The organism is Stutzerimonas nosocomialis (genome assembly GCF_005876855.1).
Classification (GTDB): Bacteria; Pseudomonadota; Gammaproteobacteria; order Pseudomonadales; family Pseudomonadaceae; genus Stutzerimonas; species Stutzerimonas nosocomialis.
Genome location: NZ_QLAE01000019.1, coordinates 1 through 52,416, shown reverse-complemented (window position 1 = coordinate 52,416; position 52,416 = coordinate 1). Strand labels below are relative to the sequence as shown.

Annotated in this window: 69 protein-coding genes and 1 pseudogene (1 of these 70 only partly in view); 21 read left to right on the top strand and 49 right to left on the bottom strand. The window is 58.0% G+C overall.

The annotated features are described in order from the left end of the window. The 4 genes in view from DN824_RS13210 to DN824_RS13195 are tightly spaced (at most 31 nt apart) and all read left to right on the top strand, a layout consistent with a single transcriptional unit that may run on beyond the window. Positions 1-405: the 3' portion of a DUF2796 domain-containing protein gene (locus DN824_RS13210; protein ID WP_138408863.1), read on the top strand. 201 nt of this gene lie to the left of the window's left edge; 405 of the gene's 606 nt are visible here — the last part of the coding sequence; the start codon falls outside the window, past its left edge; its stop codon occupies positions 403-405. Positions 406-436: 31 nt separating this feature from the next. Next, complete coding sequence (locus DN824_RS13205; RefSeq protein ID WP_138408862.1) at positions 437-1,144, top strand: ABC transporter ATP-binding protein; 708 nt, start codon at positions 437-439, stop codon at positions 1,142-1,144. Continuing rightward, positions 1,145-2,410 (top strand): ABC transporter permease, encoded by a 1,266-nt coding sequence (locus DN824_RS13200; protein ID WP_138408861.1) that lies wholly within the window; start codon positions 1,145-1,147, stop codon positions 2,408-2,410. It abuts the gene before it with no gap. 7 nt (positions 2,411-2,417) lie between these two features. Continuing rightward, positions 2,418-2,936: a DUF3299 domain-containing protein gene (locus DN824_RS13195; protein ID WP_138408860.1), complete on the top strand. Its 519-nt coding sequence runs from the start codon at positions 2,418-2,420 to the stop codon at positions 2,934-2,936. 18 nt (positions 2,937-2,954) lie between these two features. On the opposite strand, the gene DN824_RS13190 is transcribed toward DN824_RS13195, so the two are convergent. Genes DN824_RS13190 through DN824_RS13165 form a run of 6 tightly spaced genes read right to left on the bottom strand, consistent with a single transcriptional unit; the run spans position 2,955 to position 7,821 of the window. Continuing rightward, complete coding sequence (locus DN824_RS13190) at positions 2,955-4,046, bottom strand: tetratricopeptide repeat protein (RefSeq protein ID WP_138408859.1); 1,092 nt, start codon at positions 4,044-4,046, stop codon at positions 2,955-2,957. A gap of 1 nt (position 4,047) precedes the next feature. Beyond that, a complete protein-coding gene (locus tag DN824_RS13185; RefSeq protein WP_138408858.1) occupies positions 4,048-4,749 on the bottom strand; it encodes an energy transducer TonB in 702 nt (233 codons plus the stop codon). Further along, a complete protein-coding gene (locus tag DN824_RS13180) occupies positions 4,749-5,162 on the bottom strand; it encodes an ExbD/TolR family protein (RefSeq protein WP_138408857.1) in 414 nt (137 codons plus the stop codon). The genes DN824_RS13185 and DN824_RS13180 overlap by 1 nt, the downstream gene beginning before the upstream one ends. Positions 5,163-5,172: 10 nt before the next feature. Further along, positions 5,173-5,715 (bottom strand): MotA/TolQ/ExbB proton channel family protein, encoded by a 543-nt coding sequence (locus tag DN824_RS13175; RefSeq protein ID WP_138408856.1) that lies wholly within the window; start codon positions 5,713-5,715, stop codon positions 5,173-5,175. Next, complete coding sequence (locus tag DN824_RS13170) at positions 5,708-7,054, bottom strand: MotA/TolQ/ExbB proton channel family protein (RefSeq protein ID WP_138408855.1); 1,347 nt, start codon at positions 7,052-7,054, stop codon at positions 5,708-5,710. The genes DN824_RS13175 and DN824_RS13170 overlap by 8 nt, the downstream gene beginning before the upstream one ends. Continuing rightward, positions 7,051-7,821, bottom strand: coding sequence for a DUF3450 domain-containing protein (locus DN824_RS13165; protein ID WP_138408854.1), 771 nt, complete (start codon positions 7,819-7,821; stop codon positions 7,051-7,053). The genes DN824_RS13170 and DN824_RS13165 overlap by 4 nt, the downstream gene beginning before the upstream one ends. Positions 7,822-8,082: 261 nt before the next feature. On the opposite strand from DN824_RS13165, the gene DN824_RS13160 reads away from it, so the two are divergent. Next, positions 8,083-8,766: an OmpW/AlkL family protein gene (locus DN824_RS13160; RefSeq protein WP_138408853.1), complete on the top strand. Its 684-nt coding sequence runs from the start codon at positions 8,083-8,085 to the stop codon at positions 8,764-8,766. Between the two features lie 66 nt (positions 8,767-8,832). On the opposite strand, the gene DN824_RS13155 is transcribed toward DN824_RS13160, so the two are convergent. Both DN824_RS13155 and DN824_RS13150 read right to left on the bottom strand, forming a co-directional pair. After that, on the bottom strand, positions 8,833-9,759 hold the full coding sequence (locus DN824_RS13155) for an NAD-dependent epimerase/dehydratase family protein (RefSeq protein WP_138408852.1): 927 nt from the start codon (positions 9,757-9,759) through the stop codon (positions 8,833-8,835). After that, entirely contained in the window at positions 9,752-10,636 is an 885-nt protein-coding gene (locus DN824_RS13150) for a sugar nucleotide-binding protein (RefSeq protein WP_138408851.1), read from the bottom strand. The genes DN824_RS13155 and DN824_RS13150 overlap by 8 nt, the downstream gene beginning before the upstream one ends. A gap of 397 nt (positions 10,637-11,033) precedes the next feature. Here DN824_RS13150 and DN824_RS13145 point away from each other — a divergent pair, with 397 nt between their 5' ends. The 6 genes from DN824_RS13145 to DN824_RS13120 all read left to right on the top strand — a co-directional run bounded on the left by DN824_RS13145 (position 11,034) and on the right by DN824_RS13120 (position 15,590). Beyond that, entirely contained in the window at positions 11,034-12,158 is a 1,125-nt protein-coding gene (locus tag DN824_RS13145; RefSeq protein ID WP_138408850.1) for an AAA family ATPase, read from the top strand. 337 nt (positions 12,159-12,495) lie between these two features. After that, positions 12,496-12,771, top strand: coding sequence for a hypothetical protein (locus DN824_RS13140; RefSeq protein ID WP_138408849.1), 276 nt, complete (start codon positions 12,496-12,498; stop codon positions 12,769-12,771). Continuing rightward, the gene (locus tag DN824_RS13135) at positions 12,764-13,114 is read left to right on the top strand and encodes a helix-turn-helix domain-containing protein (protein ID WP_138408848.1); all 351 of its coding nucleotides are present in this window, start codon (positions 12,764-12,766) and stop codon (positions 13,112-13,114) included. Before DN824_RS13140 ends, DN824_RS13135 begins: the two co-directional genes overlap by 8 nt. Before the next feature lie 9 nt (positions 13,115-13,123). Further along, positions 13,124-14,140, top strand: a complete 1,017-nt coding sequence (locus DN824_RS13130; RefSeq protein ID WP_138408847.1) for an ImmA/IrrE family metallo-endopeptidase — start codon at positions 13,124-13,126, stop codon at positions 14,138-14,140. A gap of 14 nt (positions 14,141-14,154) precedes the next feature. Beyond that, positions 14,155-14,754: a C1 family peptidase gene (locus DN824_RS22910; RefSeq protein ID WP_414718415.1), complete on the top strand. Its 600-nt coding sequence runs from the start codon at positions 14,155-14,157 to the stop codon at positions 14,752-14,754. Next, positions 14,751-15,590 (top strand): thymidylate synthase family protein, encoded by an 840-nt coding sequence (locus DN824_RS13120; protein ID WP_138408845.1) that lies wholly within the window; start codon positions 14,751-14,753, stop codon positions 15,588-15,590. The genes DN824_RS22910 and DN824_RS13120 overlap by 4 nt, the downstream gene beginning before the upstream one ends. On the opposite strand, the gene DN824_RS13115 is transcribed toward DN824_RS13120, so the two are convergent. The 3 genes from DN824_RS13115 to DN824_RS13105 are packed head-to-tail and all read right to left on the bottom strand — an operon-like array spanning position 15,562 to position 17,766. Further along, the gene (locus tag DN824_RS13115) at positions 15,562-16,236 is read right to left on the bottom strand and encodes a uracil-DNA glycosylase (RefSeq protein WP_138408844.1); all 675 of its coding nucleotides are present in this window, start codon (positions 16,234-16,236) and stop codon (positions 15,562-15,564) included. The genes DN824_RS13120 and DN824_RS13115 overlap by 29 nt on opposite strands. After that, on the bottom strand, positions 16,236-17,462 hold the full coding sequence (locus DN824_RS22710; protein ID WP_241666701.1) for a nucleoside triphosphate pyrophosphohydrolase family protein: 1,227 nt from the start codon (positions 17,460-17,462) through the stop codon (positions 16,236-16,238). Before DN824_RS22710 ends, DN824_RS13115 begins: the two co-directional genes overlap by 1 nt. After that, entirely contained in the window at positions 17,398-17,766 is a 369-nt protein-coding gene (locus DN824_RS13105; protein WP_138408843.1) for a DUF4031 domain-containing protein, read from the bottom strand. Before DN824_RS13105 ends, DN824_RS22710 begins: the two co-directional genes overlap by 65 nt. A 33-nt stretch (positions 17,767-17,799) precedes the next feature. On the opposite strand from DN824_RS13105, the gene DN824_RS22905 reads away from it, so the two are divergent. From DN824_RS22905 to DN824_RS22900, 8 genes and pseudogenes are all read left to right on the top strand, one after another. Next, positions 17,800-18,141 (top strand): helix-turn-helix domain-containing protein, encoded by a 342-nt coding sequence (locus tag DN824_RS22905; protein ID WP_138408842.1) that lies wholly within the window; start codon positions 17,800-17,802, stop codon positions 18,139-18,141. A 100-nt stretch (positions 18,142-18,241) separates the two neighbouring features. Continuing rightward, a pseudogene (locus DN824_RS13095) lies at positions 18,242-18,664 on the top strand (integrase core domain-containing protein); the annotation flags it as partial. Between the two features lie 289 nt (positions 18,665-18,953). After that, positions 18,954-20,177, top strand: a complete 1,224-nt coding sequence (locus DN824_RS13090; RefSeq protein ID WP_138408841.1) for an ABC-three component system protein — start codon at positions 18,954-18,956, stop codon at positions 20,175-20,177. Beyond that, on the top strand, positions 20,170-20,844 hold the full coding sequence (locus tag DN824_RS13085) for an ABC-three component system middle component 1 (RefSeq protein ID WP_138408840.1): 675 nt from the start codon (positions 20,170-20,172) through the stop codon (positions 20,842-20,844). The genes DN824_RS13090 and DN824_RS13085 overlap by 8 nt, the downstream gene beginning before the upstream one ends. Continuing rightward, on the top strand, positions 20,819-21,415 hold the full coding sequence (locus tag DN824_RS22705; RefSeq protein WP_241666700.1) for an AAA family ATPase: 597 nt from the start codon (positions 20,819-20,821) through the stop codon (positions 21,413-21,415). Before DN824_RS13085 ends, DN824_RS22705 begins: the two co-directional genes overlap by 26 nt. Positions 21,416-21,520: 105 nt before the next feature. Next, positions 21,521-23,146, top strand: a complete 1,626-nt coding sequence (locus tag DN824_RS13080; RefSeq protein ID WP_241666699.1) for a hypothetical protein — start codon at positions 21,521-21,523, stop codon at positions 23,144-23,146. A gap of 84 nt (positions 23,147-23,230) precedes the next feature. After that, positions 23,231-24,574, top strand: coding sequence for a DUF6602 domain-containing protein (locus DN824_RS13075; protein ID WP_138408839.1), 1,344 nt, complete (start codon positions 23,231-23,233; stop codon positions 24,572-24,574). A 67-nt stretch (positions 24,575-24,641) separates the two neighbouring features. Beyond that, on the top strand, positions 24,642-24,857 hold the full coding sequence (locus DN824_RS22900; protein WP_138408838.1) for a DUF6953 family protein: 216 nt from the start codon (positions 24,642-24,644) through the stop codon (positions 24,855-24,857). Between the two features lie 4 nt (positions 24,858-24,861). Here DN824_RS22900 and DN824_RS13065 read toward each other — a convergent pair whose 3' ends face one another. Together DN824_RS13065 and DN824_RS13060 are read right to left on the bottom strand one after the other, a co-directional pair. Further along, on the bottom strand, positions 24,862-25,335 hold the full coding sequence (locus DN824_RS13065; RefSeq protein ID WP_138408837.1) for a hypothetical protein: 474 nt from the start codon (positions 25,333-25,335) through the stop codon (positions 24,862-24,864). A gap of 16 nt (positions 25,336-25,351) precedes the next feature. Beyond that, positions 25,352-25,777 (bottom strand): hypothetical protein, encoded by a 426-nt coding sequence (locus DN824_RS13060; protein ID WP_138408836.1) that lies wholly within the window; start codon positions 25,775-25,777, stop codon positions 25,352-25,354. 84 nt (positions 25,778-25,861) lie between these two features. Here DN824_RS13060 and DN824_RS13055 point away from each other — a divergent pair, with 84 nt between their 5' ends. Continuing rightward, on the top strand, positions 25,862-26,137 hold the full coding sequence (locus tag DN824_RS13055) for a helix-turn-helix domain-containing protein (RefSeq protein WP_012270246.1): 276 nt from the start codon (positions 25,862-25,864) through the stop codon (positions 26,135-26,137). Positions 26,138-26,145: 8 nt separating this feature from the next. On the opposite strand, the gene DN824_RS13050 is transcribed toward DN824_RS13055, so the two are convergent. The 6 genes from DN824_RS13050 to DN824_RS13025 form a co-directional block, all read right to left on the bottom strand. Next, positions 26,146-26,601: a hypothetical protein gene (locus tag DN824_RS13050; protein WP_138408835.1), complete on the bottom strand. Its 456-nt coding sequence runs from the start codon at positions 26,599-26,601 to the stop codon at positions 26,146-26,148. After that, complete coding sequence (locus DN824_RS13045) at positions 26,594-28,663, bottom strand: integrase (RefSeq protein ID WP_138408834.1); 2,070 nt, start codon at positions 28,661-28,663, stop codon at positions 26,594-26,596. The genes DN824_RS13050 and DN824_RS13045 overlap by 8 nt, the downstream gene beginning before the upstream one ends. Then, positions 28,656-30,218: a site-specific integrase gene (locus tag DN824_RS13040; protein WP_138408833.1), complete on the bottom strand. Its 1,563-nt coding sequence runs from the start codon at positions 30,216-30,218 to the stop codon at positions 28,656-28,658. Before DN824_RS13040 ends, DN824_RS13045 begins: the two co-directional genes overlap by 8 nt. Next, entirely contained in the window at positions 30,211-31,497 is a 1,287-nt protein-coding gene (locus tag DN824_RS13035) for a tyrosine-type recombinase/integrase (RefSeq protein ID WP_138408832.1), read from the bottom strand. Before DN824_RS13035 ends, DN824_RS13040 begins: the two co-directional genes overlap by 8 nt. A gap of 132 nt (positions 31,498-31,629) precedes the next feature. Further along, the gene (locus DN824_RS13030; protein ID WP_138408831.1) at positions 31,630-32,118 is read right to left on the bottom strand and encodes a single-stranded DNA-binding protein; all 489 of its coding nucleotides are present in this window, start codon (positions 32,116-32,118) and stop codon (positions 31,630-31,632) included. A 15-nt stretch (positions 32,119-32,133) separates the two neighbouring features. Next, positions 32,134-33,516: an MFS transporter gene (locus DN824_RS13025; protein ID WP_138408903.1), complete on the bottom strand. Its 1,383-nt coding sequence runs from the start codon at positions 33,514-33,516 to the stop codon at positions 32,134-32,136. A gap of 131 nt (positions 33,517-33,647) precedes the next feature. On the opposite strand from DN824_RS13025, the gene uvrA reads away from it, so the two are divergent. Then, positions 33,648-36,485: an excinuclease ABC subunit UvrA gene (gene uvrA, locus DN824_RS13020; RefSeq protein ID WP_138408830.1), complete on the top strand. Its 2,838-nt coding sequence runs from the start codon at positions 33,648-33,650 to the stop codon at positions 36,483-36,485. A gap of 58 nt (positions 36,486-36,543) precedes the next feature. On the opposite strand, the gene DN824_RS13015 is transcribed toward uvrA, so the two are convergent. From DN824_RS13015 to DN824_RS12870, 30 genes are all read right to left on the bottom strand, one after another. Continuing rightward, entirely contained in the window at positions 36,544-38,001 is a 1,458-nt protein-coding gene (locus DN824_RS13015) for a catalase (RefSeq protein ID WP_138408829.1), read from the bottom strand. A gap of 162 nt (positions 38,002-38,163) precedes the next feature. After that, positions 38,164-38,553 carry a 50S ribosomal protein L17 gene (rplQ, locus tag DN824_RS13010; protein WP_102824664.1) on the bottom strand — a complete coding sequence of 130 codons (390 nt, stop codon included), beginning with the start codon at positions 38,551-38,553 and terminating at the stop codon, positions 38,164-38,166. Positions 38,554-38,598: 45 nt separating this feature from the next. Further along, the gene (locus DN824_RS13005; protein ID WP_138408828.1) at positions 38,599-39,600 is read right to left on the bottom strand and encodes a DNA-directed RNA polymerase subunit alpha; all 1,002 of its coding nucleotides are present in this window, start codon (positions 39,598-39,600) and stop codon (positions 38,599-38,601) included. Between the two features lie 22 nt (positions 39,601-39,622). Further along, positions 39,623-40,243 (bottom strand): 30S ribosomal protein S4, encoded by a 621-nt coding sequence (gene rpsD / locus DN824_RS13000; protein WP_138408827.1) that lies wholly within the window; start codon positions 40,241-40,243, stop codon positions 39,623-39,625. A gap of 17 nt (positions 40,244-40,260) precedes the next feature. After that, the gene (gene rpsK, locus DN824_RS12995; RefSeq protein WP_002555466.1) at positions 40,261-40,650 is read right to left on the bottom strand and encodes a 30S ribosomal protein S11; all 390 of its coding nucleotides are present in this window, start codon (positions 40,648-40,650) and stop codon (positions 40,261-40,263) included. 18 nt (positions 40,651-40,668) lie between these two features. Beyond that, positions 40,669-41,025 carry a 30S ribosomal protein S13 gene (gene rpsM / locus DN824_RS12990; protein WP_003289190.1) on the bottom strand — a complete coding sequence of 119 codons (357 nt, stop codon included), beginning with the start codon at positions 41,023-41,025 and terminating at the stop codon, positions 40,669-40,671. Positions 41,026-41,158: 133 nt separating this feature from the next. Then, positions 41,159-41,275, bottom strand: a complete 117-nt coding sequence (gene rpmJ, locus DN824_RS12985) for a 50S ribosomal protein L36 (RefSeq protein ID WP_043217073.1) — start codon at positions 41,273-41,275, stop codon at positions 41,159-41,161. Positions 41,276-41,303: 28 nt separating this feature from the next. Then, the gene (gene secY, locus DN824_RS12980; RefSeq protein ID WP_138408826.1) at positions 41,304-42,635 is read right to left on the bottom strand and encodes a preprotein translocase subunit SecY; all 1,332 of its coding nucleotides are present in this window, start codon (positions 42,633-42,635) and stop codon (positions 41,304-41,306) included. Next, positions 42,636-43,070, bottom strand: coding sequence for a 50S ribosomal protein L15 (rplO, locus tag DN824_RS12975; protein ID WP_138408825.1), 435 nt, complete (start codon positions 43,068-43,070; stop codon positions 42,636-42,638). It abuts the gene before it with no gap. 3 nt (positions 43,071-43,073) lie between these two features. Further along, positions 43,074-43,253 carry a 50S ribosomal protein L30 gene (gene rpmD / locus DN824_RS12970; protein ID WP_003281818.1) on the bottom strand — a complete coding sequence of 60 codons (180 nt, stop codon included), beginning with the start codon at positions 43,251-43,253 and terminating at the stop codon, positions 43,074-43,076. Positions 43,254-43,255: 2 nt separating this feature from the next. Next, complete coding sequence (rpsE, locus tag DN824_RS12965) at positions 43,256-43,756, bottom strand: 30S ribosomal protein S5 (RefSeq protein WP_138408824.1); 501 nt, start codon at positions 43,754-43,756, stop codon at positions 43,256-43,258. Positions 43,757-43,759: 3 nt separating this feature from the next. After that, positions 43,760-44,110 (bottom strand): 50S ribosomal protein L18, encoded by a 351-nt coding sequence (gene rplR / locus DN824_RS12960; RefSeq protein ID WP_138408823.1) that lies wholly within the window; start codon positions 44,108-44,110, stop codon positions 43,760-43,762. Between the two features lie 10 nt (positions 44,111-44,120). Beyond that, complete coding sequence (gene rplF / locus DN824_RS12955) at positions 44,121-44,654, bottom strand: 50S ribosomal protein L6 (RefSeq protein WP_138408822.1); 534 nt, start codon at positions 44,652-44,654, stop codon at positions 44,121-44,123. Positions 44,655-44,666: 12 nt separating this feature from the next. Continuing rightward, positions 44,667-45,059: a 30S ribosomal protein S8 gene (gene rpsH, locus DN824_RS12950; RefSeq protein WP_138408821.1), complete on the bottom strand. Its 393-nt coding sequence runs from the start codon at positions 45,057-45,059 to the stop codon at positions 44,667-44,669. Between the two features lie 191 nt (positions 45,060-45,250). Beyond that, a complete protein-coding gene (gene rpsN, locus DN824_RS12945; protein ID WP_138408820.1) occupies positions 45,251-45,556 on the bottom strand; it encodes a 30S ribosomal protein S14 in 306 nt (101 codons plus the stop codon). 13 nt (positions 45,557-45,569) lie between these two features. Next, positions 45,570-46,109: a 50S ribosomal protein L5 gene (gene rplE, locus DN824_RS12940; RefSeq protein ID WP_138408819.1), complete on the bottom strand. Its 540-nt coding sequence runs from the start codon at positions 46,107-46,109 to the stop codon at positions 45,570-45,572. Between the two features lie 20 nt (positions 46,110-46,129). Continuing rightward, positions 46,130-46,444, bottom strand: coding sequence for a 50S ribosomal protein L24 (gene rplX / locus DN824_RS12935; RefSeq protein WP_003293031.1), 315 nt, complete (start codon positions 46,442-46,444; stop codon positions 46,130-46,132). Positions 46,445-46,456: 12 nt separating this feature from the next. Beyond that, a complete protein-coding gene (gene rplN / locus DN824_RS12930; RefSeq protein WP_003243907.1) occupies positions 46,457-46,825 on the bottom strand; it encodes a 50S ribosomal protein L14 in 369 nt (122 codons plus the stop codon). A gap of 23 nt (positions 46,826-46,848) precedes the next feature. Beyond that, the gene (rpsQ, locus tag DN824_RS12925) at positions 46,849-47,115 is read right to left on the bottom strand and encodes a 30S ribosomal protein S17 (RefSeq protein ID WP_138408818.1); all 267 of its coding nucleotides are present in this window, start codon (positions 47,113-47,115) and stop codon (positions 46,849-46,851) included. A gap of 2 nt (positions 47,116-47,117) precedes the next feature. Further along, complete coding sequence (gene rpmC, locus DN824_RS12920) at positions 47,118-47,309, bottom strand: 50S ribosomal protein L29 (protein ID WP_003289209.1); 192 nt, start codon at positions 47,307-47,309, stop codon at positions 47,118-47,120. Further along, positions 47,309-47,722 (bottom strand): 50S ribosomal protein L16, encoded by a 414-nt coding sequence (rplP, locus tag DN824_RS12915; RefSeq protein WP_028238758.1) that lies wholly within the window; start codon positions 47,720-47,722, stop codon positions 47,309-47,311. The genes rpmC and rplP overlap by 1 nt, the downstream gene beginning before the upstream one ends. A 12-nt stretch (positions 47,723-47,734) precedes the next feature. After that, entirely contained in the window at positions 47,735-48,421 is a 687-nt protein-coding gene (gene rpsC, locus DN824_RS12910; RefSeq protein WP_138408817.1) for a 30S ribosomal protein S3, read from the bottom strand. Between the two features lie 13 nt (positions 48,422-48,434). After that, positions 48,435-48,767: a 50S ribosomal protein L22 gene (rplV, locus tag DN824_RS12905; RefSeq protein WP_003103908.1), complete on the bottom strand. Its 333-nt coding sequence runs from the start codon at positions 48,765-48,767 to the stop codon at positions 48,435-48,437. A gap of 11 nt (positions 48,768-48,778) precedes the next feature. Then, the gene (rpsS, locus tag DN824_RS12900; RefSeq protein ID WP_138408816.1) at positions 48,779-49,054 is read right to left on the bottom strand and encodes a 30S ribosomal protein S19; all 276 of its coding nucleotides are present in this window, start codon (positions 49,052-49,054) and stop codon (positions 48,779-48,781) included. Positions 49,055-49,070: 16 nt separating this feature from the next. Next, entirely contained in the window at positions 49,071-49,895 is an 825-nt protein-coding gene (rplB, locus tag DN824_RS12895) for a 50S ribosomal protein L2 (protein ID WP_138408815.1), read from the bottom strand. 14 nt (positions 49,896-49,909) lie between these two features. Next, positions 49,910-50,209, bottom strand: a complete 300-nt coding sequence (rplW, locus tag DN824_RS12890) for a 50S ribosomal protein L23 (RefSeq protein ID WP_138408814.1) — start codon at positions 50,207-50,209, stop codon at positions 49,910-49,912. After that, positions 50,206-50,808 (bottom strand): 50S ribosomal protein L4, encoded by a 603-nt coding sequence (rplD, locus tag DN824_RS12885; protein WP_138408813.1) that lies wholly within the window; start codon positions 50,806-50,808, stop codon positions 50,206-50,208. The genes rplW and rplD overlap by 4 nt, the downstream gene beginning before the upstream one ends. Positions 50,809-50,820: 12 nt before the next feature. Continuing rightward, positions 50,821-51,456 (bottom strand): 50S ribosomal protein L3, encoded by a 636-nt coding sequence (gene rplC, locus DN824_RS12880; RefSeq protein WP_138408812.1) that lies wholly within the window; start codon positions 51,454-51,456, stop codon positions 50,821-50,823. Between the two features lie 84 nt (positions 51,457-51,540). Continuing rightward, on the bottom strand, positions 51,541-51,852 hold the full coding sequence (gene rpsJ / locus DN824_RS12875; protein ID WP_003463313.1) for a 30S ribosomal protein S10: 312 nt from the start codon (positions 51,850-51,852) through the stop codon (positions 51,541-51,543). Between the two features lie 149 nt (positions 51,853-52,001). Continuing rightward, positions 52,002-52,416, bottom strand: a 415-nt coding sequence (locus DN824_RS12870) for an EF-Tu C-terminal domain-related protein (protein WP_349751581.1), incomplete at its 5' end; no start/stop codon positions are given.

The window sequence follows — 52,416 nt, the reverse complement described above, 5'->3', positions numbered from 1 at the left end:
GGCTTCGAGCATGCCGCCACCAGCGATGCGGACAAGGCCACGCTGAACGCTGCGCGCGAATCGCTGGAGCAACCGCTGGCGCTGTTTTCCCTGCCTGCCCAGGCCGGCTGCAGCGTAGCGTCCACGGAGCTGGAGAGCCCGCTGTTCGGCGGCAAGGCGCATGGGCACACGCATGCCGAGGAACACGGCCATGATCACCAGCATGGCGAGCACGATCACGAGCACAGCGACATCAGCGCGCACTACCAGCTGAGTTGCTCCACGCCGGGCGCGCTGAAAACTTTGGACTTGAACGCAGTGTTCCAGCGTTTCCCCGATACCCGGACAATTCAGGTACAACTGATCGGCCCGAGCGGGCAGCAAGGCGTCGAGCTGACCCCGGGCAATCCGCGTCTGAACTTCTGACACCTCGAGCCTTGGCCCTAAGCGGTAACGCATGACTCAACCACTGATCGAGCTGCACGACCTCGGTTTCGCCTGGCCTGGCCAGGCGGAGCTGCTGGATATTCCCCACTTTCAGCTGCACGCCGGCGAGAGCCTTTTTCTCAAGGGCCCGTCGGGCAGCGGCAAGACCACCCTGCTCGGCCTCCTCGGCGGCGTCCAGGTCCCCGGGCGCGGCAGCGTACGGCTGCTCGGGCGCGAGCTGGAGAAGCTCTCGGCCAGCGCGCGCGACCGTTTTCGCGTCGACCATACCGGCTACATCTTTCAGCAGTTCAACCTGCTGCCCTTTCTCTCGGTGCGCGAGAACGTCACGCTGCCGTGCAGTTTCTCCCATCAGCGCAGCCAGCGCGCCATCGCCCGCCACGGCAGCGTGGATGCAGCCGCCACCGAACTGCTGGCCCACCTGGGACTGCCGTCGGCACTGCTCGACAGACGCGCCGAAGCGCTGTCGATCGGCCAGCAGCAGCGCGTCGCCGCAGCCCGCGCCCTGATCGGCCAGCCGGAGCTGGTGATCGCCGACGAACCCACCTCGGCGCTCGACGCCGACACCCGGGAAGCCTTCCTGCAGCTGCTGTTCGCCGAATGCCGGGCAGCCGGCTCCAGCCTCCTGTTCGTCAGCCACGACCAGAGCCTGGCGCCGCTGTTCGACCGCAACCTGTCGCTGTTGGAACTCAACCGCGCCGCGCGGCCCTCGGAGATCTGAATGCACCTGCTACGCCTGGCCCTGGCGAGCCTGAACAATCGCCGTTTCACCGCGCTGCTCACCGTCTTCGCCATCGCCCTGTCCGTCTGTCTGTTGCTGGCGGTCGAGCGGGTGCGCACCGAAGCCCGCGCCAGCTTCGCCAGCACCATCAGTGGCACCGACCTGGTGGTGGGCGCCCGCTCCGGCTCGGTCAACCTGCTGCTGTACTCGGTGTTTCGCATCGGCAACGCGACCAACAACATTCGCTGGGAACATTTCCAGCACTTCGCCGAACACCCGCGGGTGAGCTGGGCGATACCGCTGTCGCTCGGGGACTCCCATCGCGGATATCGGGTGCTGGGCACCAGCCAGAGCTATTTCGAACACTACCGCTACGCCCGCCAGCAGCCGCTGGAGATCGCCGAAGGCCGCAGGTTCGAAGAGGACCCGTTCGAAGTGGTGCTGGGCGCCGAAGTGGCCGATGCGCTGCGCTACAGGCTCGGCGAAGAGATCGTGCTGGCCCATGGCGTGGCCCGGGTGAGCCTGGTCCAGCACGACGACAAGCCCTTCAGGGTCGTCGGTATCCTGAAGCGCACCGGCACGCCGGTGGACCGCACGCTGCACATCTCGCTGGCCGGCATGGAGGCGCTGCACATCGACTGGCAGAACGGCATGCCGGCGCGCGGCAATGCCCGCATCGATGCCGAACAGGCCCGCCACATGGACCTGCAACCCAAGCAGATCACCGCCTTCCTGCTCGGTCTCAACAGCAAGGTGGCGACCTTCAGCCTGCAGCGTGAAATCAATGAGTTCCGCGGCGAACCCCTGCTGGCGATCCTGCCGGGCGTGGCGCTGCAGGAGCTGTGGAGCCTGATGGGCACCGCCGAACAGGCACTCTTCGTGGTCTCGCTGTTCGTGGTGCTGACCGGCCTGATCGGCATGCTCACCGCGATCCTCACCAGCCTCAACGAGCGACGCCGGGAGATGGCCATCCTGCGCTCGGTCGGCGCGCGGCCCTGGCACATCGCCGGCCTGCTCGTGCTCGAGGCGTTCGCCCTGTCCCTGGCCGGTGTCGTGCTGGGGCTCGTCCTGCTCTATGCAGGCATAGCCCTCGCCCAGGGCCCGCTGCAGAGCGGCTACGGCCTGTACCTGCCGCTGGCGCTGCCGAGCCCCTATGAGTGGCGCCTGCTCGGCGCTATTCTGGGCGCCGCCCTGCTGATGGGCTGCGTACCGGCCTGGCGCGCCTATCGGCAGTCGCTGGCCGATGGCCTATCGATCCGACTGTGAGGACCCCATGCCGCGCGTTTTTCTGATCCTGCTACTGGCCTTCGCCGCCCCGCTCTGGGCGGCCGACTCGCCGCGCGAACTGAACTGGTCCGAGCTGGTACCGGCCGACGCGCCGCCCCCTCCGCCACCGATTCCGGTGCACGACTTCTCGCAGCTGTCCGACGTGCTAGGCGAGAGCGGCCCCGCCGCCCTGCAGCAGTCGCCCTCGGCCCCGGTGGTCAAGGAACTGGACGGTCAGCGCGTGAAGCTTCCGGGGTACATCGTGCCGCTGGACATGACGGACGAAGGGCGGGTGATCGAGTTCCTGCTGGTTCCCTACTTCGGGGCGTGCATCCACGTTCCGCCGCCACCGTCGAACCAGATCGTGCATGCGACCAGCAAGGTCGGCGTCATGGTGGACGTGCTCTACGAGCCCTTCTGGATCGAGGGCCCGCTGCGGGTCGAGCATGCCAGCAGCGAACTGGCCGAGGCCGGCTACCAGATGGACGCCCAGAAAATCTATCCCTACGAGCTGCCGGACAGCTGATCGACTCGTCCGTGGGCTTCAGCGCACCTGAGCCACCTGGCGCTCGCGCTCGAAGCTCAGTTCGCTCTCGGCCCATTCGCGCCACGCACGCACCTGGCGACGTTCCGCACCGGCTCGTTCGGCCTGCCGCAAGGCATCGAGCCCTGCCTGCCAGTGGGCCTGTTCGAGCTCCAGCTGAGCCAGGTTCAGCCAATGCTTGGAATTGCCGGAACGCCCCGCGAGGTTGCGGTAGATGGACGCCGCGGCGCCGCGCTCGCGGGCCTGCCACCAGAGCATGCCCAGCCGCTCCTCGCGGGTCGCGTTGCCCGCCAGCAGACCGGACTTCAGCATGCCGTCCAGCAGCCTAGCGCCCTGCCAGGGTTGCCCTGCGGCGCTGGCCAGCAGCACCAGGTTGTCCAGCTCCGACTCGCTGAAGGCGATGCCCTTGACCTGCGCCGCCCGCAAGGTCGCCAGCGCCTTGTCGTCGTCACCGGCCATTTGCTGCAACGCGGCAAGCTGACGCCAGTCCCGGGGACGGTCGGGATGACGCGCCAGCAGCACGCGCTGCCAGCGCTCGGCGGCCTGGTAGCGCTTGAGCTCGGCGTTGCCGGCGACCAACAGCTGGTACCAGGTGTCGGCCGCTTTCGGATTGCGCTGCACGTAGCGCTCGGCCAGTGGCAGGGCCTTGGTGTGCTGGCCGAGCCCCTGATAGGCCTGCACCAGCATCTGCAGTACGTCCTCGTCGGCATTGGCCGCCTGCGCCGACAGCAGGCTGACCACCTGGGCGTAGCGGCGCTCACCCAGGTTCAGGCGCGCCAGGTTGAGGCGCTCACGCGCCTGCGACTCATCGTCGAGCTTGCCGCTGGCGAACGCCCTGCCCAGGAAATCCAGCGCCTGGGCGTTGTTGCCCTCGGCCCAGGCGAGATAGCCACGACTGCGCCACAACAGCGCTTCCTCGAGGCTGCCGGGACGCGGCGTGGCGCCTTCCAGCGCACGCCGGGCGGCCGCGTAGTCACCCTTCTGCTGGGCGGACTGGGCGGTGTCGAGGGCGCGGAACACGCCCGGATCGATGCTCTGCGCCGCACAGGAGAAGGACGCGACCAGCATCAGCAAAGGCAGCAAACGTGTCATTTCAACCTCCTTCGAGTTTGAAGTGCAGGGTTTTGACCGCTTCTCGCGACACCGCAGCGCCGCCCTCGGTGCGCGGCGCGAAACGCCAGCGCGCCGCGGCACGCCGGGCCTCGCGATCGAAGACGTTGCGCGGCGACGCTTCGAGCACGCGGATATTTTCGACCCGGCCCTGGGGCGTGATGGTGAACGCCAGCTTGATATGGCCCTCGATCCCCTGCTGCCGGGCGCGGTAGGGATATTCCGGCCGTATGTCGTTGAGCGGCGTGACTTCCTGCTCGGGGCCGCCGGACTGTGCCGCGGGCGCCGCCGGGCTGGACGGCGCCGCCGGCGCGGGGGCCGGTGCGGGAGCCGGCGCAGCGGCGGTCAATCCGGAAAGGCTCGGCGTGGGCGCCGCCGCGACGGCGATGCCGGTATCGATACTCGGCATGTCCAGGTCGAGCTTCGGCAGGCTGGCGTTGGGCGTGCTCATCGCCGGGGTCGGAGGTGTCGGCGGCTGCGGCGCCTTCGGCTGTGGCGGTTCGGGTGCCTGTTGCCGGGAGCGCGGCGAGCTTTCGCTGCTGCGGTTGTCCATGCGCACGAAATTGGCGACCGCCACCGGATCGTCCTCGACCTTGCTGCGCGGTGGCGAGACCATGCTCAGCATCAGGGCGAAGAGCGCCAGCGCCATGAGGCAGGCGCCGGCGAAGGACAACCCCAGGCGCATCATCGCCCTCCTGCGCTGGCCGCCAGCGCGACGTCCTGCACACCAGCCAGGCGCGCCTGATCCATGACCTGGACCACCAGCCCGGTGCGCGCGTCCTGATCGGCCTGGACCACCACGGCACCATCGGGCTGATCGACCCGCATCTTCTCGACGTGGGCGCGGACGCTGCGAACGTCGACCGGCTGCTTGTCGATCCAGACCTGCCCGTCGGCGGTCACCGCGATCAGGATGTTGCCCTTGTCCTGGGCGCTGGCCGTATCGGCCTGGGGCCGCTGCACTTCGACACCCGACTCCCTGATGAAGGAGCTGGTGACGATGAAGAAGATCAGCATGATGAAGACCACGTCGAGCATCGGCGTGAGGTCGATGCCGGTGTCTTCTTCCTGCTGGTAATGGTGACGACGCATTCGCATCAGAACATCCTCAATCGTGACGCAGCTGGTCGGCCAGCCGGTCGAGGGCCTGCCGCGCGTTTCGCTCGAGACGCGCCAGGCTGAAAAGTCCGGTAATGGCCAGCACCATGCCGGCCATGGTCGGCAAGGTCGCTTGCCACACGCCCGCGGCCATTCCGCGCGGGTTGCCGGTGCCGTTGAGCGCCAGCACGTCGAACACCGCGATCATGCCGGTGACGGTGCCGAGCAGGCCAAGCAGCGGATACATCGCCACCAGCGTCTTGCTCAGCCGCAGCGGCATGGTCAGCTGCTGCTGGGCCTGGGCCAGCCAGGCACTGCGCACGGCACGCTGGCGACTGTGGCTGAGCTCGAGTCGATGCCAGGCGGCGCGGCGCTCCTCGACCCAGCGCGGGAACACCCGGCGCATGAACCACAGCCGCTCGAACACCAGCGTCCAATAGACCACGCAGAGTGCCGCCAGGGCCCACATCACCATGCCGCCCGCGGACATGAAGTCGAGCAGCGCATAGCCGCTGTCGACCAGCCGCAGCCAGTGGATGTGGAAATCAGTCACGGCGCGGCGCTCCGGACAGGTGCAGCGCGATCAGGCCGGCGCTCTGCTGTTCGAGCATCTGGATCAGCGCCTTGCTGCGGCTGGCCAGCAGGCTGTGCAGGAACAGCAGCGGAATGGCCACCACCAGGCCGAGCACGGTGGTCACCAGGGCCTGGGAGATGCCGTCGGCCATCAGCCGGGAGTCGCCGCCACCGCTCTGGGTGATGGCCTGGAAGGTGACGATCATGCCGGTCACGGTGCCCAGCAACCCGAGCAGCGGCGCCACGGCGCTGAGCAGCTTGAGCAGCGGCTGGCCCCGTTCGAGCGGCGGTGTTTCCTGCAGGATCGCCTCGTCCAGCTTGAGCTCTAAGGTCTCCAGGTCCGCCAGCTGCGGCTTGGGACCCAGCACGCCGATGACTCGGCCCAGCGGGTTGTCGTCGCGCGGCGTACTCAGTTCGCGGACCTGGCGGCTGACCTTGCGGCCTACGCCCGCGAGATAGACCATCCGCCAGGCCGCCAGCAGCAGGCCGAACACGCCTAGGGCGATGATCACCCAACCCACCAGACCGCCCTGCTGGACCCGATCCCAGAGATTCGGCTGGCGCTGCAGCTGGGCCAGCAAGGTGCCGCGGCTGGGGTCGACCGGCAATGTGGCAAGCTCGGCGTTGCTGCTCAGGTAATCGCGCACCATGCCCTGTCCGGACGGCTGACGCGCCGGCGCCAGCAGCTCGCCGGTGTCGGCGTCGTAACGCAGGAAGCTGTCATCGGTAAATGCCGAGAAGGTGCCGACGCGAAGCACCGGCTGGCGGCTTCGGCTGCCATCGGCGGAGACCACCGGAAGCTCGACGCGCTCGACGCGGCCGCTGGCCGCCAGGTCTTCGAGCAGGGTCATCCAGAAGCCGTCCAGGTCTTCGGCCGACGGCAGCGCGCGGCTCTCGGCCAGAGCGCGCAACTGCCTCACGCGCTCGGGGTACTGCACGTTGAGCATGCTGTCCTGCCACTGGCCGGAGATATCCCCGGCGCTTTGGCGCACCACGCCGAACAGCTCGCCCAGATGACCAACCCGCTGCGACAGCAGTTTTTCCTGTTCGGCCAGCTCGGACTCCTGGCGATCGAAATCGGCCTTCAGCCGCTCGGCCTCGGCCTTTTGCTTGTTCAGTTCCGCCTGGGCCTGGGCCAGCAGACGGGACTGCTCGCCGCGATCGGCGAGGAATGCCTGCTCGCGCTGCTGCATGGCGCTGACTTCGGCGGCGCGATCGCTGCGGATGCGCTGCAACAGCTGGTCGGGCGTGAGGGGATCGGCGGCCTGCGCCAGGGCAGGGATCAGGCCGACGAACAGCAGGTAGAACAGACGACTCATTGCGCGGCCTCCTGGCCCAGGGTTTTCACCGGCAGCTGCAGATAGGCGGGCGCCTGTTGTTGCCGGGCGATGGCGATGGCCTGGGTAAGGGGTCGCCGGGCTCCGCCGTCGAGCACTTCCCAGCGCTGGGCCTTGGGATTCCACCAGCCGCTCTCGTGGGCATCGAGGGTCTGGTAGTAGAGCATCGTGCGGCCGAGCCTGAAGAACTCGACGCTGCGCGCCGCGTCACCTTGGCCAAGCTCGCCGCGCCAGGCCTCCAGCGTACGGCCGTAGTCGCTTTCGATCTGATAGGCCTCGAGGATGCGGCGGTATTTATCGGCCAGGCTGATGTCCGCACGGGGCAGCATGTCCTGCAACTGCGCCAGCCGGTCGGCGCGCTCGTCCGGCAGGAACGGCAGATCCGCCGCGATGAACTCGCCCAGCACCTGCACCATCCGGCTCATTTGCGGCGTGACCGCTTCCTGGGTGCGTTCGATGCTGTCGAGCTGACGCTGGAAACCTTCGAGCTCCTTGCGCTGCGCCGCGGTCAATTCGCGAAGCTGCTCGTTGTAGGCCTTCAAGGCCTCGGCCTGCTGGACGGCGCTGCGGTAGTCGAGAAGCGCCTGCCGGGCGGCATCGTCCAGTTGTTCGATCCGTGCCTGGGAGGCCTTCGCCTCGGCCGCCAGGCGCTGACTCTCGTCGAGGGCCTCGTCCAGCGGGGCAGCCTGCAACGGCAGGCAGAACGACAACAGGACGCCTGCGAGCAAGCGAGTCGGGTACAGATTCATGCGGAGTGGACCCTCGGTTTCGCGATCAAAGCGTTATGTTATAACAATATTGGCGAGCGCATTGCCTACTGCATCGATTACTGACAATGGGATGCGGCAGCAGATTCAGAAAGAGAAACATTATCATCTGCAAGCAGAGCTCAGCGCAACCGACTCCCTGTGCGCGGGCCGGCAGGCTTTATTGAGCTGGATCAAGTTGCTCCAAACGCAGCGACCTACCATGAGCCTCAGTCGCAACACACCTGCTCGATGGAGTTCACTATGCGCAAGCCCCTGCTCACCCTTTCCGTGCTCGCCATGGCACTTACCGCCTCTCTGGCCCAGGCACACCAGGCCGGCGACATCATCGTTCGGGCGGGCGCCGTCACCGTCGACGCTCGCGAGGACAGCTCGGGCATCAAGCACGGCGCGCTCGGCGACCTCGGCGGGCAGGCCACGCTGGACAGCGATACCCAAATGGGCCTGAACTTCGCCTACATGCTGACCGACCGGGTCGGTATCGAACTGCTGGCCGCCACGCCGTTCAGCCACAGCGTGGGCGTCAAGGGCTCTCCGGCGGGCCTGGACGCGCTCAACGGCAAGCTCGGGGACATCAAGCACCTGCCGCCGACCCTGAGCCTGGTCTACTACCCACTCGACACCAAGTCGGCCTTCCAGCCTTATGTCGGCGCCGGCATCAACTACACCTGGTTCTTCGACGAGTCGGTCTCCAGCAGCGCGCAAGCCAAGGGCTTCGACGGGCTGAGCCTGAAGAACTCCTGGGGCCTCGCCGCCCAGGTCGGCATGGACTACATGCTCACCGACAACCTGATGATCAACGCACAGGTGCGCTACATCGATATCGACACCACCGGCTATACCCACCTCGACGGGGTCGGGCGCCTGAAGGTCGACGTCGATGTCGACCCGATGGTCTACATGGTCGGCCTGGGCTACAAGTTCTGAGCCCGCCCGCAAAAATGAAACAGGCGCCCTCGAGGCGCCTGTTTTCGTTTGGGGGAATTTTCCGGATCAGGACGACAGCAGACGCGTCAGCCCTTCTCTCATCTGCGTGGCAGGCGGCATCCGGTAGCGCTGCAGCAGCCGCGCGTTGTTGGCGCGGGAGTGGCGGATATCGCCCAGGCGGGCCGGCAAATGCTCCACCGAAGGAAGCCCCCCGGAAACCGCCCCGATATCGGCCAGCAGCTGATTGAGGCTGGTCGCGCGGTTGAGCCCGACATTGACCGCCCCCTCCTCCACCACTGGCACGTCCAGCGCCTGCTGAAGTATCGCCACCAGGTCGGCGACATAAAGAAAGTCCCGCGTCTGCTCGCCATCGCCGAAGACGCTGATCGGCAGGCCCTTCTGCGCACGCTCGGTGAAGATGCTGATCACCCCGGAATAGGGCGAAGACGGGTCCTGCCGGGGTCCGTAGATATTGAAGAAGCGGAAGATCGCCGGCTCCAGTCCATGCTGACGCCGGTAGAACTCCAGGTAATGCTCGCTGGCCAGCTTGTCTGCCGCATAGGGCGTCAAGGGCGCCTTGGGCGTGTCCTCGTCAACCGCGCCGCCGTCGCCGTTGTTGCCGTAGACCGCCGCGCTGGAGGCGAACAGCACGCGGCGCACGCCGGCCTTGCGCATGGCCTCGCAGACGTTGAGCGTCCCGATGAAATTGCTCTGGTGGGTACCGACCGGATCGTCCACCGAAGCCTGCACCGAAGCCACCGCGGCCAGGTGGACCACGGCCCGGCAGCCATCGACCGCCCGCTCGACCAGCGAAGCATCGGCCACGCTGCCCTCGATGAACTGCACGCGGGCGTCATCCGGCAGATTGCTGCGCTTGCCGGTGGACAGGTCGTCGAGCACGCGTATCCGATGCCCTTGCGCGAGGAGCGCGTCGACCAGGTTCGAGCCGATGAAACCGGCGCCGCCGGTAACCAGGATAGGTGCGTCAGTCATGGCGATAGTAGCGATCCAGCAGGCTCGGCAGGCCCGCGCGCCAGGCGCGGGGCTTGATACCGAAGGTATTGAAGATCTTCTTGCAGGCAAGCACGCCGTGCTGCGGCTCGGTTGCCGCGTCGGGCAGGTCGGCGTGCGCCATCGGCGTGAGCTCCTGCAATCTGGGCCGGCGGAACTGCCCCGCCTCGCTGTAGATCGCCTGCCCCACCACCAGCGGTGTCGCCGCTTCGTGGCCGCCGTAATGGTAGGTGCCCCAGAGCGGCGCCTCGCAGTCGAGCTGCTTGAGGACCGCCAGGATCACCCGCGCCGCGTCGTCGACCGGTGTCGGGTTGCCGCGCCGGTCATCCGCCAGGTGCAACGGCTCGTCGTGCTCCAGGCGCTCGAGGAATCGCCCCAGCAAGCCGTCGGCACTGTCGTCGAGCAGCCAGCCGAAGCGCAGCAGCACGTGCCGGGGGCACAGCGCCCGCACGCTTTGCTCGAGACGCCACAGGGCACGCCCACGGGCATCGAGCGGCGCCGGCTCGTCCTTCTCGCTGTAGGCGGTCGCTCGCGAACCGTCGAACACCCGGTAGCTCGAAGGCTGCAGCAGCACCAGCCCGTAGTGCTGGCACAGCTCGGCCAGGCGCTCGACGGCGCGCTCCTGGGCGGCCAGCGAGCGTTCGTCGGCCTGTCCGCGCTGGAACCAGTCGAAGTAATAGGCGAGGTTGACGACCACATCGGGCCGATTGATGTCCAGCAGCTGGGTCAGGCTGGGCGCATCCCAGCCCTGCTCTGGCGGGCGCGGCGCGAGGAATCCGATGTCTTCCTCCGCGCCGAGGCGGATCAGCGCCTGACCCAGGGCATTGCCGCCGCCCAACAGCATCAGGCGCATTCGCATTGGCTAGAACGGCTCCTTAGAACGGTTCTGTATACATGGAGAGCGTAAACAGGTCGCATACCCTTTGAAAATCAAGGCCTTGGACACACATAACGATCTCCGAACAGAAAAAATGTAAACAAAGCCCAAGCTACAGGCGGGTTGTTTACATTTTGCTTGTTTCAGCGGCAATCGTCACCCCGTAAAGCAGTGCCATCCCAATCGGCAGCCATCAAACTCGTGGAAGAGCCCCCAGACGCTCATCCCCACCACCGGCCGACTCATGCAAATCAATGGCTCCCAGCGGATCTAGCTGAGCAGGCCTCTAAGGGACGCTGCCCACGAACGTGGCACAAAGCTCAACTGTTGCTGCGCTCGCCCTCCCCATATCCTCTGATGAAACGCATGAGGAAACACCATGGAAAATCATCTTCGTAAATGCCTGAAACATGCACGCGAGTCGAACTTCATCAGCGTGCCTCAGGCCGCCTACTGGGCGGGAGTGAAAGACCGCACATGGAGATCGTATGAATCGGCCTTTGACTCGTCATCAAGGAATCCAACGCGCAGGTCTCTGTGGTGCTTCTTTCACCGTTCAGGCATAGCTATCCCGCCTGAACTGAAAGATTACATTTTTGAATCTGAGTCTGGGCAAACCCTATCCATAACAGCCTACAAAGGTGGCGTAGGAAAGTCCCCGATCACTGTGGATGTAGCCGCCTGCTTGGTACAGCGCGGTTTTAAGGTGGCTATTGTGACCAACGATATTGTTTATACGTGCAAAATTGAGAAAGGGGATAGCCCAGAACCTGGTTCATTGGTAAGCCAAATTAGCTTTTATGATGAGCTAGATATTCTCTTCTCCAAGTCTGAAATCAGAAAACTAGAGAAAGAATTAAACCGCAATAGAGCGCACAAACCAATATCAACCATAGACCTCAGGCCACTGATCCATAGCGAACTATCCGAAAGGCTTGAGCGAAAGAGAAATGCGAAGAAAACCTACGAGCAACTGAAAAAAAACTATGACTACGTTCTTTTCGATATAAACCGTAGCCTAGAAAAAGTACGAGACCTCGTTGATCTCGTGGTGTTAGTTCTAGACAGCAATTGCCAGCAGTCCATTTATAGCGCGGAAAACTTTATTGCTCACTTCAAGCGCCTACTCAAGAAGAAGAAAAACCCAATGCTATTCGGCCTTATTACAAGATGCGATGTTGGAGGCAGAAGCATAGAGCTAGAAGAATACGTTGGCGACTACGTTGAAATCAGCGAAGAAATTGCAATGGAGCTGGATCAATCCAAAGCCGACGAGAAGGAAAAGCGTGAAAGCATACTGTTTAATATCACCAAGCTGGGCATTCCACTACTAAAGTCCAATTTCACATCGGCGCATGAGACAGTAACTCACGATTACAATCGCAATCGTAGCCTATGGACCAGATTTAGCTACTTCCACTCTGTCTTGGATGTAGCACCTAACTCTTACGCGGCAGCCGAGGTTAACCAGTTCGTAGACGAGCTTTTTGAGCTAAGAATGTGAGAAAACGAATCCCGGTGACTCTGACCGGCCCCGTCTTCAGTACCGCGACGGAGATATTAGAGTGATTTTCCCCACCGGGAGGGGGAGCGAGGCAAATGCTCTGCAAAAAGAAATTCCATGATGTGTTAAACGGGCGATTCACGTACTGGCCGTGCGCCAGAAGGATTACGCACTCTGCCTTGTTCTCTCGCAGCCAACCGTCCGCTCCCCCTTTCATGCTCGAGCAGCCGATCTCATACGAGGCTTGCAGAGGAAAGCAGATGCTAGCTGGTTGCCATACCCCACGGCTTATGGTTGTATTTCGACACAGCCACCGTTCGATTTTCAGACACCTATAATGACGTCACTTCAAAACCAAATCGAAGATTTGCTGGGTGTGTTCTGGGATGAGCGAGAAATTGCCATAGCCAGCGACCCCACATCTATTGATGACCTGGGCGCACCTATGGACTCGTTGACCGCTTGTGAAGCGATGATCGATATCGACGTGCTCGTTGGCCAGAAAATTCCGGTGGAAGTCATCATCCGTAACGGCGGTTACGAGTCACGCGATCAATTCATTCAACAAGTCACTGAGGGGGTACTCACGTACCTGGCGAAGGAAGATGAGTGAAACTGAGAATGATGAAGAACGGCTCCAGATCGCAGAGAGATTGAGGTCTGCTCGGGAGTATTTGGGGCTTTCGCAAGCCGAAATTGCCCAGCTCGTAGGGCTTCCCCGTACAGCAATAACTGGAATCGAGTCCGGTGCTCGCAAAATTGAGGTAACAGAGCTCAAACGGCTTTCAAGCATCTATCGGCGGTCAGTCGAGTACCTGCTCACAGGCTGCGAGCCCAGCTACTCCGGCCCCGAGCAATTTGCTTTCCTAGCCAGGGCAGTCAAAGGACTGACTCAGAAGGACGTAGATGAAGTCGCTCGATTTGCTGATTTCTTGAGGGCTAAAAAAGCCAATTAGGAGATAGGGATGCTCTCTGCAAGTCAAATCAGAGCTGTTACCACGCGTGCCGCAGAGGTTGTTAGAGAGTCAGGTTCGAAGCGCCGCATCGAGGAAGACGGCTACACGCGTATTGATCCATTCCGGATTGCCCAATCCGCCGGGGTGGTCGTCATGCTCCGGCCGCTGGAAAAGCTCTGGGGGGCCTTCATCAGCGAGAGCCATCCAGGAATTCTCGTAAATTCCGAGCGTCCGGCCGGTGTTATCCAAATGACCTGTGCTCATGAGCTCGGACACTTCTACCTGGATCACGGCACGACGACAGACGAGCGGCTCGACTACAGCAATACCGCCGCAAAGAAAGAATTGGAAGCCGATTGGTTCGCCTACAGCCTCGTGGCGCCCCGCTGGGCTGTCGCAAAGATTATGAAGCGAAAAGGCTGGGGAGTGGCAGATCTCGCGCACCCGTTCAACCTTTATCAGCTTTCCCTGAGGCTCGGTATCAGCTATTCAGCTACCGCCTGGTCACTTCAGAGGCTTCGATTACTTGATCGCTCAGTCGTTGACGAGGTGCTGCGCGTCCAACCGGCGGCAATCAAGAAGGCTCTACTGTCCAAGCCGTTGGAGAATTCCCAACGAGATGTGTGGTTGCTGGATGAAGCCGATCGAGACCTCATTCTCGAACCGCGCATCGATGATCAAATGCTGGTGCGGTTAAAAAACCACTCCGGTGCCGGTTACGTCTGGGATACCAGCGAGGCATCCTCAGAAGGCTTCATGATTAAGCCGGTGTTGCTGCCGCAGCAAGGCGCCACAGATGAAGGTGCGCTGATCGCTGGTGGCGAGCACTACCAGGAGTATCTGATTTGCCCTGCTCCCGCTCTACAAACCGGCCCCTCGAAGCTCCAGCTTAGTGAGCGCAAACAGTGGGATCGCTCGGCGCAGCCGCTCGACAGTTTCGACACACAGGCACAATTCGAAAGTTTAGCGAACGGTCTTTCTTCCGCTGCCAAGGAAGCCTTGCTTCGAGGAAGTGGCCGACTGTGATTCAACCGCGCGTAATGATATCGATGAGCGCTAGGGACCAAGGAAGCAGAGGTTCGTGCGTAGCTTTCTCGCTCGCTGGGATCAAAGGCAACCTTTCGAACTACCTGCTCAGTCCCGAATACGCATACCTAGCCACCGTACACCAAAGCCCCACCTGGAAGCCCAACGAAGGCCTAGACGTAAGAATCGCCATTGCGGCGACAGCGGCAGGGCTGCCGGAAGACCATGACGTCCCGTACCAACAGGATGAGCCAAGCCATCCGCTACCAGAGTTGCCCACAGGCCTCTCACTTTATGGCCCTCATATGACACTGGCCGCAGCAGACCTGGGCAAAATCAAGCAATGGCTGAATCTCGGCAGGCCTGTAGGCGTTCTGGTTTCATTGACCAGGTCTTTCATGTCCCCCGTGGATGGTGTTGTGTCATTCGAAATGAATGTTTTCCCAGGTCGGCATGCAGTAGTGATCGTGGGCTACGGTGACGACCAAGCGGGCACCGAGCATTACCTGATCTGCAATAGCTGGGGATTGTCTTGGGGGGTTAACGGTCACGCATGGGTACCGCATTCTTACCTGACGAACCATGCATCATGTATTTACGGAGCTGATAGATGACGGAAGTGTTCCAGAGGTCTCGTGTAGTACAAGCGTGGTTGGCCGGTATCCGTTACCTGGAAAGCCAGAAAAACCACGATGCCACCAATGTCATCCTGGAAGTCACCTCGCCTCAGGCGGCAACGAGCGAAGACCGCCAGGTAGTCATCTCAGTAAGTCAGGCCCTGCGGCAGCGCAATGCAGAGCGCACGGTGATGACTGCAGCGGGGACGATCTTCCCGCAGACCATTTACAAGCGCTACGGACGCCCGGGGTGGTACGCGCATTATAAAACGATTATGGCGCGCGGTATGGCTCCTCGCAGCTGGGGCACCTATGCGCTACGCATGATTGAGCGAAAGGATGAAAGTGGCGTAACGTTCAACCCACTTGAAAAAATTATTGAAAAACTGGCCGCTATCCGCACAAAAAATTTAAATCGTTACGTGGCAGCTTATGAGCTGGGTGTTTGCGATCCAGCTGTGGACCTTGCAGAAGATCTCAATGGCGTCGGGTTTGAGCTGCCTACCTACGACCCGAGCTCTGACCGGCATAAGTATTACGGTTCAGCCTGCCTGAGCCATGTGACCTTCAAGCTGATGCACGGGAAAATCGACCTAACGGCCATCTACAGATCCCACCACTACGCTCAAAGGGCCTTGGGCAATTTGATCGGGTTGGCCCAGCTGCAGCAGTACGTCGCAACGGAGTCGGGCTACGAAGCTGGGACGCTGACCTGCATATCGACATACGCCAAGCTGGATGACGGCTTCGGCGGCATCCGCGCAGCGAGCAGGCTGCTTGAAACGTTTCCAATCGATGAAACGCTTATAAAAGCACCCCTTGCGGCGACCTAGCCCCCAAGAGGCCTTCCGGAATTCCATAGATCTGTCTCATGCCATCCCGGAAGTCTCGCACCCCACCGTAGCTCGGATGTCGGACAGTCAGAACCTCCACCCCAAAGGCTGTCGCATAACTGGCGGCATCTTGACCGATTGCGATGATCCTCCGAACCTTCAGCCATTTGATCAATGCATTGTTCAGTTCGCTCACCAGAGCGAGCTCCTTCGCTTTGAAGCGTCGGTTGGTCAAAGGGTTATCCGCCTCGTGCGGATGAAATGGGAAGACATTCCAAAGCAGAGGTGGCTTTTCAATCACCTTCAAGACCCTCCAGATCTCCGCGGCTGTTCGCTCGGAAATAACAGGGCCTTTTGTGGCCTGCCGGGACGTACAACCTGGGTACACCTTAGCCATCTCCGCCAAATGGAACTCGTCCGTCAGTGCCAAGCCAGTCCTGCGCCCACCCCGATAGCCGAGATCTCGTCCCATCCAAATGGTATCGACCCCGATGTCTGCCGCGGCGCTGAGATATGTCCGCAGGTTTGCCCGCCGGTACGAAGCCGCATCTGTCCGGTCATGCAGGGGGCATGTATCCGCATACGGGTTGAAAACATCGTCCAGACTCAAGCTGGCTAAGGCTTTCACGAAAGAGGTGGGAGTCATCACACAAGATTCTTTTCGATGAGAGGTTGGAAGGTCAGCTGGTGGTTGACCATATCGACCACTACGGTCCCGGATCGCTTGGTACGAAGCTCTCGAAATACCTCGAACCCTTTCAGGATGGCCAGCTCCCACTGCCATAACGGGCACTGGTAAACCTCATATCCCTCAACCATGGAATGGATCTGCTTGAGCAGGCCATATTCAAGGGCCCCTTCTTCGATGCCCTTGTAAAATCTTCTGCGCTTCGCGTGGTTGAAGATCCAAGTTGCGATCCCTTCCTCGATGATCATGGCCCGAGCCCCATCCTCATTCTCATCGATGACGGGATTCGACTTACGCTTGAGCTTCAGCAAACCACGCAAAACTGGCGACCATCCAAGATACGCCATATAGGCAAGATGAAAGACGTCGTGGAAACGGTAATCGTCGGGCTGATTGCTATTATCCGTCAAACGATCGCCGATGAAGACACCGTTCAGCTGCTGCACGACATAAGGCCCATTGCGCCCCGGCAGCTCGATGAAGTCCATCTTCAGCTCCCTAGGCAGCCGCTCGTAGCGAGGGAAGTCGGGCTCCGGATCGAAGTACGGGGTGAACTGCCGATCTTCGCCTGGCCACCGGCTTTTGATCTTTTCCAGGTTGTATCGGGCCACATCTTCAAGGTGAAGATCGAAACTCGCACAGCTGAGGGCCAAATCCGCCAGCAGACCGCCAAGGTGATCCCTAAGCGTGGGAGTCGGACCGGACCTCAATTGCCCATCAGGCATATTGCAGAAGATGCCGGCCGCATGAGCTAGCGCGCCAAGCTGGATGGCCCTTGCAGAGGAGCCGTCCTCCTGGCGGCGCGTATTGATCAGTGCATCAATGTGCCTGAAATTCACCGTCGCAATAGGAGGGCACTCGCCCTCCTTGAAACGTTGCCTCAGCACCGTCAGGCAACTTTCCCCCAGCTCATCTGGCGTGAACCGCAGGATCGAGGCAGCCCTTACCAAGTACCACAAAGCATCTCCAAGCTCCTCAGCTGCGACTTCGCTTTGAGTTTCCTCAAGCCGGTCACGCTCTGCCTTCTTCACCGAAGACAGCAATCCTCCCACTTCACCGAAGAAGCCAAAACGTAAAACCTGCAGCGCTTTGGGATCTTCTTTGAAGCGAGAGCTGTTGCTAGCCTTGAGCGCGTACTCCGGCAGCGATAAGGGTCGCTCCTGCTGTCTGGCAATAGGTGCCATGCATTCCTCCTGAATCGAGCGGCGATTGCTGCTGCACCCTTTGCGCCAGCAACTGTGCTCGCATCTGCTTGCAGCACCCGATGATCTTCCTGCGATCTGCGTGAATGGCTCCTAGCCGCATAGCTTGAGCTTTGACTGACAGCGTCACATCGTAGTGGGGGTAAAAGCTCTTGCTCTGGAACCACTTACGCTGAAGACCCAATCGAGCCGCAAAGCTGTGAAGCTCGTCAAGAGAATCAGCAACCAGATGGCACCACACGCGCCCTTTCCAGCGGATCTCTTCAGAATCTACGTAGACGGCCATGACTGGCTTCCCTGTGCATAATGTGCAAATATTATGCACATTATGACCGAAAAATTCCATACATTATCTGCCACCCAGATCGCAAAACAGATTCGGGAAGCGCGCACAGCCCGTAGCTTGACCCTTGTACAGCTGGGATCTGCGTGCGGCGTACATCACTCTCAACTGTCCAGGATTGAGCAGGGAAAGATTGTGCGCATTAGCAAGAATGTTGAGAGAATTTGCACATATCTGCAAATAGCGATCTATCCGTGCAGCATGGGGCCACCTCAACATCTGCTGTCCCGAGTCGAACGATTAATCGCGTCGTCGCAAACCAGCGCACACGCGATTGAAAGTTTGGTCTTGGCACTGGAGGAACTCACCTTCAGATAATGCGGTTGGGCCAGGAAAGCCTATCCGCAGAACCACCGCTTCTAAGCAAACGCTAGCGCTACAATGCGCGGCCTAGGCGTTGTCCCCATTGCGGATGATCAAGCATCCCAATCAGGTCTGGTGTGGCGACATCACTTACGTCTGGGCGCAAGGCCGCTGGCACTACCTGGCGGTGGTGCTGGATTTGCAGTGCGATAAGCCGCAGCAGGTGCTGTTCCACTCTGATCAGGGTAGTCAGTACGCCAGCCGTCTATTCCGGCAATGACTGTGGCGATACCTAATGCAGCAGACCATAAGCCGTCGGGGGAATTGCTGGGACTATTCGCCAATGGAGCGCCTGTTCAGCATCCTGAAGTCGGAGTGGATCCCGTCGACTGGCTACCTGACAACGCTGGAGGCCCAGCGCGACATCAGCCATTACCTGATGCGCCGCTACAACGGGAGCAGGCCACACCAGCACAACGACGGGCTACCGCCTGCGGTGGCCGAAGAAAAACTCAACCCACTGTCCGGGATGAATTAACCACTACATTCCACGGCCTTGGGGCAGTTAATGCACGCAGAAGCCTTTCGTTACGCCCTATCCGGCCTCGGGGCACATTGGCCTCGTTGGGATTAGTCGTCGGCAGTACTCCACCATGTCGTGCCAAATACTGCAGGGAATGCATGCTTACCTCAGCTGCGAATGTGCCTGTGCGCTCACCTCCTTGCAGCGCCACATGCCAAGCCCCCCCTCCAACCAAAGCTGCAGTTGGCATCCAATCGCATAATGATATCATCGCAACATTAGCGAAAACTGAAGGGACTCCGCATTGAGCGAATTAACTGAGCCAGATAGCGCAATCTCCTCATGGAGTGGGTTTGTATATCAAGGAAAGGTCGCCCTTTATCACTGTTTAAAATTAATCCTTGAGGGCGAAAGAGAATTCGAGCTGCAGCTAGACAGCACCGATGACTTTGCAATATATAAAGATGGAAAGCTTCTTAGCGCCCATCAAGTCAAAGCAAAGGTTGGCTCAACCAGAGGCAGCTACGCTAAAGCGCTAAAAAAATCCGCAGAGATTGATAATCACAGAAAGGCCGGGACCAAACGGTATTTCCACGTATCAGTAAAAATAGATGACACATCGGACTACAGCCCGGGGAACGGCGAGACCGTAAGTTTTTATAAGTATAACGACCAAAAATACTGCGAGCTCGGTCAAATAGAAGGGATCACCAAAGATCTTATAAAAAACATATTTAATGACACCAAGGGCTTTCCACCAAGCGAACGCCTCACCGACCAAAATTATTGCTTAATTTCGGAAAGCATCAGTAGCAAGGCCATAGAAATCCATAAAATTAATCAAATCGATGGAATTTCTGAGAATAAGGCAGCTTTTGAGAATCGTATACACGCCTCCAAACTTCTAGCCGCCATACTATCCGAAGGGCTGCAAAATGATGTCGAATACTTTGCAACAGAGCTAAGAAAGAACCTCTTCAACCATCTCGAAAAAACACTTGACGACCTGCTACCGGAAATAAATGACAAGCAGTATCTAAGAGCTCAAGATCTATTCAAACACCTGCACAAATTATACCCAGAAGATCTCCTACGTCTCTGCCAAGTCATGAAGCCTTCCGAAAGTTTTTCAAAGATACAACACGAAGACATCGGAAGATACTCTGAGTTAATTCAGGACTTCTGTATCGACCCTATTCTCCAGCGCCTGCCCCATTACATAGACTCTGACTCAAATTTCTACCTACCTACCGCACTAACATTGTTAAGCGATCGCGAATGCCGCGCATGCATAGACAGGATCAGGGAGGAGATGAAGAATAACAGAAGACTCCAACCACTCCTTTTTGAATACCGCAACTTGATTGCATTCTCATCTCTCAACTCATTCCGAGTCGAAACAAAGATTACAGAGAATGATGGTTCAGACCCAAAATACGAAGCGGACAGTCAAGACAACAAAATCACTCGCGAACTGAGCATAAACGTCATAACAAAACTGGATGCAGAAGGAAAGTTAAATGCTTAGAGGAATAATCAGCAACGCATTAAATGAGCAAGGATTTTCTTTGGCTCATGAGTCGGAGCAATCCTCTTACTTTCTTCGCCTGCATGGGGAAGCAGCCCGCTTCGCGATTGTGCATGAAATGACGGTGCTGCGGCCTCCAGAATCACTAAATGAAGCGGCCTCTTTTAGCGCCCCTAGGGAGTTCGTCGAGCACCCCGCCTTCAAGAAAAATTGCGACTTAATTTGTTTGCTAAGATTAGAAAAACTCGCGGACTTCAAAGAGCTAGAAGATAAAATCTTCGCAATTGAAGAAGACGCGTACCACTACAAGAAGTACGTACTTTACTACACAAAAGAGGAGGAGGATTGCTTAGCTGGATTCGAGTTTGCAGACCTTCTACGCACCATATCAGACAAGAACCAATTTGACTCTTACAAAGACTCTCCTCTCTCCTCGTCTACCTACAGCATTGCCGCAAAAATATTCATAAAGATCCCATTCCTCATACTGAACCATGAAAAGCGCGAACTGGTTCCATTAAAGCTTCAGGCAGAGGCTGCGGTAGCAGAGTCAGAGCTAACAGAGCTTTATAAAAAAATCCAAAATATCCCCGAAAGCGATGACATTGCCACAGACGATCTAATCAAGGAATTGATTAAAAATGAACTGGAAAATATCCCGAATTGAGATTGCCAGCTTTAAGGCATTCAAAAATATATCTCTGAATTTAGAGTCCGCTTCACTCTTAACTTTAGACGGCCCAAACGGCTTTGGGAAGACCAGTATTTTTGATGCTATCGAACTGCTCCTGACAGGAAAAATAGCGAGAATTGAGCGCCTTTTCGATAAAGTAATGATTGGAACGAAGAAGAAGTATGAGGACAACTTATTCTGGAATGTGCGATCTCAAGGCAACGATCTCCACATAAAAATTGAGTTCAAGTCAGACGATGAAAAAATAGTTCTCGCTAGACATGCGCCAAGCGAAAGCCTCTGGCCAAAAGACAAAAATAAGGCGAACGATTTCTCACTATTCAAGCTCTATAAGTTAGACAGCTTTGAATCAACCGACTTTACTGATGAGAACCTGAAAAGCGATGATTTAATAGCCGAGCTTTTTGGACAAAATTTCCAAGAAAATTACTCCTTTCTGAACTACCTAGAGCAAGGCCAGAATGAGTATCTTTTTTCGACCAGCCTAAATAACCGAAAGAAGGCGCTTGAAAGCCTAATCCAATCAGGCGCTATAGTTGCATAAATTAGCAAGTGCAAGCGCCTGGAAAAGAAATTAACTCAGAGGCTCAGCAAAGAGCGCCAGGAAGAAGAGTCTCGACTTGATAGAGAAGGCCAAGCACTCCGCGCAATGCTAGAGAACGGACTGGAAGGTGCCGCATACGAGAAGCTTAGCACTGCCGACATTCAACCGAGCTGGGACAAGGAAGTATTATTTTCTGGATACTCAAAAGAAATTCACGACAATTATGTCACAGAGATACGCAACATAATCGATTTACTGCCTTTAAAGCAAGCTATCAAGATTAGAATATCCAATGAAAAAATCGAGAACTACATCTCCAAAAACAACAATCTATTACGAGCTCTAATCCAAGTTGGCAAGACCACAGGAGAGCTCACCGCGCTATCCGTAACAAAATCCAATGTCGACTCTTTGTCATTGTCTCTGTCGACTCTGGAAAAGGGTGCAGCGAGCATTGTGTTTGATGAAATTCGTACAACTCCTGGCTGGCAACCTGACGAGTTTCCCGACCTTGAAGAGCAGATTAAAAGTCGTGACCTACTAAACTCTTCCTCAGCAGCGAACGCCGCAGCTATTGCCGAAATTAGCAGGCTAAAAAGCGAACTCCTTGAAAAGCATTTCAAAATTTATCCTAATGACAATACCTGTCCACTGTGTTCGCAGGATTGGAAGACGCACGAAGAGTTACTCTCTGCAATAGAGAAAAGAGCCCAAAAGCTATCTGAGAGCCTAAGCGAGGACGGTAAAAAACTTGTACAGGTAATCGAATCGATAGCAAAGGCTATATCAGTTTTGACTGCGCGTGTAACTAGCGATCTAAAGTTCGAAAGATCAAACTATGATCCAGATCTTCACCAGGTGCTTCGCCGGCATAAAGAGATAATTCAACGAATACAAGATCTCGGCGACCAGCTTACCAAAAGAGGGATCCTCTACCCAGACACGTACACGATAGATCCTGAGGAAGAGGAGAAGCGGTTAGCGGATTTGATTGCTTTGTTTCGCGCTCAAAAGCAAGAAGAAATTGCAGACATTCCAGATCAGTGGAGCTCTGTAATATCCACCGCTTTCAAGGACGAGGCAGATTTCTATGTATTAGAGCGCGACGCGCTAGAGACAAAACTAAAGTACATCTCACTTAAAGCAAACGAAGCAAAGAGTGCAACACTGATAGGCATCACTCAAAGACTGGATACTATCCGAAAGGAAAATAAAGCGACAACCAGAATCAAGGAGCGAGTTGCATCCTTGCGCGGAACCTTGGAGCGAGTAGAAAAAGCTTACTCCGACCACACAATATCTGAAATAGAACTGGTATTCCACGTATACAGCGGAAGGCTAATTCAGAACTATCAGCGCGGACTTGGGCTATTCATTGAAAGCAAAGACGGCAATCAACTCAGGTTTGCGACTGCTGAATATTCAGATCACGATGCAATGTTATCCATGAGCTCTGGCCAGATATCGGCATTGAGTCTCGCCTTCTTCCTCTCATTGAATAGAGTCTACTCAGGCGTCCCCATAATTATGATCGACGATCCGTCTCAATCCCTGGACGAGGTAAACATTGCATCTTTGACGGATCTTCTGCGCTGCGAACTTAAAGATAGGCAATTAATTGTCTCATCTCACGAGGATGAAATCTCCTCGTATATGAGGTATCGATTCACAAGAGCCGGCCTATTGCCTCTAACATTCAACATGCAAGCCCTGAGCAGAGAAGCCAGTTAGTTGGAGTAGGCGACAGTCTAGCCAACACATATCACGGCCAAAATCCTACTCTAACAGGCAATATCTATCTTTAAGGAAACAGATATGAATTTGGATGACCTTTGCTTCGTTAGTACTGATGCATGGGAAGATCTCAAACTCTACCGTTTCGCGGGGCAAGATGAAAGTGGCTCTTTACTAATCAAGGACGTCCGATCGTCTTTCAAACGAAAACTGACGAGTACGGAAAAGATTGAACTTCACCCCTTTTCCATACGCGCCCATCTAGAATGCCCTCCAGATCTTGAGCTTTATCGATTCGTACTGGACGTCACAAGCTCTCTGATAAGCCACACTCAAAAAATCTCTTTGACCCAGATTCTCGAGAAGGTTAGCAACGATAAGAGAATTAATGCCTCTAATGAGCAAATAGCATTCATGCTCAAGGCTTTAATCTCCGAAGGCCATCTTAAAGCCACCACAGGTAAAAACCTCGCTAAACAAGCGGTTTACTTAGAGCATGGTAAACATCAGAAGGAAATTGAGAAGAGAAGAATTTTCGCTGCATCAATGGCTGGTGAACTCGAAGCTCTTAGTCAGCGAGTTCGCTTAATTATCTCACATGGTGCCACTGTCGGAGGGTATCGCGAAAAATTGCTGACCAGTATGCTTCGCAAGCATCTACCTGAGAGATATCACGTTGCTTCAGGCTTCATTTACGACTGCGCTAGGCAATTTGATGTACTAATTTATGACCGAATTGATTACGCGCCACTGTTCAGAGAGGGAGACTTAGTCGTCGTTCCAGCAAACTCCGTGCGAGCCGTAATCGAAGTAAAGACTCAACTGGATGCAAGGCAACTAAAGAATAGTTTGGATATTCTGCATCATGCCGGCCGTCTTGACGATGGCTACCCACCGATGTTCAAGGGTGTTTTTGCATTCGAAAGCAAACTTACTGAAAAAACCATTTGCAAGCACATTTATGACTTCTACATGAATGGCTACTACTACCAGGCTCGGCCTCACGGCATCGTAAGCCACCCGTTCAGCCATTTCACGTGCGTGTGTGTATATGGAAAGCACTACGTGCACACCCGTTACAGTAAAACAAAATATGATGAACTCATACCAACTGTATACAGCAAACAGAGCAATACGGGACTACCTAGCCAAGTTGCTTGGTTTATGCAAGAGCTATTAGCGCATTTGCGCTACAATGCGGCAAAAGACAGCTTTTCCCCATCTATGAATGAGATTTTAGGTACAGACACTCTTGAGAAGAGATACCAAGACATTGCCGAATTGGAGTGGGGACCTTATTTTGATGTCGCTAATGGCTATGTGGCAGATGCCGATGCAGATGCTTACGTCCATGAAGTGGAGCAACGTATCATCGCTGTTCAAAACTGGCTTGCTGGTGTAACAGATTCCTGGAGGGTGAAGTGATAAACTCCAATACACTTAATTACTTAACACTCTAATGTCAGCCACCCTCAGCTCAACCGCACAGTAGATGGTCGCCCAGCTTGAGCGAGAAAAGCTCATTTATCTGGATGAGGTAGTAGATCTTTTATCTAACGCGAAGCGCGATTATCTGGTTTCTGAGAGTAGCGATAGCAATCTCGTCATCGGTAAAGCTGTCCTAGCTGCATTCCGCAAGTTGACTGAGACTATTGTTGTCTGGGTTAAACCGGATAGGTACTGGCGCTTTCGTGTTCCAGAAGACTAATTCCTCAACCCTTCTCGCTATAACCCGTGGTTTTTCCCAAGGATGCCGCGTAATGGCGAGTCTGGTACTGCAGCACAGATTTCATCTGCGGTGTAATGTCCTCCTCTAGCCCCCACTCGAGGGCCTTCTTATCCAGCATGTGCCGGGCAGCGAGTTCGATAGCGTTGGTGGTTGGTTGTGTGGGCTTCAGCTCAGCCCATTCCATCAGAATCGTCCGTAGCAGGGTTGCCTTCGAACGCAGGATGCAGGGGTAACAAATCAACCGATCTATAACGTAGAGCAGCCTTCGCCGTTGCTCGTCGGCCATGTCTGATCGCACAAGGAGCCTTCTAAGCAGAGCAGCTAGATTCAGCTCTCCATACCAGATCTGTTTTGCAAATTCGGCTAGGGCATCTTCAGGAACCTCTCGTGGGCTCCGCGAACAGATCGCGCTCATTAGCTGAAGGACAGACACTTCATCCTGTTGGTCTAGATTCATTGCCACCTCCGCACAATCAGCTCCGCGAGTAAATCACTCGAAGCGGAGTATGCTGCGCATCCTGCACGTATCCGTCCCAGTAGCTGCCACCACCTTCCAGCCTATAGACATAAGCCAGGTGCTCGCATGCAGGGCCGATTGCCTCGGATAACTCCACAAGCCCCTCCATCAGCCAGCTAGCGCTTCGATTGAGATGCTTTGGGCTTACAAGCAGGACATTCTCCACGCGCAGCCTCTCGGTCTGCCGGGTCAACATGTCTTCGAACAACGACATGTCTGCAACCATCAGCATGCTGCTGAGGGTTACCTCGCCACTCTTCTCCGTCCAGCAGACATAGAGCCATGGGCACTGGATTGCCTGCTCGACGTAGCGCCACACGCGAAGACCATCGCCGAACGCAACGGCTCCTTTCACCTCTGCCTGCAGATGTGTTCTGAACATGCCGCAGCTCCGGATATGAACACTATAGATTGTAGCTCTAAAGAGCTCACGCAGGCCTCATCGTTCCTTTTGCGAGGCTGGCAAATGGAACTGAAACAAGCATTCGGGCAGGCTCTTAAGCAGCTCAGAATGAGCCAAGGGCTCACTCAGGAGGATTTTTCCGACGTAAGCAGTAGAACCTATCTCAGCACGCTTGAGCGAGGCCTGAAGAGCCCGACCCTCGATAAGCTTGACGAGATTGCATATGTCATGGAGGTGCACCCCGTGTCGATCCTTGTCCACAGTTACTTACTGCGCGATAGATCAATGACCATCGAGCAACTGTTCAAACGAGTCCAGGAAGAGCTTGGAAACCTCTGACTTACCCCTTACCGCCTGCGAATCTCTGTGCGGGTAAGCTTAGTCAGCTCTCTATCCACGCGAGGAAGGGGCGTGCTCAGAGATTCTTTCGTCATCCCTTTCAAATATGCGTTATAGGCCCAAGTCACGAATTGCTCGAGCAGACATTCGTTCTCCACTTTCAGGCGAGCGTTCTCGGCCTCCAAGCGCTTAAGACGTTCTGTAAGCGCTCCAACCTCTGCAGTAGATAATTTTTGGTGGAGCCACGAACCAGGCACCTTGCTAAGACGCGCCTTAGTAGCCTGGTATGTCGATTTAATACGGGCGCGCTTGTCGAGTGCCTGACGCGTGTAACGAACACCCAGTCGCTTCTCAATTGCCTCAATGAGCAGATCCCAAGAAAGCTTACCTGACCACCCATCCAGCACACAGACAATGTGTTCGATGGCATGATCATCGAGATTTCTTGCTCGCCTTTTAGCCATGCTTGCTCCGCTTCATTCGGCTAGCGTTAGTCGGCGCCAAGCGCTTTAGCGTCGAATAACCATCCAATGCGGCGCGATCCTCGAGCGCTTGCTCCACTCCCGTCGAAGAAATGATCGGAACATCAGCCAGCTGAATTACAGAGCCGGTTGGAACTGCTGGGTTATCAAGAATCTCTGTAAGCTGTATCAGACGTAGTACAGTCTTCTTATGGTGCTCCATCCAGCGATCCGCTCCGTAGTAGCCCTTCACCGTCGCAGCTTCAGCACGCACCAGCAATTCCTGCGCATCCTGTAGCCGACGTTTGACCATCATGGCTTTGCCTTCATCGCCCTTCACGCATACATGCTCGTTGCAGTTGATGCAGTCGGCATGCCGGTCGCATGGCATCATCGTGTAATCATGGACGCAGAAGCCAAAGTCAGTCGTATGGGCTGTCGGAATCTTAAGCCGTGCAAACTCATCTCGTGAAATCGGGATATTCTTCGGCAGCTTTGCCAGCGGGCCGAACATATGGGATTCGTCGCCAATGGACTCGCGAATCTTTGCCACCATCTGATCTGCGCTCACATGGTCATAAGCCTCGTTTTGACGAACATCCAAGCGCCCCGACCACTTCGCAATATCCAACTGGCTCATCCCCCCCGCCTGCGCCAGGGTGTTCAGGTAGTGACGGAACTGATGGGTAGATACTCGGATTTGGCTGCCATCTGGCTCAGTGAATCCAAGGCGCTCAAACATCGACTCAAAGCCATGCTCACTTCTGGTGCCGAGTGCAGTATTCACCTGATTGATGCTGACCGACTCAATGACACAGCCAAATGTACCTCTTGCAGAGTGGAGTTCATTACGCCGCACTACGATGAGCGCCTCCGAATATTTGAGTCCCATCTCCGTGTTTAGCAGCGGAAACCCGGATGGAAGTTGCGCTATTGCGGCCTTTTCAACATCAGCAAATCGCGCGCATACACCACTGTCATTCCTAATCAACAACACATTATTTGCAGTGCACCATAGCCTCGCAAATGAAGCGGACCCTTTCTCCAGCAAAATCACCTGCTGAACTTCATCCATTGTCAGCAGCTCTTGCCTCCTGAGGTGTTCCAAATCGTGGGGCAGATACAGCCTTGCAGGATTAAACTCATACCATTGAGCAATACGACGAGCGTCTTCCGTCAAACGCCTAATTTTGGCGATGGCCTCAGCGACAACGGGAGCCATCGAGGGAATAATCCATTTAACCATTGGATCAGCCCCCTTAGCCGGTTGCCATCGCAGACCGTAGGCATATTTACCGCCTGAAGTTTTGTCATGAACCTCACAGCTCTCGGCAAGCAGTAACACCTCATTGATACGATCAGGAGCAGAGCAGAGAATCGCGGCAATCGACGAAAACAGCACGTCTTTAGGTTGGGTCGCAATTTGAAACGTCTTAGGAAGCGCTTCCAATGCGGCTTGAGATGGCATTTTTTCGGTACGGCGCTTGTCAAACTCCTGCCCCACACGAACCGTATCGAGCGGTCGATTGATCGGACTACGCCACGATAGCGGAATAGCTGTGAGACGGTGCTCAGACATAAACCTGGCAATCAACTCGAGCTGAGTCCCTACTCGATAGGCCGTAGATCCTGAGAGGCGCTCAGCGATAATTCGCGCAGCTCGATTAAACGTGTCGCCATCCATCATCACCGGGATCAAGTGACCGCTCACCCTGAAAGCGGCATCAAGGGCGCGCAGCGCAGTGACTCGAAAAGCAGGATTCTTCGTTGGCCGCATACCCTGCATGTAGCGGACGTAAGCTTTGGCAAAAGACACAAACGGCTCGGCCATCTGAGTTGGCTGTATGTCGTCCACTGTTTCTTGAGTAGAGAAGCAGATGCGGATCCGCTTCTTACCATGCGCCTTCAGCTGCATGGTGTCGGTGACATCCCACGTCATATCGTTAAAACGAAGACCAGTACCGAAAATGGTCAGTTGAGACCGGCTCATCGCGATAAAATCGCCTAAGTTCTCTGCTGCATCCCACTCTGCCCTAGGCGTGAACACTACGAGGCTGTCAGGCATCCTTCGTCTCCCCACGCTTCTCACGAGTTAGCTCAACCACCTCGGCAACAGCCAGAATCGTTCGATCATTCACTGCTGCGATACGGGCATCTGCCACTGCGGTCAGACGTTCACGCTCGACCAGCAGATAGTCCAGCACCGCTTCGTGAGGACCATCGACCCAGGCCTGGAAGTTTTTACAGGTGTAACAGGCGATAGGCGCCATAAAACCACAAGGTCCGCCGCGTCCGCAGTTCCCCATCGGCTTCATCGTTTCGTCAAAGCGAGGATCGACAATACGACTCGTTGGATCACCGCCGCGGATCGCCGCCGACTCCTCACTGATGATGACTCCGGCAAATGCATGAGCAAGCGGCGCCATTCGAAGCGCTACGGCACGATCGATCCTTTCAATAATTTCGGGTGTGGCCTTCACATAGATTCCGACATTTTGAGTGTCGCTGTGATCGAGCAATTCAGCGATGATTAGCTCGCCGTGCCCCTCTCTTGCCGCGGACGTAGCCATCGTATGTCGCAGCCTTTTAGAGGTCACCTTGATGGGTTCGCCGGTCCTCTCTGAATACACCTGCAAAGCTTCAAATACCGAACTGATTCTGCCGCCAATCTCATCAGGCGATGTGTGATGGTGAAATCCTGGACGATTCCTTTTCCTCGTATACCTTTGAGGAAACAAAGGCGCTTGCGACGACGCAATGGGGAATTTTCCGTCAAGCTCGAATCGTTCGCGAACACTGCTCGCGTAGCCTATAAGCATTTTTCCGATGCTGGGGGTTATCAGTCGCTCCTTGAATTGCTCCCGTCGCGCCTGGGCACTTGCTTGCTTAACCCTAGGCACTCGCAGTACGTACTCGTGGCTCCCATCCGTTTTCGCAATCTCTTTGACGTCGCAGACCTTCAACATTGCGAACTGGATGTTTCTCTGCCCCAAGAGCAAACAAAGCCAAGCCAAAAGATAGTCATCCAATGCGACCTTGTTGGCGGCAAAGGCATCGTTCAGTGCCGCTTGTGTGGCCGAGCGTTCAATGTCCGTAAGCGGCCCTTTGAGCGGATCCATCGTCAGGACTGCTGCGCCCTTGCGGTTCCCTTTGAGGCGAATACTTTTGAGAAAGCGCACAGCAGCATTCGTCACGCATGGCACTCCCAAGCTATTCCACTTTCTGAGAAAGGCACTCAAGGCGCCTAGTTTCCATTCAGTATCCGTTGAGAGGGAAGCTCGAAAACTCGCGAGCTGCGGCGCGTCAATGTTTCCAACAACCTGGCCCTGCGCAATCGATACGGATTCGAGAAACCGCCTCAGATGGTCAAAAAGTGAAACAACTGTTGTCCCTTCAGCGTTTTCGGCATACCAGATCAAGGGGAACTTCGCTGCCGCAATTAACTCGTCCGTGGCACATCTATTCAATCTTTCGAAGTTCACACTGATTGAGTGAAGGCCGTCATGGTATGTCCATCGTTTGGTGCTCGGATCGAACACCGCTCCGCTGAGGGCCCTCACAGTAGGCGGCAGAGTCAAACCACCCAACGAATGACGGGTAATCGATCTTTTTTCAGTCATCACTCGTCACACCGTCTACTTGCTTGGCTTGCATCGCTAAGGACACCTGCTGAGCTTTCAGTCGAACGTGCCGACGGGTGTAATTGACAGAGGTCTTCGAGGTCGGAGCCCAGCCCATCAAGAACGATCGCATGCGCTCTTCTTCGGCTTCAGAGACTTTCGCATTGTTCATGATGTCCGAGAAGCGATCATTCCACGTGTGGCGAAGAACATGCGGAGTCACAGCATCGAATTCGCCATCAAAGGTATTCCGCAGTTCGGCGAAAATAGCATTCACAGCACTGAGCGAGAGAGGCGCCCCTGTGCCCATGGCGATGAATAGGTAAGGGTGCCGCCTTGCACCCTCAGTGGCTCGACGCGTGTTCGTTATGTATTCGTGCGTCAGCTTGCAAAGGCTCGGGGATAACGGAATCTTTCGGTCACGCGTCTTGACCAGCGGTTGATCCTTCCGGGGGTCTTGCGGATCGTCTGCTCGCCTGACAACCGTCAGATCCTCCGACTGAAAGTTAATGTCGGAAATCTTTACGTTCAACACTTCACCCCGACGTAGGCCAAGCTCGTAGAACCAGCGAACTAGGAGAGCATTTCGAATGCGTGTGCTCTTCCCCTTCCAAGGGTTGTCCGGTGATGTTGGCGACGTAACACTGAGAAGTCTCTCCACCACCTCTGGCTGAAGCCCTTCCCGCTGCCCAATAGTATTTCTCCCTTTATGGCGCGGCAGTCGCGCGCCCAGCGCATCCTTGCAAGACGTCCACTCATTCCAAAGCCTCGCGCCCTCAGTTGCACCCGGGTGATAGCGAGCCATATGGTATCGCACGAGCCAATCAAGATAGTCCCGGATGACCCGAATACGGTTAGCTGCGGTATGACCTGCCACCTCTGGTGGTGCAAGTTTTCGTTGAAAAAGGCGCACGTTTTCAGCGGCGCGTCTAAGAGCGGATGGATGGGAAGGGGAAATCGAATCGCACTTCAGTTGATCGGCGACAGGGCGCTTGCAGTACCGAACAAGCTCGTCAAGCTCGCTTAAACGAAAAACACCGCCGTTTTGAATGCGCTGCTCAATATCAATCCGATTCGAGTCGAGGAATAGATGGAGCACCATGATTGACCTCAAGATCTGGTCAATCGTATTGCTCGCTCTGTTGGTCGCCCGAATCTCGCTGAGGACGTAAACGGACGGCTCGAATAAGGGAGCACCTGAGGCCAGTGCTACCAGCACAGGCAAGCGCTCCCCAGAGCCCAAGACAATTATCTTCACCGCATACGGGTTCAGAGTCATTTGTTTACACCTTCGAGAGGTAAACGCTTAACAAATGTAGCTCTTACTCCGCAAAATTCTGTAAACAATAAAAAAGCGAAGCCAAATCAATGGCTTCGCTTCTAATGTTTACGGTTCTGAAAAAGCTACACTTCAGAACGGAATGTCGTCGTCGAAGCTGTCGTAGTCCGGGGCGGGCTGCTGCGCGGCAGGCTTGGGCTGCTGACGCGGCGCCTGCTGAGGCTCGCGCTGCGGGCGCGGCTGGGACTGGCGCGGCGCGGAGTCACCGCTGTCGTTGTTGCGGCCGCCGAGCAGCTGCATGGTGCCCTGCATGTCGACGATGATCTCGGTGGTGTAACGCTTCACACCATCCTTTTCCCATTCGCGGGTCTGCAGCTTGCCTTCGATGTAGACCTGCGAGCCCTTGCGCAGGTACTCGCCGGCGATCTCGGCCACTTTGCCGAACAGCGCCACACGGTGCCACTCGGTCTTCTCGACCTTCTGTCCGGTCTGCTTGTCGGTCCACTGCTCGCTGGTGGCCAGGCTCAGGTTGGTCACGGCATTGCCGCTGGGCAGGTAGCGGGTCTCCGGATCCTGTCCGCAGGTTCCCACCAGAATGACTTTGTTAACCCCACGGGCCATAACGATCTCCTACATTCAGCACGTCGCTGGCGCCTGGATCAGGCGCTCGAGCGAGGTACGGTCCAATTGTTGAGTGTCCATCTTGATATACAGGGCGGCTTCGTCTGCCACCACGACGGCATCCGCCACACCGGGGACTGCCTTCAAGCGCTCGGCCAGCCCGGATTCGGCAAGGGCGGTTGTGCTCAGCGGCACGCGCAGGCTGGTGACATAAGGCGGTTCGCGCATAGTAACAGCAAAGGCCAGCCAGAGAAGAGCCAGCACCGCGCATCCGAGAAACACGCCCGACAGCCCGTAGTGCTGGTGCAGCCAGCCGCCCATGATGCCGCCGAGCGCCGCGCCGAGGAACTGACTGGTGGAATAGACGCCCATGGCCGTGCCCTTGCCGCCGGCCGGAGCCACCTTGCTGATCAGCGATGGCAGGGAGGCCTCCAGCAGGTTGAACGCCGTGAAGAACACCACCATGCCGATCACCAGCGCGAGCAGGGTGCCGCCGAAGCGCCAGAAGAACAGCTCGCAGACCAGCAGCACGACCACCGCACCGATCAGCACATGGCGCATGCGACGCTTCTTCTCACCATAGATGATGAAGGGGATCATCCCGAAGAAGCCGACCAGCAGCGCCGTCAGATAGACCCACCAGTGCTGTTCCTTGGGCAGCCCGCCCTGATCGACCAGGGCCAGCGGCAGCGCGACGAAGCTGGCCATCAGGATGGCGTGCAGCGCGAAGATGGCGAAATCGAGCCGCAACAGGTCGGGGTGACGAAGGGTCGCACCCATGGCCTGGCGGGCCACACCGGATTCCCGGTGCTGCATGTGCCGCTCAGCGCGCGGCATCAGGGCGATGATGGCGATGCCCAGCAAGGCCATCAGCGCGGTCACCCAGAACAGACCCGACAGGCCGTAGGCACGGGTCAGGAGCGGTCCGACCACCATCGCCACGGCGAAGGACAGCCCGATGCTCATGCCGATCATGGCCATGGCCTTGGTGCGATGCTGCTCGCGGGTAAGGTCGGACAGCAACGCCATCACCGCCGCGGAAATCGCCCCCGCCCCCTGCAGGATGCGCCCGGCGATCACGCCCCAGATCGAGTCGGCGCTAGCCGCGAGCGCCGCCCCCGCCGCGAAGATCAGCAGCCCGACATAGATCACCGGCAACCGGCCGATGCGATCGGAAAGCACGCCGAACGGAATTTGCAGCACCGCTTGGGTCAAACCATATGCACCAATGGCCAGGCCGATGAGGGTGGGCGTCGCTCCGGCGAGGTCCATGCCGTAGGTCGCCAGTACCGGGAGAACCATGAACATGCCGAGCATGCGAAAAGCGAATACGAGCGCCAGCCCACCCGCCGCACGGGTTTCCCTGGCGCTCATGCGCTCGCTGTACGGATCCTGCATGTGAACGCTCGTGTGATTGACCGGCGGCGATTCTATCAGCCCTCCCCCCATCGTCACAGGCGCCGCTGCTTTGCTGCCGCGTCGCCGCTGGCCGTATACTTTCGGGTTTCCGCCCGCCATGCGAGGCTGTTTTGGACAAGATTCTGATCCGTGGGGCACGCACCCATAACCTCAAGAACATCGACCTGACCCTGCCGCGCGACAAGCTGATCGTGATTACCGGCCTGTCCGGTTCCGGCAAATCCTCCCTGGCCTTCGACACCCTCTATGCCGAGGGCCAGCGCCGCTACGTCGAATCGCTCTCGGCCTACGCGCGGCAATTCCTCTCGATGATGGAAAAGCCCGACGTGGACACCATCGAAGGCCTGTCGCCGGCGATTTCCATCGAGCAGAAATCCACCTCGCACAACCCCCGTTCCACGGTGGGCACCATCACCGAGATCTACGACTACCTGCGCCTGCTCTATGCGCGGGTCGGCACGCCGCGCTGCCCGGACCACGATGCACCGCTGGAGGCGCAAACCGTCAGCCAGATGGTCGACCAGGTCCTCGCCCTGCCCGAAGGTCGCAAGCTGATGCTGCTCGCCCCGGTGATCCGCGAGCGCAAGGGCGAACACCTGGCCGTCTTCGACGAGCTGCGCGCCCAGGGCTTCGTTCGTGCCCGGGTCAACGGCAAGCTGTACGAGCTCGACGAGCTGCCCAAGCTGGACAAGCAGAAGAAGCACTCGATCGACGTCGTGGTGGACCGCTTCAAGGTCCGCGAGGACCTGCAGCAGCGCCTGGCCGAATCCTTCGAAACCGCCCTGAAGCTGGCCGATGGCATCGCCCTGGTCGCCTCGATGGAGGACGATGCCAACGACGAGGAGATGATCTTCTCCGCACGCTTCGCCTGCCCCATCTGCGGCCACTCGATCAGCGAACTCGAGCCCAAGCTGTTCTCCTTCAACAACCCGGCCGGCGCCTGCCCGACCTGCGACGGTCTGGGGGTGAAGCAGTTCTTCGACGCCAAGCGCCTGGTCAATGGCGAGCTGACCCTGGCAGAGGGCGCGATCCGCGGCTGGGATCGGCGCAACGTCTATTACTTCCAGATGCTCGGCTCCCTGGCCTCCCATTACGGCTTCAGCCTGGATGAACCTTTCGGCAGCCTCACCGCCGAGCAGCAGAAGGTGATCCTGCGCGGCAGCGGGCGCGAAAGCATCGAATTCCGCTACCTCAACGACCGCGGCGACATCGTCCGCCGCTCCCATCCGTTCGAAGGCATCGTGCCGAACCTGGAAAGGCGTTACCGCGAGACCGAATCGAACACGGTCCGCGAAGAGCTGGCCAAGTACCTCAGCACCCAGCCCTGCCCCGAGTGCCGCGGTACCCGTCTGCGGCGCGAGGCCCGCCATGTCTGGGTGGGCGACAAGACGCTGCCGGCGGTCACCGGCCTGCCGGTAGGCGATGCCTGCGAATACTTCGGCGGCCTTCACCTGAGCGGGCGCCGTGGCGAGATCGCCGACAAGATCCTGAAGGAGATCCGCGAACGCCTGGAATTCCTGGTCAATGTCGGGCTCGACTACCTGACCCTGGATCGCAGCGCCGACACCCTGTCCGGGGGCGAAGCGCAGCGTATCCGCCTGGCCAGCCAGATCGGCGCGGGCCTTGTCGGCGTGATGTACATCCTCGACGAGCCGTCGATCGGCCTGCATCAGCGTGACAACGAGCGTCTGCTCGGCACCCTCACCCACCTGCGCAACCTGGGTAACACGGTGATCGTGGTCGAGCACGACGAGGACGCCATTCGCCTGGCCGACTACGTGGTCGATATCGGCCCGGGCGCCGGTGTGCATGGTGGCCAGATCGTCGCCGAGGGCACGCCCGAGGAGGTCATGGCACACCCCGACTCGCTCACCGGCAAGTACCTCTCCGGACGGGTCAAGATCCTCTACCCGCCGCAGCGCACCCCGCGCGACAAGAAGAAGCAGCTGATGCTCAAGGGCGCACGCGGCAACAACCTGCAGAACGTCGACCTCGAGATCCCGGTCGGCCTGCTGACCTGCATCACCGGCGTCTCGGGCTCCGGCAAGTCGACACTGATCAACAACACCCTGTTCCCGATCACCGCCACTGCGCTCAACGGGGCCAGCACGCTGGAAGTCGCGCCTTACGACAGCTTCGACGGTCTTCAGCACCTGGACAAGGTGGTCGACATCGACCAGAGCCCGATCGGCCGCACGCCCCGCTCCAATCCGGCCACCTATACCGGCCTGTTCACCCCGATACGGGAGCTGTTCGCCGGCGTGCCCGAGGCGCGCTCGCGCGGCTACGGCCCGGGCCGCTTCTCGTTCAACGTCAAGGGCGGACGCTGCGAGGCCTGCCAGGGCGACGGCGTGATCAAGGTGGAGATGCATTTCCTTCCGGACATCTACGTGCCGTGCGACGTGTGCAAGGGCAAGCGCTACAACCGCGAGACCCTCGAGGTGAAATACAAGGGCAAGAGCATCACTGAAGTGCTCGACATGACCATCGAAGAAGCCCGCGACTTCTTCGATGCCGTGCCGGCCATCGCCCGCAAGCTGCAGACGCTGATGGACGTGGGCCTGTCCTACATCAAGCTCGGCCAGAGCGCGACGACACTCTCCGGTGGCGAAGCCCAGCGGGTGAAGCTCTCACGCGAGCTGTCCAAGCGTGATACCGGCAAGACGCTCTATATCCTCGACGAGCCGACCACCGGCCTGCACTTCGCCGATATCCAGCAACTGCTCGATGTGCTTCATCGGCTGCGTGACCACGGCAACACGGTGGTGGTCATCGAGCACAACCTGGACGTGATCAAAACGGCCGACTGGCTGGTGGACCTGGGCCCCGAAGGGGGTTCCAAGGGCGGCCAGATCATCGCCTGCGGCACACCCGAGGAGGTCGCGGCGATGCCCCAGTCGCACACCGGCCACTTCCTCAAGCCCCTGCTCGAACGCGACAGGGCGTGATCGACCGATAGAGAAAAGCCGGGCAAATGCCCGGCTTTTTTCATCTCGCCTGGGGCCGTCAGACGACCTGGCTGATATCGATACCCAGCCCCTGGGCGACACCCGCGCCATAGGCCGGATCGGCCTTGGCGAAATGCGCCAGCTGACGCAGCTGGACGTCGCGCGTCACCGACTGCATGGCGCCGACGATGTTGCTGATCAGCAACGCCTGCTGTTCGGCATTCATCAGGCGGAACAACGCACCGGCCTGGCTGTAGTAGTCCTCGTCCAGGCGATGATCGTAGCGATCGGCCGCGCCACTGAGGGCCAGCGGTGGCTCGGCATACTGCGGTGCCTGCTTCGGTGCGCCAGCGTGACTGTTGGGCTCGTAGTTGGGCGCCGAACCGCCATTGCCATCGAAACGCATGGCGCCATCGCGCTGGTAGTTATGGTAGGGGCAACGCGGCGCGTTGACCGGCAGTTGCTGATGGTTGGTACCGATGCGATAGCGATGCGCATCGGCGTAGGCGAACACGCGCCCTTGCAGCATGCGGTCCGGCGAAAGCCCGACCCCGGGTACCACATTGCTCGGCGCGAAAGCCGCCTGCTCGACCTCCGCGAAGTAGTTCTGCGGATTGCGATTGAGCTCGATCACACCCACCTCGATCAGCGGAAACTCCTTTTGCGACCAGGTCTTGGTCACATCGAATGGGTTCTCGCGGTGAGCGTTGGCCTGTGCCTCGCTCATCACCTGCATGCACACCCGCCACTTCGGGAACTCCCCACGCTCGATCGCCTGGAACAGGTCGCGCTGGGCGTAATCGGGATCGGTGCCCGCCAGGCGGGCTGCCTCGGCAGGCGCCAGGTTCCGGATGCCCTGCATCGACTTGTAGTGCCACTTCACCCAGTGGCGCTCGCCGTTGGCGTTGATCACACTGAACGTGTGACTGCCAAAGCCATGCATGAAGCGGTACCCATCCGGGATGCCCCGATCGGAGAACAGAATCGTGACCTGGTGCAGCGCCTCGGGCGACAGCGACCAGAAATCCCACATCATTTGCGGGCTCTTCAGGTTGGTCCAGGGATCACGTTTTTGAGTGTGGATGAAGTCCGGGAACTTGATCGGATCGCGCAGGAAGAACACCGGCGTATTGTTGCCCACCACATCCCAGTTGCCCTCTTCGGTGTAGAACTTCACCGCGAAACCGCGCGGGTCACGCTCGGTATCGGCCGACCCCCGCTCGCCGCCAACAGTCGAGAAGCGCAGAAACATCGGGGTCTGCTTGCCAACCGACTCGAACAGCCTGGCGCAGCTATAGCGAGTGATGTCCGCCGTGACGGTAAAGGTCCCGTACGCACCCGAACCCTTGGCATGCACGCGACGCTCCGGGATCACTTCCCTGTTGAAATGGGCCAGCTTTTCGACGAGGTGAAAGTCATCCAGCAGCAGCGGCCCGCGAGGGCCCGCGGAACGCGAGTTCTGGTTGTCGGCGACAGGTACGCCACTGGCCGTCGTAAGAGTGAGTCGATCGCTCATGTTTTAAGCTCCTTATGAAATCCGCCGCTGCGGTATGGGCGCTACGATAAGGAACCTAGAGCAAAAGACCCAATTTATTGAATCAAGCCCACCGATAGAGAAGACAAAACGGCAGGCATAAAAAAACCGGGCCAGGCCCGGTTTTTTCTAACGCAAACGGCCTTATTCGGCAGCAGCTTCGACTTCGCCAGTGACCGGACGGTCAACCAGCTCGACATACGCCATGGGCGCATTGTCGCCAGCGCGGAAACCGCACTTGAGGATACGCAGGTAGCCGCCCTGGCGGGTGGCGTAGCGCTTGCCCAGATCGTTGAACAGCTTGCCGACGATGGCTTTCGAACGGGTACGGTCGAATGCCAGACGACGGTTGGCTACGCTGTCTTCCTTGGCCAGGGTGATCAGCGGCTCGGCAACGCGACGCAGTTCTTTGGCCTTGGGCAGGGTGGTTTTGATCAGTTCGTGCTCGAACAGCGACACTGCCATGTTCTGGAACATGGCCTTGCGGTGTGCGCTGGTGCGGCTCAGATGACGGCCACTTTTACGATGACGCATGATTGAAATTCCTTACCAAACGTACAGTTCGGTGACTAGTGGCGATCAGGCCGTGGCCTTATCGTCCTTCTTGAGACTTGCCGGCGGCCAGTTATCGAGGCGCATACCGAGGGACAGACCACGCGAGGCCAGAACGTCCTTGATTTCGGTCAGGGACTTCTTGCCCAGGTTCGGCGTTTTCAACAGCTCGACTTCGGTGCGCTGAATCAGGTCACCGATGTAGTAGATGTTTTCTGCCTTGAGGCAGTTGGCCGAACGTACGGTCAGTTCCAGGTCGTCAACCGGACGCAGCAGGATCGGATCGATCTCATCTTCCTGTTCCACAACCACCGGCTCGCTGTCGCCCTTCAGGTCGACGAACGCAGCCAGCTGCTGCTGGAGGATGGTGGCGGCACGGCGGATCGCTTCTTCAGGATCCAGGGTGCCGTTGGTTTCCAGATCGATGACCAGCTTGTCCAGGTTGGTACGCTGCTCGACACGGGCGTTCTCAACAACATAAGCAACACGGCGAACCGGGCTGAAGGTGGCGTCGAGCTGCAGACGGCCGATGCTACGGCTTTCGTCTTCATCGCTCTGACGCGCATCTGCAGGCTCGTAACCGCGGCCGCGAGCGACCTTGAGCTTCATGTTGAGCGCACCGTTGGACGCCAGGTTGGCGATCAGGTGATCGCCATTGACGATTTCAACATCATGATCCAGTTGGATATCGGCTGCGGTTACAGCGCCCGCACCCTTCTTCACCAGGCTCAGGGTCACTTCATCACGGCCGTGAAGCTTGATGGCGATTCCCTTGAGGTTGAGCAGGATTTCAATGACGTCTTCCTGAACGCCCTCGATGGCGCTGTACTCGTGGAGCACACCGTCGATCTCAGCCTCGACCACAGCGCAGCCGGGCATGGAGGACAACAGAATGCGACGCAGCGCGTTGCCCAGGGTATGGCCGAAACCACGCTCGAGCGGCTCGAGCGTGATCTTGGCGCGGGTCGGACTGACCACCTGCACATCGATATGGCGGGGGGTCAGGAACTCATTTACCGAACTCTGCATGGATACACCTATTTTCTAGCCCTTACTTGGAGTAGAGCTCGACAATCAGGTTTTCGTTGATGTCGGCGGACAGATCGCTGCGGGCCGGCACACTCTTGAACACACCGGACTTCTTCTCGGCGTCCACATCAACCCACTCCACACGGCCGCGCTGTGCGCAGAGGTCGAGGGCCTGGGCGATGCGCAGCTGATTGCGGCACTTCTCGCGAACAGCAACCACGTCACCGGCCTTGACCTGGTAGGACGGGATGTTCACGGTCTGACCGTTAACGGTGATGGACTTGTGCGATACCAGCTGACGCGATTCCGCGCGAGTGGAGCCGAAGCCCATACGGTAAACGACGTTGTCCAGACGGCACTCGAGCAGCTGCAGCAGGTTCTCGCCGGTAGCGCCCTTGCGGCTGGCAGCTTCCTTGTAGTAACCGCTGAACTGACGCTCGAGGACGCCATAGATACGGCGCACTTTCTGCTTTTCACGCAGCTGGGTGCCGTAATCCGACAGACGACCACGGCGCTGGCCGTGTACGCCCGGAGGCGTTTCGATGTTGCACTTGGATTCGAGCGCGCGCGCACCACTCTTCAGGAAGAGATCGGTGCCTTCACGACGAGACAGTTTGCACTTGGGACCAATATAACGAGCCATTTTTCACTGTCTCCTGATTACACGCGGCGCTTCTTCGGCGGACGGCACCCGTTGTGCGGGATCGGCGTCACGTCGGTGATGCTGGCGATTTTGTAGCCACAACCGTTCAGAGCACGAACGGCGGACTCGCGACCCGGACCTGGACCCTTGACGTTGACGTCGAGGTTCTTCAGACCGTATTCCAGCGCAGCCTGACCGGCGCGCTCTGCCGCAACCTGGGCAGCGAACGGGGTGCTCTTGCGCGAGCCACGGAAGCCCGAACCACCAGAGGTAGCCCAGGACAGGGCGTTGCCCTGACGATCCGTGATGGTCACGATGGTGTTGTTGAACGACGCATGGATGTGGGCGATCCCATCAACCACCGTCTTTTTGACTTTCTTACGAGGACGAGCAGCAGGTTTTGCCATGACTAAATTCCTACGCGATTACTTGCGGATCGGCTTGCGCGGGCCCTTACGGGTACGGGCGTTGGTCTTGGTGCGCTGACCGCGGACCGGAAGACCACGACGATGACGCAGGCCGCGATAGCAACCCAGGTCCATCAAGCGCTTGATTTTCATGTTGACTTCGCGACGCAGGTCGCCTTCAACGATGAACTTGCCGACTTCGCCGCGCAGCAGTTCAACCTGCTCGTCGGAGAGATCCTTGATCTTCGCCGCCGGATTGACACCGGTAGCGGCACAGATTTCCTGTGCACGAGTGCGGCCTACACCGTAGATGTAGGTCAGCGAGATAACAGTGTGCTTGTTATCCGGAATGTTGACGCCTGCAATACGGGCCATTCAGTGAAACTCCAATTGACAGCTACCTACGCCCCGGAAGCCAAGAAATAGGGCGCGAGATATTAGCGCTGTAATAACAAATATTCAACCCGGCAGCGCACTAGCTGCCGGGCTTCTTACGCTGGACTCACAATCAGCCTTGGCGCTGCTTGTGACGCGGCTCTGCGCTGCAGATCACCCGCACGACACCGTCGCGACGGATGACTTTGCAGTTACGGCACAGCTTTTTGACCGATGCACGAACTTTCATCACCAACTCCTCGAACCTTACGGGTAGCTCAGCGGATCATTCCGCTGCCGCCATAACCCTTCAGGTTGGCTTTTTTCATCAGGGACTCGTACTGGTGCGACATCAGATGCGATTGCACTTGGGACATGAAGTCCATGACAACCACAACCACGATCAGCAGCGAGGTCCCGCCAAGGTAGAACGGTACATTAGCCGCCACCACAAGGAACTGCGGAAGCAGGCAGACGGCCGTAATGTAAAGGGCACCGAACATGGTCAGACGAGTCATCACGCCATCGATATAGCGCGCCGACTGCTCACCTGGGCGAATACCCGGGATAAAGGCACCAGACTTTTTCAGGTTCTCGGCCACATCCTTCGGGTTGAACATCAGCGCCGTGTAGAAGAAGCAGAAGAAGATGATCCCTGCACTAAACAGCAGAATGTTCAACGGCTGCCCCGGCGCGATGGCCTGGGAGATGTCCTGCAGCCAGCCCAGACCCTCGGACTGCCCGAACCAGGTACCCAGCGAAGCGGGGAACAACAGCAGGCTGCTGGCGAAGATCGCCGGAATCACGCCCGCCATGTTGACCTTCAACGGCAGATGGCTGGTCTGCGCAGCGAAGACCTTGCGGCCCTGCTGACGCTTGGCGTAATGCACGGCGATGCGCCGCTGACCACGCTCGATGAACACCACGAAACCGATGATCGCAACGGCCAGCAGCCCGATGGCGAGCAGCGCGATGATATTGATATCACCCTGACGCGCCGACTCGAACGACTGACCAAAGGCACCCGGCAGGCCAGCCACGATCCCGGCGAAGATGAGCATCGAGATACCGTTGCCCACGCCCCGTTCGGTGATCTGCTCACCCAGCCACATCATGAACATGGCGCCCGAAACGAACGTCGTGACCGCTACGAAGTAGAAGCCGAAGTCGCTGCTGAACGCTACGCCTTGCCCAGCAAGCCCCACGGACATGCCGATTGCCTGAACGAAAGCGAGTACCAGCGTCCCGTAACGGGTGTACTGGCTGATCTTGCGTCGACCGGCCTCGCCTTCTTTTTTCAACTGCTCCAGCTGCGGGCTGACAGCGGTCATGAGCTGCATGATGATCGATGCCGAGATGTACGGCATGATCCCCAGCGCAAAGATGCTCATCCGCTCCAGCGCGCCGCCGGAAAACATGTTGAACAAGCTAAGGATGGTTCCCTCGTTCTGTCGGAACAGTTCGGCGAGCCGGTCAGGGTTGATCCCGGGCACCGGGATATGTGCGCCTATCCGGTAGACGATGATCGCCATGAACAGAAAGCGCAGACGTGCCCAGAGCTCGGACAGCCCACCGTTACTCAACGCGGAGAGAGCACCTTGCTTAGCCATTTAGTCCTCGAACTTGCCGCCAGCTGCTTCGATAGCCGCACGCGCGCCTTTGGTGGCGCCAATGCCCTTGAGGGTAACCGCGCGACCAACCTCGCCCGACAGCATGACTTTCACACGCTGTACGTTCTGGTTGATGACGTTGGCATCCTTGAGGCTTTGCACGGTGACGACATCGCCCTCGACCTTGGCCAGCTCGGACGTACGCACTTCTGCGCGATCCATGGCCTTGAGCGAGGTAAAGCCGAACTTCGGCAGACGACGATGCAGAGGCTGCTGACCGCCCTCGAAGCCGGGGGCGATGGTGCCACCGGAGCGGGAAGTCTGACCTTTGTGGCCACGGCCGCCGGTCTTGCCCAGACCGCTACCGATACCACGACCCGGACGCAGCTTTTCGCGACGGGCACCCGGCGCGGAACGCAGATCGTTCAGTTGCATGGCTTAGCCCTCCACACGGAGCATGTAATAAGCCTTGTTGATCATGCCGCGATTTTCAGGAGTGTCCTGAACTTCTACGGTGTGACCAATGCGACGCAGGCCCAGGCCCTTGACGCACAGCTTGTGATTGGGGATGCGACCGCTGACACTTTTGATCAGCGTGACCTTGACGGTATTAGCCATGATCAGAAAATCTCCTCGACGCTCTTGCCACGCTTGGCAGCAACAGATTCAGGCGACTGCATGGCCTTCAGCCCTTTGAACGTAGCGTGAACCACGTTGACCGGGTTGGTGGAGCCGTAGCACTTGGCCAGAACGTTGTGCACGCCAGCGACTTCAAGGATGGCGCGCATGGCACCACCAGCGATGACACCGGTACCTTCGGATGCCGGCTGCATGTAAACCTTCGAAGCGCCATGGGCGGACTTCACCGGATACTGCAGCGTGGTGCCATTCAGGTCGACCTGGATCATGTTGCGACGCGCAGCTTCCATGGCCTTCTGAATCGCAGCAGGCACTTCGCGGGACTTGCCGCGACCGAAACCGACACGACCCTTGCCATCACCGACGACAGTCAGTGCGGTGAAGGTGAAGATACGACCACCCTTTACGGTTTTGGCGACGCGATTAACCTGAACCAGCTTCTCGATGTAGCCTTCGTCGCGCTTTTGCTCGTTATTTGCCATAACTTAGAACTCCAGCCCGCCTTCACGAGCAGCATCAGCCAGTGCCTTGACACGACCGTGGTACTTGAAGCCAGAACGGTCGAATGCGACCTGGGTGACGCCGGCGGCTTTCGCGCGCTCAGCCACCAACTGACCAACCTTCTTGGCAGCGTCGACGTTGCCGGTCGCCGCTTGACGCAGCTCTTTGTCCAGAGTCGAAGCGCTGGCCAGCACCTTGCCGCCGTCGGCCGAAATGACCTGGGCGTAGATGTGCTGAGCGGAGCGGTGCACGCAAAGGCGCACGGTTTCCAGCTCGCGCATCTTCAGGCGTGCCTTGCGAGCGCGACGCAGACGAGTTTCTTTCTTTACGCTCATTTGCTATGCCCTACTTTTTCTTGGCTTCTTTACGACGGACCACTTCATCCGAGTAACGCACGCCCTTGCCCTTGTAAGGCTCCGGACGACGGAAATCACGGATTTCAGCGGCCACCTGACCGACCAGCTGCTTGTCGACACCCTTGATCAGGATATCGGTCTGGCTGGGGGTCTCAGCGGTAACGCCCTGCGGCAGTTCGTAGTCCACCGGGTGCGAGAAGCCCAGAGCCAGCGAGAGCACTTGACCTTTGGCTTGCGCCTTGTAGCCGACGCCCACGAGCTGGAGCTTGCGCTCGAAGCCCTGGCTGACGCCGATTACCATGTTGTTCACCAGTGCACGGGTAGTACCGGCCATGGCGCGGTTCTGCTGATCGCCGTTACGGGCGGCAAAACGCAGCTCACCGGCTTCCTGAATGACTTCCACGGAAGGATGAACATTCAGTTCCAGAGCGCCCTTGGCACCCTTCACCGACAGCTGCTGGCCGGCCAGCTTGATTTCAACGCCAGCGGGCAGCTTGACGGGGTTCTTAGCAACGCGAGACATGCTTATCCCCCCTTAGAACACAGTGCAGAGCACTTCGCCGCCAACGCCAGCGGCACGAGCAGCGCGGTCAGTCATCACACCCTTGTTGGTGGAGACGATCGAGACACCCAGACCACCGCGAACTTTCGGCAGTTGATCGACGGATTTGTACTGGCGAAGGCCAGGACGGCTGACGCGCTTGAGTTCCTCGATGACCGGACGGCCTTCGAAATACTTAAGCTCGATGGACAGCTGCGGCTTGGCGTCGCTGCTGACCTGGAAACCCGTGATGTAGCCTTCGCTCTGGAGAACATTGGCTACCGCCACCTTCAGCGTGGAAGACGGCATGCTTACGACAGACTTTTCAGCCATCTGGGCATTACGGATACGAGTTAGCATGTCCGCTAACGGGTCCTGCATACTCATGGGCTTGTGGCTCCTGATAAAAAGAAACAGCCTTCTGGAGGCTCTTTGTCGCCTGCTCTTTGCACAGGCAGAAAAATGCCAGGCTCAGGCGAGCCGGACATTCTAGAGACTACTCATAAACGAATCAAGCCCCATAAGGGGCTTGATTGAAACCTGGGTTCACCGCGGAAGCGGCGAACCTGGTCTGGAACTTACCAGCTGGCCTTGACCAGACCCGGAACGTCCCCACGCATGGCCGCTTGGCGCAGCATGTTACGCGCAAGACCGAACTTGCGGTACACACCATGCGGACGACCGGTCAGGCGGCAGCGGTTACGCAGGCGCGAGGCGCTCGCGTCACGCGGCTGCTTCTGCAGGGAAACCTGAGCTTCCCAGCGCGCTTCCGGCGTGGAGTTCGGGTTGGCGATGACAGCCTTGAGCGCCGCACGCTTCTGGGCGTACTTGGCAACCGTCTGCTGACGCTTCAGCTCGCGGTTCTTCATGCTTTGCTTTGCCATGTGCCTACTCCAATCAGTTACGGAACGGGAATTTGAAAGCGCGCAGCAGAGCGCGGCCTTCGTCATCCGTCCGAGCGGTCGTGGTCAGGGTGATGTCCAGGCCACGCAGCGCATCGATCTTGTCGTAATCGATTTCCGGGAAGATGATCTGCTCTTTCACGCCCATGCTGTAGTTGCCGCGTCCATCGAAGGATTTGGCATTCAGGCCGCGGAAGTCACGCACGCGCGGCAGGGAGATGGAAAGCAGACGATCCAGGAATTCGTACATGCGATCGCGACGCAGGGTGACCTTGACGCCGATCGGCCAGCCTTCGCGGACCTTGAAGCCGGCGATGGACTTGCGGGCATGGGTCACGACGACCTTCTGACCGGTGATCTTTTCAAGATCGGCTACAGCGTTCTCGATGATTTTCTTGTCACCGATCGCTTCGCCAAGACCCATGTTCAGGGTGATTTTGGTGATGCGCGGAACTTCCATCACGTTCGCAAGCTGAAGTTCTTCCTTCAGCTTCGGCGCGATTTCCTTCCGATAAACTTCTTTCAGTCGTGCCATGGTCATTTACCTAAGCAGTCTCAAGCGTCAACCGGCTTTTGGGTCGACTTGAAGACACGAATTTTCTTGCCTTCTTCAACCTTGAAACCCACGCGGTCAGCCTTGTTGGTTTCGCCATTGAAAATGGCAACGTTAGAGACGTGCAGAGGCGCCTCTTTCTCGACGATACCGCCTTGAACGCCCGACATCGGGTTCGGCTTGGTGTGGCGCTTGACGAGATTGACTCCACCGACGACCAGACGGTCGTCAGCGAGCACCTTGAGCACCTTACCGCGCTTGCCCTTGTCTTTGCCGGCGATGACGATGATCTCGTCGTTGCGACGAATCTTTTGCATGCGGGCTACTCCTTACAGCACTTCAGGGGCGAGCGAGACGATCTTCATGAACTTCTCAGAGCGAAGTTCACGCGTCACGGGCCCGAAGATACGCGTACCGATCGGCTCCTGCTTGTTGTTCAGCAGAACAGCAGCGTTGCCGTCGAAACGAATGATGGAGCCGTCTGCGCGACGAACGCCATGACGGGTACGGACGACGACTGCGGTCATTACCTGACCCTTCTTCACCTTGCCACGCGGAATCGCTTCCTTGACCGTGACCTTGATGATGTCGCCAATACCGGCGTAACGGCGGTGGGAACCGCCGAGCACCTTGATGCACATGACGCGACGGGCACCGCTGTTGTCGGCCACATCGAGCATGGATTGAGTCTGAATCATATAATTTCTCCGACCCCTAGCCCTTAGACTTCAACGGCACGTTCGACGACGTCAACCAGCATCCAGGACTTGGTCTTGGCCAGCGGACGAGTCTCGCGAATGGTGACCTTGTCGCCGATACGGCACTGGTTGGTTTCGTCGTGGGCGTGCAGCTTGGTCGAACGCTTCACGTATTTGCCGTAGATCGGGTGCTTGACGCGGCGCTCGATCAGAACGGTGATGGTCTTGTCCATCTTGTCGCTGACGACACGTCCGGTCAGCGTACGAATGGTTTTCTGAGCTTCAGCCATGATCACTTACCTGCCTGCTGGTTGAGCACAGTCTTGACACGAGCGATGTCGCGCTTGACTTGCGAGAGCAGGTGAGACTGCCCCAACTGGCCAGTCGCTTTCTGCATACGCAGATTGAACTGGTCGCGCAGCAGCTCGAGCAGTTGCTCGTTCAGCTGCTGAGCGGATTTTTCACGAAGTTCATTCGCTTTCATCACATCACCGTCCGCTTAACAAAGGAGGTGGCGAGCGGCAGCTTTGCAGCAGCCAGGGCGAATGCCTCACGCGCCAGCTCTTCGGAAACACCCTCGATCTCGTAGAGCACCTTGCCCGGCTGAATCTGGGCTACCCAGTACTCGACGTTACCCTTACCTTTACCCATACGAACTTCGAGGGGCTTCTTGGTAACCGGCTTGTCGGGGAATACACGGATCCAGATCTTGCCGCCACGCTTCACGTGACGCGTCAAGGCACGACGAGCGGCCTCGATCTGGCGCGCAGTCAAACGACCACGGGAGACGGACTTCAGCGCGAACTCGCCGAAGCTGACCTTGCTACCGCGCTGAGCCAGACCACGGTTGTGGCCGGTCATCTGCTTGCGGAATTTTGTACGCTTGGGTTGCAACATTTGGCGTACCCCTTATTTAGCAGCTTTTTTACGAGGCGCAGGCGCTTGAGGCTTGAGCTCTTCCTGGCGACCACCAATCACTTCGCCTTTGAAGATCCAGACCTTGACGCCGATCACACCGTAAGTGGTGTGCGCTTCGTAGGTGGCGTAATCGATATCCGCACGCAGGGTGTGCAGTGGCACACGACCTTCGCGATACCATTCGGTACGAGCGATTTCAGCACCGCCAAGGCGGCCGCTCACCTGAATCTTGATGCCTTTCGCACCAATGCGGATGGCGTTCTGTACGGCGCGCTTCATGGCGCGACGGAACATCACGCGACGCTCCAGCTGCTGGGCTACGCTCTGGGCAACCAACATGGCGTCGAGTTCCGGCTTGCGGATCTCTTCGATGTTGATGTGAACCGGAACACCCATTTGCTTGGTCAGGTCCTGACGCAGCTTCTCCACGTCCTCACCCTTCTTCCCGATCACGATGCCAGGACGAGCGGTGTGGATGGTGATGCGTGCGGTTTGAGCCGGACGATGGATATCGATACGGCTAACGGACGCGCTTTTTAGTTTGTCTTGGAGGTACTCACGCACATTCAGATCTGCGAGCAAATAGTCCGCATAAGTCCGACCGTCTGCGTACCAGACGGAGGTGTGCTCCTTGACGATTCCCAGGCGAATGCCAGTGGGATGTACTTTCTGACCCATCTGATCGACTCCGTTACTTGTCCGCAACCTTGACAGTGATATGGCAAGACCGCTTGACGATGCGATCAGCGCGGCCTTTGGCTCGCGGCATGATGCGCTTCAGCGAACGCCCCTCGTTGACGAAGACGGTGGAGACCTTCAGGTCATCCACATCGGCGCCTTCGTTGTGCTCGGCGTTGGCCACGGCCGACTCCAGCACTTTTTTCATGATCTCGGCGGCTTTCTTACTGCTGAAAGCCAGGAGGTTGAGCGCTTCGCCCACCTTCTTCCCGCGGATCTGGTCGGCGACCAGGCGGGCTTTCTGGGCGGAGATGCGAGCGCCCGACAACTTAGCGGCTACTTCCATCATTCCACCCCTTAACGCTTGCCTTTCTTGTCTGCTACGTGCCCACGATAAGTGCGGGTACCAGCAAACTCGCCGAGTTTATGGCCGACCATGTCTTCGTTCACGAGAACAGGGACATGCTGGCGACCGTTGTGTACAGCGATGGTCAGACCGACCATCTGCGGCAGGATCATCGAACGACGCGACCAGGTTTTCACCGGCTTGCGATCATTCTTTTCAACCGCCGTCTCGACCTTCTTCAGTAGGTGAAGATCGATAAAAGGACCTTTTTTCAGAGAACGCGGCACAGTCGTATCCCTCTAGTTACTTGCGACGACGGACGATCATGTTATCGGTGCGCTTGTTACCGCGGGTCTTCGCACCCTTGGTTGGGAAGCCCCATGGCGACACCGGATGACGACCACCGGAGGTACGACCTTCACCACCGCCGTGCGGGTGGTCGACCGGGTTCATTGCCACACCGCGAACGGTCGGACGAACACCACGCCAGCGCTTGGCGCCCGCCTTGCCCAGCGAACGCAGGCTGTGCTCGGAGTTCGAGACTTCGCCCAGGGTCGCACGGCACTCGGACAGCACCTTGCGCATCTCGCCGGAGCGAAGACGCAGGGTTACGTAGGCGCCTTCACGAGCGACCAGCTGAGCCGAAGCACCAGCGGAACGCGCGATCTGAGCACCCTTGCCCGGCTTGAGCTCGATCCCGTGGACGGTAGAACCGACCGGGATGTTGCGCAGCGGCAGGCTGTTACCGGCCTTGATCGGAGCAGCGACACCAGAGACCAGCTGGTCACCGGCGCTCACGCCCTTCGGCGCGATGATGTAGCGACGCTCGCCGTCGGCGTACTTCAGCAGAGCGATGTGCGCAGTACGGTTCGGGTCGTATTCGACGCGCTCGACGATGGCAGGAATGCCATCCTTGTCGTTGCGACGGAAGTCGACCAGACGGTAATGCTGCTTGTGACCACCGCCGATGTGGCGAGTGGTGATGCGACCGTTGTTGTTACGGCCACCGGACTTCGACTTCTTCTCGAGCAGCGGTGCATAAGGAGCGCCTTTGTGCAGCTCCTGATTGACCACCTTGACCACGAAACGGCGGCCCGCGGAAGTCGGTTTGCATTTAACGATTGCCATGATGCACCCCTTCCTTACTCAGCACTGCTGGAGAAATCGAGATCCTGGCCCGGCTGAAGTGCGATGTACGCCTTCTTCCAGTCGTTACGCTTGCCCAGACCGCGAGCGGTGCGCTTGGTCTTGCCCTGAACGTTCAGGGTGCTGACCTTGGCCACTTTCACGTTGAACAGGCTTTCGACGGCCTTCTTGATTTCCAGCTTGGTTGCATCGGTGGCAACCTTGAAAACGAATTGGCTCTTGCTGTCAGCCAGCATGGTTGCCTTCTCGGAGACATGCGGGCCAAGCAGAACTTTGAATACGCGTTCCTGGTTCATCCCAGCAGCTCCTCGAATTTCTTCACAGCCGACACGGTGATCAACACCTTGTCATAGGCGATCAGGCTGACGGGATCCGAACCCTGGACATCGCGCACATCGACGTGCGGCAGATTGCGGGCCGCCAGATACAGATTCTGATCAACGGCGTCGGAAACGATCAGCACGTCGTTCAGACCCATGCCATTGAGCTTGCTGGCAAGCACCTTGGTCTTGGGCGCATCGACGGCGAAATCTTCGACGACAACCAGACGATCAGAACGAACCAGCTCAGCGAGGATGGAACGCAGCGCAGCGCGATACATCTTCTTGTTGAGCTTCTGCTCGTGGTTCTGCGGACGAGCAGCGAAGGTCACACCACCGCCACGCCAGATCGGACCACGGGAGGTACCGGCACGAGCACGACCGGTGCCCTTCTGACGCCACGGGCGCTTGCCGCCACCGGAAACGTCGGAACGGGTCTTCTGCTGCTTGCTGCCCTGACGACCGCCAGCCATGTAGGCGACGACAGCCTGGTGCACCAGCGTCTCGTTGAATTCACCGCCAAAGGTGCGATCGGAGACTTCGATGGCTTGAGAGCCATTAACATTCAATTGCATGTGAACTCCCCCTTACCCGCGAGCCTTGACGGCCGGACGCACAACCACGTCGCTGCCAGTAGCGCCAGGAACGGCACCCTTGATCAGCAGCAGGTTACGTTCAGCGTCGACGCGTACGATTTCCAGGGACTGCACAGTGACGCGCTCGGCGCCCAGGTGCCCGGACATCTTCTTGCCCTTGAAAACACGACCGGGAGTCTGGCACTGGCCAATCGAACCCGGAGCGCGGTGGGAGACGGAGTTACCGTGGGTATTGTCTTGACCACGGAAATTCCAGCGCTTGATGGTACCGGCATAGCCTTTACCCTTGGACTGGCCCGTGACATCCACAAGCTGACCAGCCTCGAAGATCTCGGCACTGATCTGATCGCCAGCGCTGTAGTCGCCGTCTTCCAGACGGAACTCATAGACGCTACGACCAGCGGCAACGCTCGCCTTGGCGAAATGACCGGCCTGAGCCTTGGTCACGCGCGAGGAGCGACGCTCACCGACAGTCACCTGAACGGCACGATAGCCGTCGCTGTCTTCATTCTTGAACTGGGTGACGCGATTCGGCTCGACCTCGATGACCGTGACCGGAATAGAGACACCTTCTTCGGTGAAAACGCGGGTCATACCGCATTTACGACCGACTACACCAATAGTCATTTTTGAAACCTCTTGAGTGTACGGGGCTTTCACCCGCTATGGCCGCCCATTTCAGAGCGTTACACGACTAAAACCGAGGCGGTTTTAGCCGAGGCTGATCTGCACTTCCACACCAGCCGCAAGATCGAGCTTCATCAGCGCATCGACAGTCTTGTCGGTCGGCTGGACGATATCCAGCACACGCTTATGGGTACGAATTTCGTACTGGTCGCGCGCGTCTTTGTTGACGTGCGGAGAAACCAGAACGGTGTACCGCTCTTTGCGGGTAGGCAGCGGAATCGGACCACGCACCTGAGCACCAGTACGTTTCGCGGTTTCCACGATTTCCTGGGTTGATTGATCGATCAGGCGATGGTCAAAAGCCTTCAACCGAATACGGATTTGTTGGTTTTGCATTTTGACCTCAGACTCCAAGTAGCCATCCCTACCGTGCGCAATACGCCCGATAAAAGGAGGCGCAATTGTACGGATGGCCCCTTAGGGTGTCAATAAATGATCAACAATAGAAAAGGCCCCCGAGGGGGCCCTTTCCTGGCGAGACCTTCTTATTCGAAGATCTTGGCAACCACGCCGGCACCGACGGTACGGCCACCTTCGCGAATCGCGAAGCGCAGACCGTCTTCCATGGCGATCGGAGCGATCAGGGTGACAACCATTTTCACGTTGTCGCCCGGCATTACCATCTCGACGCCTTCCGGCAGTTCGCAGTTACCGGTCACGTCAGTGGTACGGAAGTAGAACTGCGGACGGTAGCCCTTGAAGAACGGGGTGTGACGACCGCCTTCTTCCTTGCTCAGCACGTACACTTCAGCTTCGAACTTGGTGTGCGGCTTGATGGTGCCCGGCTTGGCCAGTACCTGACCACGCTCGACGTCTTCACGCTTGGTGCCGCGCAGCAGGATACCGACGTTCTCACCGGCACGACCTTCGTCGAGCAGCTTGCGGAACATTTCGACACCA

What these genes read in the sequence shown, in the direction of transcription:
- rplF (WP_138408822.1), bottom strand. Translation starts at nt 44,654, where the DNA reads ATGTCTCGCGTTGCTAAGAACCCCGTCAAGCTGCCCGCTGGCGTTGAA.
- DN824_RS22905 (WP_138408842.1), top strand. Translation starts at nt 17,800, where the DNA reads ATGCACATTATGACCGAAAAATTCCATACATTATCTGCCACCCAGATC.
- DN824_RS13035 (WP_138408832.1), bottom strand. Translation starts at nt 31,497, where the DNA reads ATGACTCTGAACCCGTATGCGGTGAAGATAATTGTCTTGGGCTCTGGG.
- rpsJ (WP_003463313.1), bottom strand. Translation starts at nt 51,852, where the DNA reads ATGCAAAACCAACAAATCCGTATTCGGTTGAAGGCTTTTGACCATCGC.
- rplE (WP_138408819.1), bottom strand. Translation starts at nt 46,109, where the DNA reads ATGGCACGACTGAAAGAAGTTTATCGGAAGGAAATCGCGCCGAAGCTG.
- rplN (WP_003243907.1), bottom strand. Translation starts at nt 46,825, where the DNA reads ATGATTCAGACTCAATCCATGCTCGATGTGGCCGACAACAGCGGTGCC.
- DN824_RS13030 (WP_138408831.1), bottom strand. Translation starts at nt 32,118, where the DNA reads ATGGCCCGTGGGGTTAACAAAGTCATTCTGGTGGGAACCTGCGGACAG.
- DN824_RS22900 (WP_138408838.1), top strand. Translation starts at nt 24,642, where the DNA reads ATGGTCGCCCAGCTTGAGCGAGAAAAGCTCATTTATCTGGATGAGGTA.
- rpsD (WP_138408827.1), bottom strand. Translation starts at nt 40,243, where the DNA reads ATGGCTCGTTATATTGGTCCCAAGTGCAAACTGTCTCGTCGTGAAGGC.
- DN824_RS13180 (WP_138408857.1), bottom strand. Translation starts at nt 5,162, where the DNA reads ATGCGAATGCGTCGTCACCATTACCAGCAGGAAGAAGACACCGGCATC.
- rplB (WP_138408815.1), bottom strand. Translation starts at nt 49,895, where the DNA reads ATGGCAATCGTTAAATGCAAACCGACTTCCGCGGGCCGCCGTTTCGTG.
- rplP (WP_028238758.1), bottom strand. Translation starts at nt 47,722, where the DNA reads ATGTTGCAACCCAAGCGTACAAAATTCCGCAAGCAGATGACCGGCCAC.
- rplQ (WP_102824664.1), bottom strand. Translation starts at nt 38,553, where the DNA reads ATGCGTCATCGTAAAAGTGGCCGTCATCTGAGCCGCACCAGCGCACAC.
- secY (WP_138408826.1), bottom strand. Translation starts at nt 42,635, where the DNA reads ATGGCTAAGCAAGGTGCTCTCTCCGCGTTGAGTAACGGTGGGCTGTCC.
- DN824_RS13045 (WP_138408834.1), bottom strand. Translation starts at nt 28,663, where the DNA reads ATGCCTGACAGCCTCGTAGTGTTCACGCCTAGGGCAGAGTGGGATGCA.
- DN824_RS13055 (WP_012270246.1), top strand. Translation starts at nt 25,862, where the DNA reads ATGGAACTGAAACAAGCATTCGGGCAGGCTCTTAAGCAGCTCAGAATG.
- DN824_RS13005 (WP_138408828.1), bottom strand. Translation starts at nt 39,600, where the DNA reads ATGCAGAGTTCGGTAAATGAGTTCCTGACCCCCCGCCATATCGATGTG.
- DN824_RS13205 (WP_138408862.1), top strand. Translation starts at nt 437, where the DNA reads ATGACTCAACCACTGATCGAGCTGCACGACCTCGGTTTCGCCTGGCCT.
- rpsM (WP_003289190.1), bottom strand. Translation starts at nt 41,025, where the DNA reads ATGGCCCGTATTGCAGGCGTCAACATTCCGGATAACAAGCACACTGTT.
- DN824_RS13185 (WP_138408858.1), bottom strand. Translation starts at nt 4,749, where the DNA reads ATGCGCCTGGGGTTGTCCTTCGCCGGCGCCTGCCTCATGGCGCTGGCG.
- DN824_RS13065 (WP_138408837.1), bottom strand. Translation starts at nt 25,335, where the DNA reads ATGAATCTAGACCAACAGGATGAAGTGTCTGTCCTTCAGCTAATGAGC.
- rplO (WP_138408825.1), bottom strand. Translation starts at nt 43,070, where the DNA reads ATGCAACTGAACGATCTGCGTTCCGCGCCGGGTGCCCGTCGCGAAAAG.
- DN824_RS13150 (WP_138408851.1), bottom strand. Translation starts at nt 10,636, where the DNA reads ATGCGAATGCGCCTGATGCTGTTGGGCGGCGGCAATGCCCTGGGTCAG.
- DN824_RS13075 (WP_138408839.1), top strand. Translation starts at nt 23,231, where the DNA reads ATGAATTTGGATGACCTTTGCTTCGTTAGTACTGATGCATGGGAAGAT.
- rplV (WP_003103908.1), bottom strand. Translation starts at nt 48,767, where the DNA reads ATGGAAGTAGCCGCTAAGTTGTCGGGCGCTCGCATCTCCGCCCAGAAA.
- DN824_RS13165 (WP_138408854.1), bottom strand. Translation starts at nt 7,821, where the DNA reads ATGAATCTGTACCCGACTCGCTTGCTCGCAGGCGTCCTGTTGTCGTTC.
- DN824_RS13135 (WP_138408848.1), top strand. Translation starts at nt 12,764, where the DNA reads ATGAGTGAAACTGAGAATGATGAAGAACGGCTCCAGATCGCAGAGAGA.
- DN824_RS13105 (WP_138408843.1), bottom strand. Translation starts at nt 17,766, where the DNA reads ATGGCCGTCTACGTAGATTCTGAAGAGATCCGCTGGAAAGGGCGCGTG.
- DN824_RS13190 (WP_138408859.1), bottom strand. Translation starts at nt 4,046, where the DNA reads ATGACACGTTTGCTGCCTTTGCTGATGCTGGTCGCGTCCTTCTCCTGT.
- DN824_RS13130 (WP_138408847.1), top strand. Translation starts at nt 13,124, where the DNA reads ATGCTCTCTGCAAGTCAAATCAGAGCTGTTACCACGCGTGCCGCAGAG.
- rpsC (WP_138408817.1), bottom strand. Translation starts at nt 48,421, where the DNA reads ATGGGTCAGAAAGTACATCCCACTGGCATTCGCCTGGGAATCGTCAAG.
- rpmC (WP_003289209.1), bottom strand. Translation starts at nt 47,309, where the DNA reads ATGAAAGCGAATGAACTTCGTGAAAAATCCGCTCAGCAGCTGAACGAG.
- DN824_RS13025 (WP_138408903.1), bottom strand. Translation starts at nt 33,516, where the DNA reads ATGCAGGATCCGTACAGCGAGCGCATGAGCGCCAGGGAAACCCGTGCG.
- rplR (WP_138408823.1), bottom strand. Translation starts at nt 44,110, where the DNA reads ATGAGCGTAAAGAAAGAAACTCGTCTGCGTCGCGCTCGCAAGGCACGC.
- DN824_RS13080 (WP_241666699.1), top strand. Translation starts at nt 21,521, where the DNA reads ATGCTAGAGAACGGACTGGAAGGTGCCGCATACGAGAAGCTTAGCACT.
- rpmD (WP_003281818.1), bottom strand. Translation starts at nt 43,253, where the DNA reads ATGGCTAATACCGTCAAGGTCACGCTGATCAAAAGTGTCAGCGGTCGC.
- rpsE (WP_138408824.1), bottom strand. Translation starts at nt 43,756, where the DNA reads ATGGCAAATAACGAGCAAAAGCGCGACGAAGGCTACATCGAGAAGCTG.
- DN824_RS13160 (WP_138408853.1), top strand. Translation starts at nt 8,083, where the DNA reads ATGCGCAAGCCCCTGCTCACCCTTTCCGTGCTCGCCATGGCACTTACC.
- rplX (WP_003293031.1), bottom strand. Translation starts at nt 46,444, where the DNA reads ATGCAAAAGATTCGTCGCAACGACGAGATCATCGTCATCGCCGGCAAA.
- rplW (WP_138408814.1), bottom strand. Translation starts at nt 50,209, where the DNA reads ATGAACCAGGAACGCGTATTCAAAGTTCTGCTTGGCCCGCATGTCTCC.
- rpsH (WP_138408821.1), bottom strand. Translation starts at nt 45,059, where the DNA reads ATGAGTATGCAGGACCCGTTAGCGGACATGCTAACTCGTATCCGTAAT.
- DN824_RS13195 (WP_138408860.1), top strand. Translation starts at nt 2,418, where the DNA reads ATGCCGCGCGTTTTTCTGATCCTGCTACTGGCCTTCGCCGCCCCGCTC.
- DN824_RS13060 (WP_138408836.1), bottom strand. Translation starts at nt 25,777, where the DNA reads ATGTTCAGAACACATCTGCAGGCAGAGGTGAAAGGAGCCGTTGCGTTC.
- rpsK (WP_002555466.1), bottom strand. Translation starts at nt 40,650, where the DNA reads ATGGCAAAACCTGCTGCTCGTCCTCGTAAGAAAGTCAAAAAGACGGTG.
- DN824_RS22705 (WP_241666700.1), top strand. Translation starts at nt 20,819, where the DNA reads ATGAACTGGAAAATATCCCGAATTGAGATTGCCAGCTTTAAGGCATTC.
- rpmJ (WP_043217073.1), bottom strand. Translation starts at nt 41,275, where the DNA reads ATGAAAGTTCGTGCATCGGTCAAAAAGCTGTGCCGTAACTGCAAAGTC.
- DN824_RS13050 (WP_138408835.1), bottom strand. Translation starts at nt 26,601, where the DNA reads ATGGCTAAAAGGCGAGCAAGAAATCTCGATGATCATGCCATCGAACAC.
- DN824_RS13015 (WP_138408829.1), bottom strand. Translation starts at nt 38,001, where the DNA reads ATGAGCGATCGACTCACTCTTACGACGGCCAGTGGCGTACCTGTCGCC.
- rpsN (WP_138408820.1), bottom strand. Translation starts at nt 45,556, where the DNA reads ATGGCAAAGCAAAGCATGAAGAACCGCGAGCTGAAGCGTCAGCAGACG.
- DN824_RS13040 (WP_138408833.1), bottom strand. Translation starts at nt 30,218, where the DNA reads ATGACTGAAAAAAGATCGATTACCCGTCATTCGTTGGGTGGTTTGACT.
- DN824_RS13200 (WP_138408861.1), top strand. Translation starts at nt 1,145, where the DNA reads ATGCACCTGCTACGCCTGGCCCTGGCGAGCCTGAACAATCGCCGTTTC.
- DN824_RS13140 (WP_138408849.1), top strand. Translation starts at nt 12,496, where the DNA reads ATGACGTCACTTCAAAACCAAATCGAAGATTTGCTGGGTGTGTTCTGG.
- DN824_RS13170 (WP_138408855.1), bottom strand. Translation starts at nt 7,054, where the DNA reads ATGAGTCGTCTGTTCTACCTGCTGTTCGTCGGCCTGATCCCTGCCCTG.
- rplD (WP_138408813.1), bottom strand. Translation starts at nt 50,808, where the DNA reads ATGCAATTGAATGTTAATGGCTCTCAAGCCATCGAAGTCTCCGATCGC.
- rplC (WP_138408812.1), bottom strand. Translation starts at nt 51,456, where the DNA reads ATGACTATTGGTGTAGTCGGTCGTAAATGCGGTATGACCCGCGTTTTC.
- DN824_RS13120 (WP_138408845.1), top strand. Translation starts at nt 14,751, where the DNA reads ATGACGGAAGTGTTCCAGAGGTCTCGTGTAGTACAAGCGTGGTTGGCC.
- DN824_RS13155 (WP_138408852.1), bottom strand. Translation starts at nt 9,759, where the DNA reads ATGACTGACGCACCTATCCTGGTTACCGGCGGCGCCGGTTTCATCGGC.
- DN824_RS22710 (WP_241666701.1), bottom strand. Translation starts at nt 17,462, where the DNA reads ATGGCACCTATTGCCAGACAGCAGGAGCGACCCTTATCGCTGCCGGAG.
- DN824_RS22910 (WP_414718415.1), top strand. Translation starts at nt 14,155, where the DNA reads ATGATATCGATGAGCGCTAGGGACCAAGGAAGCAGAGGTTCGTGCGTA.
- rpsQ (WP_138408818.1), bottom strand. Translation starts at nt 47,115, where the DNA reads ATGGCTGAAGCTCAGAAAACCATTCGTACGCTGACCGGACGTGTCGTC.
- DN824_RS13145 (WP_138408850.1), top strand. Translation starts at nt 11,034, where the DNA reads ATGGAAAATCATCTTCGTAAATGCCTGAAACATGCACGCGAGTCGAAC.
- DN824_RS13115 (WP_138408844.1), bottom strand. Translation starts at nt 16,236, where the DNA reads ATGACTCCCACCTCTTTCGTGAAAGCCTTAGCCAGCTTGAGTCTGGAC.
- DN824_RS13085 (WP_138408840.1), top strand. Translation starts at nt 20,170, where the DNA reads ATGCTTAGAGGAATAATCAGCAACGCATTAAATGAGCAAGGATTTTCT.